This is a genomic window from Micromonospora sp. CPCC 205539 (genome assembly GCF_036906815.1).
Taxonomy (GTDB): Bacteria; Actinomycetota; Actinomycetes; order Mycobacteriales; family Micromonosporaceae; genus Micromonospora.
In genome coordinates this window covers 1-56835 of the sequence record NZ_JBAKHW010000030.1, presented here as the reverse complement: position 1 = coordinate 56835, position 56835 = coordinate 1, and the positions used below count along the sequence as shown (strand labels likewise).

Sequence of the window (56835 nt, the reverse complement as noted above, 5' to 3'; positions counted from 1 at the left end):
GGGCGTAGACGCCCCACTCGGCGAAGTAGCCGACGACCTTCTTGGCCCCAGGGTTCGGCGGAGGCGTGGTCGGCGGTGGCGTGGTGGGTGGCGGCGTGGTCGGCGGAGGGGTGGTCGGCGGTGGCGTCGTCGGCGGAGGGGTGCCACCGCCGCACGCGCCGCCGTTGACGGTGCAGTTCAGCGGTGCCGCGTAGGGGCCGGCGCCGTTGTAGCCCCAGCTGAACGAGGCGCCCGGTGCGAGCGCACCGGCCCAGCTCTTCTTGACCGCGACGTAGTGGTTGCCGCTGCTGGTGATGTCGGCGTCCCAGGCGCTGCTGATGGTGGTGCCCGACGGCAGGTCGAACTCGATGCGCCAGGTGCTGACGCTGGCGGTCGACCCGTTGGTGACGGTCACCCTCGTCTCGTGACCGGTCCCCCAGTCCTGCGCCTTGGTGAACGTGGCGGTGACACTGCCGGCGCCGAAGGCGGTGGTCATCGGCACTGCGGTGAGGGTCACGGCGACCACGGCACCGGCCCAGAGGGCCCGGCGGAGCGATCTCTTCATGAGGCGTCTCCCCAAATTGTTAGGAAACTTTCCAAAAGGATGGTGAGACGGTACTCAGCCCGTCATCACTTCGTCAAGATGTGCATGTTTCGATTTCTGTTGATGCGCGGAGTGCGCCGGAACCGCCCGTGGCCGAGACCCCGTCGGCCTGCGCGTAGCCTCGGGCCATGACCGTCTTCGACACCCCGATCGACGCCCTCAATGGCGGCCCGGCCGACCTCGCCAGCTACCGCGGCCAGGCGCTGCTGGTCGTCAACGTCGCCTCCCGCTGCGGCCTCACCCCGCAGTACGCGGGCCTCCAGGCCCTTGCCGACTCCTACGCCGACCGCGGCCTGGTGGTGCTCGGCGTGCCGTGCAACCAGTTCGCCGGGCAGGAGCCGGGCAGCGCCGCCGAGATCAGCGACTTCTGCCAGGTCAACTACGGGGTCACGTTTCCGTTGACGGAGAAGGTGGACGTCAACGGCGTCGACCGCCACCCGCTCTACGCCCAGCTGGTGGACACCCCGGACGCCGACGGGCACGCCGGGGACGTCCGGTGGAACTTCGAGAAGTTCCTGGTCGCGCCCGACGGCACGGTCGCCGCCCGCTTCGCCCCCACGGTCGAGCCCGGCGCCGACGAACTACGCGCCGCCATCGAAAAAAATCTCCCCACCCAAGCCTGACCCCAACCGCGCCCGCCCCGCCCCGCACCCCACCCCGCCGCCCAGCCCAGCGCTGCGCCGCCCCGCCCAGCCCAGCCCAGCGCCGCGCTGCCCAGCGCCGCTCCGCCCAGCCCAGCGCCGCGCTGCCCAACGCCGCCCCGCCCAGCCCAGCGCTGCGCCGCCCCAACCGCGCTGCCCCGCGCGACGCTGCGCTGCCTCACGCCGCCCCAACCGCGCCGCCCAGCCCAGCGCCGCCGATCATGGAGTTGTGGTGCCCAACCTGCCCCAATTAGCCCGACTCCTCCCCACCACATTTCCATGATCGACGGCCCTCCCACACCGTCGACCCGGTGATCAAGAGGTTTGCGTCAATTCGGAGCCCGGTTCTGACGCAAACCTCTTGATCACCGGGTCGAGCGGTCGACCGCCGGCCACTGAGGTAGGTCGGATTCGCCTCGATCGTGGATGTAGTGGCCTCCGGAGGCCGGGAGGCCACTACATCCAGGATCGAGCGTGACCACGCGGCGTGCGGCATGCGGCGTGCGGCGTGCGGCGTGCGGCGTGCGGGGCAACGACGCGGCGGGCAGGCAGCGGCGCGGCAGGCAAACACGCGGCGGGCGGCGGGCAAACGGCGCGGCGGGCAAACGGCGCGGCGGGCAAACGACGAGGCGGGCAAACGGCGCGGCGGGCAGCGACCGCGGCGGGGTCAGGCTGGTATTAGGCGCCACTGGGCCGCGTCGGACACCGGCCGGTAGCCGAGTGCCTGATAGATCTTGTTGCTCGTCGGGTTGGCCAGGTCGGTGTAGAGCGTGCACCTGGTGGCGCCAGCCTCGAGCGCGTGGCGGCTGACGTGCGCGACGCAGCCGCTGGCGAAGCCACGGCCCCGCCACCGGGGTGGGGTGTACACACCGCTGACCCGGACGACCCCTGCCACCGGCCGGCTCAACCAGGCCATCGCCACCGGCCCGCCGGCCTCTACCCAGAGCCAGAGCAGGTCACCGTGCCACAGTCGGGCGTCGATCTGCCCGCGGGGGTCGACCGGCGGACCGCCGGGCACGGTCTCCCTGGCGTACGCGGCGGCCCAGTCGATCAGCAGGTCCCGGTCCGCGGGGGTGGCCGGTCGGGCACGTCCGGCCACGACGACCGGCGGCCGGACCGCGTCCAGCGAGAGGATCCGCTGCGCGGTGCCGGGTACGGCGGACCCGGCGACTCGGTCGGCGTACCGCTGGGCGAACTCCGCCACGGCCGGGACCGGGCCGTTCACCTCGACCAACGGCGGCGTCGCCCGCACGAAGTGGTCGGCCAGCGCTTGCGCGACGGTCGTCGACACCGCGCCCAACAGCGGCCCGTGCGGCGGGGTGTGCACCACCGCGCCCACTGTTGCGCCGCCGTCGACCACCCGCACGAACCGCTCGGCACCGGAGAGTGGCACGTCTCCGGAGAGCCGGTCCGCGACGAGTGTGAGCAGTACGTTGTGCAGAACGGGTTCGCGGCGCAGCCAGGTGCCTGTCGTCGCGGCGAAGGTCGCGAGATCCTCGTCGAGGCAGCGCATGCCCGGCAGTCTGCGCGGGCGGCCGGCGCCCCGGCAACCGGAATAACCCACCACCATGGTCGGGAATGCCTCGCGGGTGGACGGAGTTGGGAAACAACATGACGACTGTGGGACTGATCGGCAGTGGCAACATCGGCGGCACGGTGGCCCGGCTGGCCGTGGACGCCGGCTACGACGTGGTGCTGAGCAACTCGCGGGGGCCGGAGACGCTCACCGACCTGGTCGACGAGTTGGGCAAGCGGGCGAGCGCCGGCACCGCACAGGACGCGGCCCAGGTCGGTGACCTGGTGGTGGTCAGCGTTCCGCTGAAGGCGTACCGGGCGGTGCCGGTGGAGCCGCTGGCCGGCAAGGTCGTTCTCGACACCAACAACTACTACCCCCAGCGCGACGGAAACTTCCCGGAGCTGGACGCCGACGAGATCACCAGCAGTGAGCTGCTCCAGCAGCATCTGCCGACGTCCCGGGTGGTGAAGGTCTTCAACAACATCTTCTTCAAGCACCTGGCCGCGCTGGCCCGCCCGACTGGCGCGGCCGACCGCAGCGCCCTCGCGATCGCCGGGGACGACGCCGCCGCGAAGGCCGAGGTCACGGCCTTCCTGGACCGGATCGGCTACGACGCGGTGGACGCCGGGTCGCTGGCCGACAGTTGGCGCTACCAGCCGGACACCCCGGCGTACGGCACGCTCTACTCGGCCGACCCGACCGACTGGGAGCACCCGGCGCAGGGCGACGCCGACAAGCTCCGCACCCTCCTGGCCGCCGCCACCCGCTGATCACCGGTGCCGGGCGGGCCGCTGACGGAGCCCGCCCGGCGGCCGTTCACCCGGCGCTGCCCTTGGCTCAACGGTCACCGCCGTGCCGAAGGAGCGGAATGTTCGGCAACCGCAACCTCTCCCCTGAGGGACCCCCGGTGAGGCACGGCCTTGGATCACACAACGTTCGAACGATCGTGAGCAGGACACCCGGCCGATCACGACCGACCCGGCGTCGACACAGCCGACGCCACCCCTCAGAGAGGCGACCGCAGATGAGCGCGTTCACCGAAGCTGAAAACACCTACCTCGACAGCCAGCGCCTTGGACGCCTGGCGACTCTCGGCCCCGGCGGCGCCCCGCAGGCCCGCCCCGTGGCGTTCACCCTGAACCGTGACCTGGGCACTGTCGACATCGGCGGACACAGGTTGGCCTCCAGCCGCAAATACCGCAACATCCAGACCGACAACCGGATCGCCTTCGTCGTGGACGACCTCGCGAGCACCGACCCTTGGAGCCCTCGCGGTATCGAGATCCGCGGCACCGCGGAACTCCTCGTCGCCGACCCGCTACGCCCGGGCTTCAGCGCGGAACTCATCCGCATTCACCCGCAGAGGATCGTGGCCTGGGGCCTCGACACCGATGCCTTCGCGCCACCACACTCCCGCAACGTCGGGAGCTGAGCGACTCAGCGGGCGGTCGCGCGAAGCGCGGCCGCCAGCTCCTCGTCGTAGTCGGCGATGGGCCGGCCGTCCGCCGCGTAGGCGACGAGCCGGCCCTGCGCCATGCTCGCCGACCGGAACGAGAACAACCGACTTCCCGGGTACGCGGCGAGCAGCGGAATGGCCCGCGGTGCCCCACCGGGCGCCGAGTAGTACTCCAGTCGCGCCACCTGCGGTGCCACCACGCCGTTGACCCGCACCTTGGTCTTCTCTGCGCGGGTGCCGAAGGTCACCGGCGCCTCGGTGCCGTACGCGGCGCACTCGACCGGGCCACGGCAGACGAAGAAGTATCGCGGGTTGATCACGTCGTCGAGCGAGTACGCCTTGAAGGTCGGGTCCGCTCCGGCGGGCAGCGGTTGCACGGCGAAGAACGCGACCGCGACCGTTGCCGTGATGCCCACCCGCCACCAGGCCCGCCCTACGGTCGGTCGTCGGGTCGTCCGGGCGGCGGTGACGGCGACACCGCCGAAACCGGCGAGGCACAGCAGACACACGCCGACGGTGCGGGCGTTCTCGAACAGGAACTGCACCCCCGGCCGCATCGACACCGGGCTCAGCACCGCGCCCAGCGAGACGACCATCGTGCCGAGCAGCGCCGCGCCCGCGACCCGTCGGGTGACGCCGGACGCGCCGATCAGCAGCATCGCGGCCAGCACCGGCCACACCTGGTGGTGCGTCCACGACACCGGGGACGCGGCCACGGTCGCACAGCCGACGAGCACCGCGCCGTGCCCGGGCCGGCCCCGCACCGTCAGCTGCCGGGCCCGCAGCAGCGCCGCCGCGCAGATGAGCGCCACCAGTGCGGCCCAGAGCAGCGGCAACGTCGCCGCGTCGACCCCGACGCGCAGCAGCATCCCGTGCAGGGACTGATTGCCCAGCGAGGCCAGGTTGCCGATCCTGGAGGTCTGCCGCACGGCCTCGGTCCAGTAGGTCCAGCTCTCCCCGGGCAGCACGATGGCACCGAGCGCCGCGCAGGCCAGGAACGTCGCCGCCGCGCGCCCCGCGTCGCGGTACCGACCGGTGGCGAGGAAGTACGCCACGAACAGCAGCGGGGTCAGCTTGATCGCCGCGGCCACCCCGACCAGCACCCCGCGCAGCCGTGGTGGGACCACGCCCATCCCGTCGAGCAGGGCCATCAGCACGATGAAGATGCTGACCTGCCCGAAGCGCAGGTTGCTCTGCACCGGCGCGGAGAGCATCAGCACCGTTGCCGCCACCGCCACGACGAGCGGACGCCGGGACCGTCGGACGGTCAGCGCGACACCGACCGACCCGGCGATGGCGACGACCGCCGCGCAGGTGGCCAGCAGCCAGATCCCCTGCAGTACGCCCTCGCTGACGGCGGTGATCGGCCCCAACGCGAGCGCGGCGAACGGCGGATAGGTGAACGGCCCACCGTTGTCCGCCACGTACCCGTACAGCGGACGCCCGCCGTGCAGATCGGACAGCGCCCCGTAGTAGATATGCAGGTCGGAGAGGCGGTCCTCGCGCCGCAGCACGAGCACACAGGACACCGACGCGACGACGACGAAGGCCGCCCACGCCAGGACGACCCGGCGATCCCGCATCAGCCGAGGATACGAGAACGCGCCAGCCGCCGGCGGCCCGTCACGCGTCGGACTCTGGCCTCGCGTCACCGACCGGGCGGCCCAACCGGCGGGTCAACTCCGCACGTAGCCGGTGAACGTCCGGCGTGACGCCGACCAGGGACACGTGGATCTCGTGCGGGCGCCGGATCCGGCCCTGGTCCCACAGCCCCAAGCGACCCCACTCCCAACGGTCCAGGACCGGCCGGGTCCGGTCCGCGTCCACCGGCTCGACCACCAGGATCGGGCTGAACCGGCCCCGAACCTCGGCGAGGGCCAGGTCGGGCCAGTCGATGCGTACGGCCAGGCCGCCGGACAGCGTCAGTTCGAGGAAGTCAGGGGTCAACCGCAGCGGTAGCCCACCCTGGCGGCGCAGCTGCCCGGCGGAGCCCAACACCGCCAGCAAGATGATCGGACCGTGCGGAAACATCTCGTACCAGGGATTGCCGAACGCGGCGTTGAGCGGCGCGAACACCGCCAGCCACAGCAGCCAGGCACCGCCGATGCGGGCCAGGACGCGCCAGCCCGACCGCCGGAACCGGACCTCCCCGGGATCGATCCCCGTCTCCATGCTCCCGCAGTAACCTCCCCTCCGCGAGCGCAAACACCGGGTGTCGGCGCCGGGTCTGCCGAGGGAAGAACGGGCGCCGCGCGGTGAGCGTCGATCCGTAGCATCGACGGATGGGAGCGACGAGCAGACCGGCGTACGACGCCCACGCGGACTGGTACGAAGGCTTCATCTCCGGCTCGGGCGACTATCTCCGGCGGGTGCACACCACGGTGGCCGATCTGCTGGGTGTCGGTGAGGGGCCCTGTCTCGACATCTGCTGCGGCACGGGTGCGCACGCGTCCGTGCCGCTCGGTCTGGGTTGGACGCCGGTGGGCGTGGACCTGTCCGGCGGGCAGTTGCGGCACTCGGTCGGGCGGCTGCCGGTGGTGCGGGCCGACGTTGCGGCGCTGCCCATCGCCGACGCGGCGCTGCCCGCCGCGCTGTGCGTGCTGGCCAGCACCGACGTGCCCGACTATCCGGCCGTCCTGCGCGAGGTCGCCCGGGTGTTGCGGCCTGGCGGGCGGTTCGTGCACGTGGGCGTGCACCCATGCTTCGTGGGTACGTTCGCCGACTGGAGTGACCGGCCGAACGTCACCATCGACGCGCGGTACGCCGACCGGTCGCGCAGCTTCGCCAGTTGGAACACCACCGGCGTACGGGCCCGGGTGGGCGCCTGGCACGTGCCGCTCGCCGACCTGCTCAACGCTTGCGTGGCCGCCGGTCTCCGGCTGGTCCGAGTGGCCGAGGCGGGGCCGGGCGGCGTACCGGATCTGTTCGGCTTTCTCGCCGTACGCGACCAGGAGCGGTAGCAGGGTCGGTGACAAAAACTCGCCAACATCGGCGTGACAACTTGCGTCGTGGTCCCGTACACGGGACTCTGTTCCCTGGGTTGCCGCCCGATCACCGAACGTGCCCCCGGAGGCGACATGCACATGCTTCGTACCGTGCCCCGCCGGCTGCTGGCCGGCGCTGGTGCGCTCCTACTCAGCACCGCCCTCGCCGCTGCCGGCACGCCGGCGCCGGCCAGCGCCGCGGCCGGCGCGGACACCGTCGGATACGTCCGACTCGCCCACCTCTCCCCCGACACCCCGGAGGTGGACGTCTATCTGGCCGCCCCCGACGCCGCCAAGCCGAAGGTCTTCCACGGCGTCGGCTACGGCGTGGTCTCCGACTACCTGGAGCTGACCCCCGGCCGGTACGCGGTCGCGATGCGCCAGGCCGGCGCCCCGGCCAGCGACCCCCCGGTGCTGACCACCGAGGTCGCGGTGACCAGCGGTGAGGCGTACACGGTCGCCGGTGTGGGCCGACACGCCGACCTGGGGCTGCGGGTGCTCAACGACGACCTCAGCGCACCGACCCAGGGCCGGGCGAAGGTCCGCGTCGTGCAGGCGTCGGTGCGCACCCCGGTGCTCGACGTGGCCGCCGCCGACGGGCCGAAGATCGCCGACGGCGTGCAGTTCGCGACCACCACCGAGTACCAGCAGGTCGAGCCGGGTAACTGGCGGCTGCGGCTGGCCGGTGCCGGTGGGCCGAGCACCGACGCCGAGGTGCGGCTGGCCGGCGGCGCCGTCTACTCGCTGCTGGTGCTCGACGCCAAGCAGGGCGGGCTCACCGCCGAGCTTCGTCGCGACGCCCAGGGCGGCACCGTCGTCCCCGCCGGCGGTGTGGACACCGGGGCCGGCGGCACCGCGGGGACCGGATTCGGCGCGTACCCCCTGATTGCCGGCGGGCTGGCCGCGGCGGCCGTCGCGGTGGGTCTGCTGCTGTGGCACCGGCGGCGGCGCACCACCTGGTGAGCACCGCGCCCGACCCCGCGATCCGACGGCACCGTGACCGCCGGGCACCGCTGGCCGCGCTGGTCGCGGCCGGCGCGGCGGTCTGCCTGGCCGCCGGGACCGGGGTCCGGCGGGGCAGGTCGCGGCCGGCACGGCCGCCGCCTAGCTTCCACCCCGGTTGTGCCGACGACTGCCCGTCGGCGACCGCCGCGCCGCCGCCGGCGTCCACACCCCAGGGTCCACCCACCCGGGTACGCGTGCCGCGGATCGGGGTCGACTCCACGCTCACGGTGCTCGGTCTGGACCGCACCGGCGTGCTGATTCCCCCGACCGACTTCGACAAGGCCGGCTGGTACGGCGGCGGCCCGGCCCCCGGCGACACCGGCCCGGCCGTCATCGCCGGCCATCTGGACTCGCAACGCGGCCCGGCGGTCTTCGCCCGGCTCGGTGAGCTGCGGCCCGGCGACCGGGTCGAGGTGTGGCGCGGCGGGCAGCGGGTGTCGTTCCGGGTGACCGGATCACTGCGTACGCGGAAGGACCGCTTCCCCACGGCCGTGGTGTACGGTCCGACGCCCGGCGCGGAGTTGCGTCTGGTCACCTGCGGCGGCGACTTCGACCAGCGGCGCGGGCACTACCGGGACAATGTGGTGGTGTTCGCGGTGACCGAGCCGGCCGGTCCGCTGCTGCCCGACTCCGCCGCCGGCTGACCCGGCGGCAGCGCAGAACGCGCGACGGCTCAGATCCGGCGACGGCTCAGATCCGGCGGCGGCTCAGTCCCTGCGACGGCTCAGATCCGGCGGCGGCCGGCGAAGCCGCACTCGACGCGGTGGTACCAGCGCACGTCGGAGTCGCCCTCGAGCCAGCACCAGAGCACGACCCGGCCGTCCCGCTCGCCGGGAAAGTCGAGCAGCACCGGGGCGATGCCCTTGACCTGGATATCGTGCTGGTGCAGCTCGTCGACGACGGCGTGCAGCCGGGCCTCCAGCCCCTTGACCTCGGCGAGCCCGCCCAGGGCGCTGGCACCGTGGTCGGCCAGATCAGCGCGCAGCTCGGCCAGGTCGGCCCGGATGCGGATCAACTCGTCGACGCGCGGCCGCAGAGTGGCCACCAGGTGCCGGGCCTGGGCGAGTGTGAACACCGGGTCAGTATGCGGCACGCCTCGACGCGCCCCGGGCCCCGGCGACGTCAGTCGGCCTGAGCGGCCAGCTCGCGAGCCCGATCCCGGGCCGCCTCCAGCGCGGCGAGCAGCGCCGCCCGGACGCCGTGCTTCTCCAGCTCACGAATGGCCGAGATGGTGGTGCCGGCCGGCGAGGTGACCGCCTCGCGCAGTTTCACCGGATGCTCGCCGGAGTCCCGCAGCATCACCGCGGACCCGATCGCGGTCTGCACGATCAGCTCGTGCGCCACCTGCCGGGGCAGCCCGAGCAGGATGCCGGCGTCGATCATCGCCTCGACCAGCAGGTAGAAGTACGCCGGACCGGAGCCGGAGAGCGCGGTGACCGCGTCCTGCTGCGACTCGGGGACCCGGATCGTCTGGCCGAGAGGCTTGAACATCTCCTCGGCCAGCGCCAGGTGCGCTCCGGTGGCGTACGCGCCCGCCGAGATCGCCGTCATCGCCTCGTCGACCAGCGCCGGGGTGTTGGTCATGACCCGGACGACCGGGGTGCCGTCGGGCAGCCGACGGTTGAAGAAGCTGGTGGGCAGCCCGGCGCAGAGCGAGATGACCAGCTTGTCCGCGGGCACCTTGGGGCCGATCTCGTCCAACAGGGCGGCGGCGTCCTGCGGCTTCACCGAGACCGCGAGCACGGCCGCCTCGTCCACCGCAGTCAGGTTGTCGACCACCCGTACGCCGTAGCGGGCGGTCAGCTCCTCGGCGCGGGCCGGCCGGCGGGCCGTGGCCAGCAGCCGATCCACCGGCCATCCGGAGCGCAGCAGCCCGGAGAGCATCAACTCACCGATCTTGCCCGCGCCAACTACCGCAACGGTGTGCACCCCGGCTGACATCTCGCCCGTACCTCCTGGCTGGCTCCGGCTCCGGCTCCGACCCCGTCGATCTAGGGCGGATCGTCGTGAGTTGATCTCATCGAACAACAAAGTGCCCTAGATCGACGGGGGGGCAGGGCCGATCAGCTGCCGAAGAAGACCTCGGCCTCGGCGTACCGCTCCAGCGGAACGGTCTTCAGCTCGCGGGTGGCCTCCGCGAGGGGCACCCGGACGATGTCGGTGCTCTGCATCGCGACCATCTTGCCCCAGTCGCCCTCGTTGACCGCGTCGATGGCCTGCAGGCCCAGGCGGGTGGCGAGCACCCGGTCGAAGGCGGTCGGGGTGCCACCGCGCTGGATGTGGCCCAGCACCACGGTGCGGGCCTCCTTGCCGGTCTTGGCCTCCAGCTGCTCGGCGAGCCACTGGCCGATGCCGCCGAGGCGGACGTGACCGAACGAGTCCAGCTCCTGGTTGTGCAGCACCATCTGGCCGTCGAGCGGCTGGGCACCCTCGGCGACCACGACGATCGGGGCGTACTGGTGCTGGAAGCGCTTCTCGACGTAGCCGGCCACCTGGTCGACGTCGAACTGCCGCTCCGGCAGCAGGATCACGTTGGCGCCACCGGCCAGGCCGGCGTGCAGGGCGATCCAGCCGGCGTGCCGGCCCATCACCTCGACGACCAGGGTGCGGTGGTGACTCTCCGCGGTGGTGTGCAGCCGGTCGATGGCCTCCATCGCGATGTTGACCGCGGTGTCGAAGCCGAAGGTGTAGTCGGTGGCGCCCAGGTCGTTGTCGATCGTCTTCGGCACGCCGACCACGTGGACGCCCAGCTCGTAGAGCTTGGTGGCCACGCCGAGGGTGTCCTCGCCGCCGATCGCGATCAGCGCGTCCACGCCCTGGCTGGCGAGGTTGTCCTTGATCCGCTCGACGCCGTTCTCGATCTTGAACGGGTTGGTCCGCGAGGAACCGAGGATGGTGCCACCGCGGGGCAGGATGCCACGGACGTCGGCGATGCCCAGCGGGCGGGACAGACCCTCCAGCGGGCCCTTCCAGCCGTCCTGGAAGCCAACGAACTCGTGATTGTAGGTGGCGACGCCCTTGCGGACCACCGCCCGGATGACCGCGTTGAGTCCCGGGCAGTCGCCGCCGCCGGTGAGCACGCCGATACGCATGATCCGCTCATCCTCCTGGAGCATCAGGTAAAGCCCGATATGCCCCAGGATATGTGTCAGGTCAGACCATCGGCGCCGTTGCCGGCCCGGGGCGGGCCGTCACTGCGCACTGTAGTCGGCCTGCCGGCACACCGACAGCGCGCCCCGGGACGGCCTGGGTCAGTAGGTGACCTCGTGGTTCTCCCCGGCCTTCGGCGGTCGGCCGGTGACCGCGGCCTTGGCGAAGCCGAGCAGATTGACCACGGTGCTGTTCGGCGAGTCCCAGTACTCGGCGGAGCTGGCGTGCACCTTGACCAACGTCAGGCCGGGGGTGTCCAGGCCGTCCGGGAACCAGGCCCTGAGCAGCGGGTTCCACAGCCGCTCGGCGCGGGCCCGGTCGAACCCCTCGGTGGCGGTGCCGGAGATCGACACCCAGGCGTTGTGCCGCTGGTCCGAGAAGGAGACGTTGACCTCCGGGTTCACCCGGATCTGGCGGACCTTCGCCGAGTCGGCGGAGGCGAAGAACCACAGGTCGCCGTCGAACTCGGCCTCCTGCAGCCCCATCGGCCGGCTCATCTGCCGCCCGTCGACGGCGATCGTGGTCAACATGCAGATCCGGGCGGCCCGGGCCAGCTCGGTGACCCGGCTGCGGGCCTCGGCGGCGCTGGTCGGCTCATTGCTCATGGCACTCTCCCTCGGCTCGACTGGCCGAACGATGCCCTGGACAGAACCGGTCAAACCTTCGGCGTGACGGCCGCTCACCTGCGGCCGCCGCTCAGCTTGCCGTCATCGCCCGCCAACGGGCCAGGTTGTGCCGGGCATCGACCAGGGCGTCGTGTCGGGCCGCGTCCGCGTCCGGCAGGGCGGGCCGACCACGGTCGTCCCAGAGCTGCCGCAGGTCCTTGGTGAACCGCGGGATCTCCCGCGGCAGCGCCGGCATCGCACCCCAGAGCTGGGCGAGCACCACATGGTCGTACGCGGCGTACCAGGCCCACAGCTCGATCTGCTCACCCGGCCGGTCCCGGACCGGTTCGATCAGGAAGTCGTACAGGTCGTCGCGGATGCGCTCCCGCGAGCGCCAGGCCCGGTCCGCTGGCGAGGGAAGCTTGTCCAACACGTTGCGGCGGACCCAGGGCACGGCACGGGAGTCGTCGAACTCGGTGGAGACCGCGTAGAACTCGCGGCCGTACTCGTCGATGACGCCGATCGAGACGAGGTCGACGATCCGGCCGTCCTCGATGAACTCGCAGTCGTAAAAGTAGCGGTAGACCATTCCGGCCATCCTCGCCCACCGCCGACGGGCGGTGGGCGGCGGGGCCCGGGTCCGGCACGCCCGGACCGGCGACGACCCGCGCGGACGGTCCGGATCGACCCTTATCCTGCGGTACGCCGCAGCTCGCGACGGTCACGGAAGTGCGTCGAGGGGTGTACAGCAAGCGACCGGACCGTCATGATCTGATGTGTACCGCTACCGGACGCCGACCTGGTGTCAGTTCACCTTGTCAGGGCCATCTGTTCGCCCGGTGAGCGAGTTTGTGGTCCTTGACCGGGGAGGGGTTGGGCCGTGGAGGTTCGCCTGCCGGAGCCGGGTGACGCGCTCACGGGCGTCGAGATGTTCGCCGGCCTGGAGCCTGAGGTGCGCCAACGGGTCATCGCCGCGGCAGTCCCCCGCACCTACCGCAAGGGCCAGCTGCTCTTCGTGGAGAACGACCCGGGTGAGTCGCTGATCGTGCTGCGCCGGGGCGCGGTGGCCGTGTTCCGCACCGCGCCGACCGGCGAGCGGGCTGTCCTGTCGGTAATCCGTCCACCGGACGTGCTCGGCGAGGTCTCCCTGCTCGACGCCTCCACCCGGTCCGCCTCGGCCGAGGCCATCGAGGACTGCGCGGCGCTCGCGCTCTCCCGAGGGGCGTTCATGGAGCTGGTGCACTCCAACCCGCGCATCCTGGACGCGGTGATGCGGTCGCTGGGCGGGCTGATCCGTCGGCTCACCGAGCAGAACGCCGACCACGTCTTCCTCGACCTGCCCGGGCGGGTGGCCAAGACGCTGGTCCGGCTGGCCGGCGAGAGCCAGGCCCCGATGATCACGATCGAGCTCAACCAGAGCCAGCTGGCCGAGATGGCCGGTGGCTCCCGGCAGAGCGTCAACCAGGCGATCGGCTCCTTCGCCAGCCGAGGCTGGTTGCGCACCGAGGGCCGGCGGATCGTGGTGACCGACGTGGCCGCTCTGCGCCGCCGCGCCGGCATGAACGACCGCTGACCGATCGACACGCGCACCGGGACGACCACGAAACGGCCGGGCCACCCCAGGGGCGACCCGGCCGCGTCGTCGCGTTATCGGCGCGGGGTCACACCCCGGGGCTGCCCGGCCCGGCCCACTTGTTCGGGCCGTTGTCACCACCCTCCGGGCCGTGGGACTGCTCGATGACGATGCCCTCGGCCTGCAGGGTGGCGAGCGTGGCGGCGTCGACGTCGACCGAGTCGCCCGCCGAGTGGCTGACCCCGTTGCCGTCGGTCCAGTCACTCTCCAACTTGACGTACACCATTGACCTGTCCCCCTCTGGTCGCTGACTCAACATGTGGCTGCCTCAATATGGCCGCTCGAATGTAGCTGCTCAGCCGGCCGTTGACTGTCCACAAACCAACAGCCCGGTACCTGACAGCCGCCCCGGCGGCGATACTCGCTCTGGGCGACGCCGTGGGCGTCCGATTCGTCAGTGGAGGGTGTCATCGCCGCGCAGTGCGAGCGCTGTGGACGCTCCGCCGCCGATGGCGACCGCTTCTGCGGTGGCTGCGGGGCCGAGCTCGGCGCGGTGTGCCCGCACTGCCTGCGTCCCCTCGCCTCGGACGTCACGTTCTGCACGTCGTGCGGGTCACCCCGACCGGGGGCGGACCGGCGGGCCACGGTCGCCCCGCAGGAGGACCGCCGCCGGGTGAGCGTGCTCTTCGTCGACCTGATCGACTTCACCCCGTACGTCGAGCGGGCCGACCCGGAGCAGGTCCGCGGCATGCAGACCGGGTTCTTCTCCGCCGCCCGTCGGGTCGTCGGCCAGTACGGCGGGGTGGTGGAGAAGTACATCGGCGACGCGGTCATGGCGCTCTTCGGCGCGCCGATCGCCACCGAGACCGACGCGCTGCGCTGCGTACGGGCCGGGCTGGAGTTGCAGCGGGTGCTCACCCGGTTCGCGCCGACGGGCAGCACCGAGCTGCGCTTCCGGGTCGGGGTGGCCACCGGCGAGGCGTTGGTCGACGTGGCCGCCGCCCGCGACGGTGGGCAGGCGATCGTGGCCGGCGACGTGGTGAACACCGCCTCCCGGATGCAGTCGGTCGCGCCGCCGGGCGGGGTGCTGGTCTGCGGCACCACCCACGCCCTGACCAAGGACGCGATCCGTTACGAGGAGCAGCCCCCGGTCACCCTGCGCGGGCGTTCGTCGCCGACCGAGGTGTGGCTCGCCCTGTCGCCGATGCGCCAGCAGCCGACCGACCGGGAGCCGGACACCACGCCGCTGATCGACCGGGAACATGAGCTGGGCATGCTGGTCAACGCCCTGCACCGGTCACTGCGCGACCGGTTGCCGCAGGTGGTGACGGTCTTCGGTCGGGCCGGCATCGGCAAGAGCCGTCTGCTGCGGGAGCTCTACCGGCATGCCGGCCGGCTGGTCGACGAGCCGCTGACCTGGCAGACCGGCCGCTGCCCGCCGTTCGGGGAGAACGTCACGTTCGCCGCGCTCGCCGACATCGTCAAGTCCGAGGCCGGCATCCTGGACACCGACCCGGCCGGCAGCGCCGCGCAGCGGCTGGCCGCGGCCGTCGGCGAGCTGATCGGCCCGGGCGAGCGCAACCGGGTGGTGGACGCGCTGCGCCCGCTGGTCGGCCTGCCCGGCACCCCGCTGCCGGCCGAGGAGGCCGAGTCGGCCTGGCGGCGCTTCCTGCTGGCGATGGCCGCCCGCCGCCCCACCGTGCTGGTCTTCGAGGACCTGCACTGGGCCGACGACGCGATGCTGCGCTTCGTGGAGCTGCTCGGCGCGGCGGCCCGCGAGGTGCCCTTGCTGCTCCTCTGCACCGCCCGCCCGGAGCTGGTCGACCGGGACCCGAGCTGGGCCGGCACCATCACCGGTTCGGTGACCATCACCTTGCCGCCGCTTCGCGACACCGGCATCGCCGCCCTGTACGCGCACATGTTCGGCCAGGCCGCGTTCTCCGCCGACATGCTCAGCCCGCTGATCGAGGTGGCCGGCGGCAACCCGCTCTACGCCCACGAGTACGTGCGGATGCTGATCGAGCAGGGCGCGCTGCGCCAGTCCGGGCGGGGCTGGTCGCTGGACAAGCAGCTTGAGTTGACCATGCCGGAGAGCGTGCACTCGGTGATCGCCAACCGGGTGGACCTGCTGGACGCCAAGGACCGCGCGGTGCTGCTGGCCGCGTCGGTGGTCGGGGTGCAGTTCTGGCCGGGCGCGGTGGCCGCCGCCCTGGGGCAGCAGGTCGAGTCGGTCGAGCGCTCGCTGCGCCGGCTGGAGCAGCGCGACTTCGTGCACGAGCAGTCGGCGTCGACGATGGCCGGGCAGGCCGAGTTCCGGTTCCGGCACGTGCTGGTGCGCGACGTCTGCTACCAGCGGCTGCCGCGTACCGAGCGGGTGGCCCGGCACGAGCGGGCCGCGGACTGGCTCGACGCGCTGTCGCAGAGCCGCGACACCGACCTGGCCGAGGTCCTCGCCCACCACCGCTGGGCGGCGCACGAGATCGCCCGTAGCCTCGGGATGGAGGTCCGGCGGTACGCCGGGCCGGCGCGGCAGGCGCTGCACCGGGCGGCCCGGCGGGCGTACGCGCTGCACGGCCTGGACGCGGCGGCCAGCCACGCCGGGCGAGCGCTCGGCCTGGCCGACGACGGCGACCCGGTGGGCCGGCTCCAGTTGGAGCTGCTGAGCACCGAGATCTCGTTCTACCGCGACGGCAACGCGTTCCTCTCCGGTGGTGGGCCGGAGCAGGTGCACACGCTCGCCGACCGGCTCCTGGCCCACGGCGACGACGCCTGCGCCGCCCGGGCCTGGACGCTGCTCGGCCAGGCCGCCTGGCTGCGCGCCGACCGCGGCGACGCGCTGGCCTGCCTGGACCGCGCGGTGCAGCTGTTCGAACCGCTGCCGGACACCCCGCAGAAGGCCGACGCGTACGCCGAGCTGGGCCGGTTGCACATGCTCAACTACGAACGGGACCCGGCCGTGACGGCGGCGGACACCGCGGCGGAGATCGCCGAGCGGCTGGGGTTGACCGAGACCCGCACCAACGCCCGGATCACCGCGGCGACCGCCCGCTACAACTCCGGCGACCGGGTCGGCCTGGACGAGTTGCACGCGATCGTCGAGTTCAGCCGCGCCGGCCAACTGCTCGCGCTCCCCCGGGCCACGCAGAATCTCGCGTACGCGATCCGGGAGGAGGGCGACTGGCTGCGCTCGGACGCCCTGCTCTCGGCGGCGCCGGCCCGCACCGCGAGCGGTCAGACCCTGACCACCAGCTACTCGGCGGAGGCGATGCGCGCCTGGTTCGACGGTGACTTCGGTCGGCTGCTGGCCGCGGCGGAGGCATTCGTGGACACTCCGACCGGCAGCTGGGACATGCAGGTACGAGGGCTGCGCTGCTGTCTGCTGGTGCTGCGCGACGACGAGGATCCGGACGACGTGGATGACGCGCTGGCGACCGCGCGGCGCAGCGGGTTCCACCGGCTGCACTGGACGATGCTGAGCATGGCCGCGCTGTGCCGAGCCCTGCAGGATCGGGGCGCCGAGGCGGCGGAGTTGATCGACGAGCTGGACCGGTCCTGGTCGGCGGTGCCGGCGCTGGCCAGCGGGGAGTGGATCGCCGCCGCCGCGTACGCCGCCGCACTTGCCGGCCGGGACACCGCGGTGCGGGTCCGGACGATGCTCGATCGGGTCGGCCACCGTACGCCCTGGTCGGAGGCCGGGTTGCGGACCGTGACGGCGGCCCTGGCCGCAGCCGACGGCGACCACCGGCGCTCGGCGGAGCTGCACCTGGCCGCTGCCGAGACCTACGGCCGGATCCCCGACGTCAGCGACCGGATGCTGGCGCTGGCGTTCGCGGCGGCGGAGCTGAGCCTCGCGGGCGACCCGGCGGCCGCCCGGGCGCCGCGCGCCGAGGTGCGCACCTTCGCCCTGCGCAACGACGCCCCCGGGCTGCTCGCGCTGGCCGGCCGGCCGATCACCCCGACCGGGCCGGCGGTGGCCTGTTGACCCGACCGCGACGGCTCGCGCGCGGCTGCGCGGCACGGGCTCAGGCGGCGACCGGTGCGGGCTCCTTGAGCTTCTGCGCGTAGATGTCGACGTACTCCCGACCGGAGAGCTCCATCAACTCGTACATGATCTCGTCGGTGACCGCGCGTTCGACGAACCGGTCGCCGGCCAACCCGTCGTAGCGGGAGAAGCTCAGCGGCGCGCCGAAGCGGATGCGCACTCGGTCGATCTTGGGGATGAGCTTGCCCGGCGGTTGGATCTCGTCGGCGTTGAGCATCGCCACCGGCACCACCACCGCGCCGCTCTCGAGCGCGAGCCGGGCCACCCCGGTCTTGCCCCGGTAGAGCCGCCCGTCCGGGGATCGGGTGCCCTCCGGGTAGATGCCGGCCACTCCCCCGGCGCGCAGCACCTGCAACTGGGTGTCCAGCGCGGCGCGGGCCGCTCGGCCCCCGGAGCGGTCCACCGGGATGGTGCCGGTGCCGACGAAGAACATCTTGGTCAGCCAGCCCTTGATCCCCTTGCCGGTGAAGTACTCGGCCTTGGCCACGAAGGTGACCTTCCGCGGGGTGATCAACGGGGTGAAGATCGAGTCGGAGAAGGAGAGGTGGTTGCTGGCCAGGATCACCGGCCCGTCCCCCGGCACGTGGTGCAGCCCCTCCACCTGCGGGCGGAAGATCAGCTTGAGCAGCGGACCGAGGATGACGTACTTCAACAGCCAGTACAGCACCGGCGTCCTTCCCGTGGCGTGGTCAGGACGGCGCCCTCGCCCGTGCGGCGTACCCGCCGGGCGGTGCCGCCGTCGCCGACGAGCCTACGAAGCGCGGACTCTCACCACAACGGACGAAGGTCGGGTCTGACTCGTCCTGATCGCGCCTCCTCCAGTTGGCAGATGATGAGCAAGAACGGACAAACGTGCACCGCCGCGACCAGCGGGCGGGTCCCCGACTTTGGAAGACGCGACACAACGCACTCCCGGAACCGGGCCCTGACGTGTCACGATTCAGAGCACGGCGTACGGACGGGGCGCCGAGGGGCCGCGCCGGAAGGCGCGTTGAGGAGGATGTCCGGGTGTCAGCGGGTGGGGCCCGCCGGGGACGGCGGGACAACGGGCTCGACGCGAACGAGTACGCCGTGGTCGGCGACGTCGATCCGCGGGTCGGTGAGCACCTGCTCGACGTGCTGGCCGCCGGCGGCATCGCCGCCTACCTGCAACCTTCCGCCGATCTCAACCCGGTCACCCGCACCACCACCGTCCCGCCCCGGCCGGTCGACCGGCTCTACGTCGACCGTTCGCACCTGACCACCGCACGCGACTACCTCACGCAGCTCGCCGACGAGGCCACTCCCGAGCAGCCGAGCCGCGACGAACCGGACATCGACGCCGAGTGGGCACGGATCGTCGCCGGCTTTCACACCACCTCGACGGCCGGCGAGCACCCGTGGCCCGCCGCCGAGGACGTGGACGACCGCGACGGGCCGGCCGCCGGCCCGCTGCCCCGCTCGGGCGGCGGCGACGAGGCGGGGCCGACCGCCACCGACGTCCGCCGGCTGCCGTCCGCCACCGACATCTCCGGGATCTCGATCGGGCGTGGCACCCGGCCCGACGAGCCCTCGCTGCTGGACGGGCTGGACACCTTCGGCGCGGACCTGCCCGACGACGACGAGGACGAGGGCTACCACCCGCCCCCTCCGCCGCCGCTGCCCCGGGTCTCCAAGTACGCGGTGGTCGGCGCCCTCAGTGTGGTCCTCGGGTTCGCGCTCTTCCTCTTCCCGTCGCTGCTCCCGGTGGACCGCTCGGCGGTCACTCTGTTCGGGTTCACCGGCATCCTGGCCGGCTTCGTCACGCTGATCTGGCGGCTGCGCCCCGGCGACGAGGACGATCACGACCCGGACGACGGCGCCGTCGTCTGACGCTGGCACGCCGGCTGCCGGACCGCATCCCGGGACGACGTCGCCCCGCCCGGGCCGTAACAGTGGTGTAACTTACTGTCAGTAGGAATACCGTTGTACGTCACTTCCCCCGCTGACTGACCGGTTTTTCCTTGCTCGTGGCGGTCAGTCCTCTGCTGATCGGAATGCCCGAGATGCGACAGAGTTCCCTCGTGGTGGTAGCAAACCGCCTTCCCGTCGACGACGATCTGGCGCCCGACGGGGCCTGCGAGTGGCGGCGCAGCCCAGGAGGGCTGGTCAGCGCTCTGCACCCCCTGCTGAAGCACACCCCGGCGACGTGGGTCGGCTGGGCCGGCGGCACCGGGCCGGCCCCCACGCTGCCGGACGTGGACGGGGTCCGGATGCACACGGTCGCCCTCACCCAGGAGGATCTGCGCGACCACTACGAGGGGTTCGCCAACGCCACCCTCTGGCCGCTCTACCACGACGCCGTCGAGCAACCGCAGCACCATCGCCGGTGGTGGGAGGCGTACCAGCGGGTCAACCAGCGCTTCGCCGAGGCGACCGCCGAGGTGGCCGAGCCCGGCGGGGTGGTCTGGGTGCAGGATTACCACCTGCACCTCGTCCCCGGCCTGCTCCGCGCACTCCGACCGGATCTGCGCATCGGGTTCTTCCTGCACGTGCCGTTCCCGCCGCCGGAGCTGTTCATGCAGCTTCCCCGCCGCGCCGAGCTGCTGCGCGGAATGCTCGGCGCCGACCTGATCGGCTTCCAGCGCGCCCAGGCGGCGCACAACTTCGCCCAGTTGGTGGCGAAGGTGCTGGAGCTGCCGGCGACCGACCGACGGATCGGCGTCGACGACCGGGTGGTGCGCATCGGCGCGTTCCCGGTCAGCATCGACACCGCCGAGATGGCCGCGCTCGCCGCCCGCCCCGATGTGGCGGCCCGGGCCCGCCGGCTGCGCCAGGATCTCGGCGACCCCCGCCAGGTCATCCTCAGCGTGGACCGGATGGATTACACCAAGGGCATCGAGCAGCGGCTCAAGGCGTACAGCGAGCTGCTCGCCAGCGGCGACGTGAAGGTCCGCGACACGGTGCTGGTGCAGGTCGCCATGCCGAGCCGGGAGCGCGTCGGCCAGTACCAGATCCTCCGCGAACGGATCGAGCGCGAGGTGGGCCGGATCAACGGCGAGTTCGGCCGGGTCGGCGAACCCGCGATCCACTACCTCACCCAGCCCTTCGACCGGGCCGAGCTGGCCGCGCTCTACCGGGTGGCCGACGTGATGGCGGTAACCCCGCTGCGCGACGGCATGAACCTGGTCGCGAAGGAGTACGTCGCCGCCCGGGTGGACGACAACGGCGCGCTGCTGCTCAGCGAGTTCGCCGGCACCGCCGCCGAGCTGTCCCAGGCGTACCTGGTCAACCCGCACGACCTGGAGGGGCTCAAGCAGGGTCTCCGGGCGGCGCTGCGGGCGAGCCCGGCCGACGTCACCGAGCGGATGCGGGCCATGCGCGCGCACCTGCACCGGCACGACATCCGGGCCTGGGCCCGCTCCTACCTGAGCGCCCTGGACGAGAACGGTGCCCTGGTCGGCCGCCTGACCAGCGCCGACGGCACCCCGGAGGCCGTCCGGGTGCCGAGCCCGGCGAGCCGGGCCACCCCGGCCACCCACCCCGCCGGCGGCTGAGCGCCTGGTCTCCTCAGCGCGCCGCCGGCTCCTTTTCCAGCCAGTCCAGTATGGCGTCGATCGGCTCCGACCAGCGCGCGTCCAGCATCAGATCGTGCCCCATGCCGGGGAAGAGCAGCGGAGCCGAACCGTACTGGCGGGCCACCCGGTTCAACGCCGACGTCGGCACCACCCGGTCGTCGGGGCTGCCCAGCACCAGCATCGGCGGCGCGCCCACGGCCGGCTCGGCGTGCGGCGAGCCCAGCAGCGACCACTGCGCCCGGCGGCCGGCCCGACCGAGCCGACCGACGTACTGGCGGGCCTCCGCGTCGGGCAGCTCACGGCTGAACAACTGCCCACGGCTGAGCCGCAGCGGCCCACCGAACGCCGCCGGCAGCGTGCCGGCCGGATTACGACGCAGCGCCGTACCGAGCACTCCCCAGCCGCCGAAGACCGGCGCCACGAGCACCGCACCCCGCGCCGGGTAGCGGGCCAGCGCGTGCGCCACCACCAGAGCCCCGGCGCCGTGCCCCACCAGCACCGCCTGACGCGGCAGGCCCGCGGCCACCTGGACCACATCATGGGCGTACGCGCGCAGCGTCGCGTCCGGCGCCGGCTCGCTGCCGCCGTGCCCCCGCAGACTCACCGCGTGCGCCGGGAACCCGCGCTGAGCCGCGTGCCCCAGCCAGTGCTCGGCGAACGCCCACGCGCCGTGCCCGAAGCCGGGAACGAAGAGCAGCGGCGGCCGCCCCTCCTCCAGCTCAGGCGTGGCGCTGAGCACCTCGCGCCGGGCCGGCCGGACCGGGCGGGACCACTCCCGCCCCCGCATGATCCGCAGCTCGCTCATTTGCTCTCCAGGTCGTGCAGGGCGCGCTCGACGGCGCGCAGGTAGTCGGCGTGACCGACCTCGAACCAGTGCCGGCTGCTGTCCTTGACCTGCGCGGAGTAGCGTTCCCCGGCCCGGTCGCGCACCCGCTGCGCGAACGCCGCGGCCCGCTCCGGCCGGTCCCGGCGGGCCTGCAGCAGCCGGGCGATGAGCACCGTCTGCCAGTGCGCCAGGGTGAACATCCCGGAGTCCGGCTGCAGCAGACCGGCCACCGCCAGCGTCGGGTGCCCCGGGGTGAAGGCGTTGAGCCACAACGTGGGCCGACCGACGCCGGCGCTGTCGCCGAACACCGACGCGTCGAGGAACTCGAAGCGCGGCAGGTAGCCGGTCGCGAAGATGACCAGATCCGGGTCGATCTCGCGGCCGTCGGCCAGCTCCACGGCGTACGGGCGGAAGCGCGCGACGTCGGGCACCGGGCCGATCTGCCCGTGGCCCACGTAGTAGACGAGCTGGCTGTTCGCGATCGGGTGCGTCTCGTACACCCGGTGGTCGGGCTTGGGCAGGCCGAAGCGGGTCAGGTCGCCGACGGTCAGCCGCAGCGTCCAGTGGTAGAGCCACTGGCGGACCCGCAGCGGCACGCGCAGCGCCAGCAGCGAGTCGTTGACCTGGTCGGCCGGGCGGCCGAGCACGTACTTCGGGGCGTACCAGTAGCCGCGCCGCGTGGAGTGCCAACAGGCCGACGCCTGCTGGGCGGCCTCGACCGCGATGTCGCAGCCGGTGTTGCCGGCGCCGACCACCAGCACCCGCTTGCCGCGCAGCTGCGCCGGGTCCTTGTAGGACGAGGCATGCATGATCTCGCCGCGGAACTCTTCCAGCCCCTCGTAGCGGGGCAGCTTGGGCGACCAGTTGTGGCCGTTGGCGATCACCACGGCGGCGTACTGGGAGGTGCGCTCCGGCCCGTACCCACCGGTGGAGCGGGTGGTCACGTCCCAGCGGTCTCCCGCGGCCGGCTCGACCCGGATCACCTCGGTGCCGAACCAGATGTGCGAGCGCAGGTCGAAGTGGTCGGCGTACCGCTCGAAGTAGCCGAGCAACTGGCTGTGGTGCGGGTAGTCCGGCCAGGAGTCCGGCATCGGGAAGTCGGGGAACTGGGTGAACGGCTTGGACGACAGCAGGTGCGTGCTGGCGTACACCGGACTGCGGTCGTGCCGCCAGTTCCAGGCACCGCCGACGCCGGTCTCCCGCTCGTAGCAGTCCACGCCGAACCCGTGCTCACGCAGGTTCTTGATGGCGGTCAGGCCGCTGGCTCCGGCCCCGATGACGCAGACCGTGTCGCCCCGGTCGGAGACCGGGCGGCCGTCGCGGCTCAACGCGGACGAGGTCGCTTCCGGGTCGGGCCGGCCGTGGTCGGTGGAGGTGGACACCGGGACATCTCCTTTTGTGCGGCACTCGTGCCGGTCGCCGCGAAATCCTCTCCACATCAGAGCCGGATGTCCAGCCCCGGCGCGGACGGATCGACGGGTCGCGCGGTCGGGGGGTCAGCCGGTGGTGGGCAGCAGCAGGTCGACCAGGACCGGGAAGTGGTCGCTGGCCCGCCGTGTCTGCGGGGTGTCCACCACGTCGTAGTCGACCACGGTGATCCGCGGGTCGACGAAGAGCGCGTCGATGCGCCGACGCGGCTCGGCGCAGGAGTAGGTGACCCGGTCCGCACGGTCGGCCGCCACGGCGGCGTCGGTCAGCCCGCGCGCCACGGTGGCCCACGCCGGTCCGTCCGGGCCCTCGTTCAGGTCGGCCCCGGCCAGCACCGGGCTGCTCGCCTCGTCCAGCCCGCGCTTGAACTCCGCGGCCTGCGCCGGGCGCTCGACCGGATCGGTGGACAGGTGGGAGCCGGCGAGGGTGAACCGGGCGCCGCCGACCCGGCACTCGGCGTACGCGGCACCGCGCAGGTGCCGGCCCGGGGTGAGCGGGAAGCGCTGGCATCTAGTGCCACGCACCTGCACTCGCAGGCTGGTCAGCAGCAGGTTGCCCAGCGCGGGCAACCCACCGGCAGCCACCACCAGGCCGAACGACTCGGCCAACGTGGCGGACTTCTGCCGCCACCGGAAACGGCGCGGCCCCTCCTGCACGATGACCACGTCCGGCGTCGCGGCCCGGACCACCGCCGCCAGCGCGGCGGTGTCGTCGCGCTGGCTGTGGATGTTGTACGACACGACGCGCAGCGGCACGCCGGCTTCCTGGCCCATCCCGGCCCGCCTCAGATCCGGCGGGCCAGGTCGGCGGCGCCGATCACCCCGGCGCTGTTGCCCAGCTCGGCGGGGACGATCTCCGCCACCGGCAGCCGGCCCCGCTGGGACAGCGCGTCGAGGTACGAGCGGCGGGTCGGGCCGAGCAGCAGGTCACCGGCGTCGATCACGCCGCCCCCGACCACCAGGATCTGCGGGTCGAGGATCTGCGCCATGTCGGCGAGGCTGGTGCCCAGCCATCGGCCGATCTGCGCGAACGCCTCGGCGGACACCGGGTCGCCGTCCTGCGCGGCGGCGGTCACCATGTGGCCGGTGATCGCCTCGGCGTCACCGCCGGCCAGCTCCAGCAGTGCGGTGCCCCGCTGCGGCTCCTGCCGGGCACCGGCCCGGGCGAAGCGGACCAGGGCGCTGCCGCTGGCGTACTGCTCGATGCAGCCCAGCCGGCCGCAGCCGCACTGGTGCCCGTCCGGCACGGCCAGCATGTGGCCCAGCTCCGCCGCGATGCCGTGCGAGCCGCGCACCAGCTCGCCGCCGAGCACGATGCCGCCGCCGACGCCGGTGCCGATGGTGAACATGACCATCGAGTCGTCGGCGTCGCGGGCCGCGCCGTAGCGGAACTCCGCCCAGGCGGCCACGTTGGCGTCGTTCTCCACGATCACCGGCAGGCCGACCGCGGTGCCGACGTACTCGCGCAGCGGCTCGTCCCGCCATGCCAGGTTGGGGGCGAAGAGCACGGTCGAGCGGGTGGCGTCGATCCAGCCGGCCGCGCCGATGCCGACCGACTCGATCGTCCGCCCGGCTGCCAGCTCGCCGACCAGCTCGATGATGACGTCCCGGGTCTTGCCGACGTCATCGGCGGGAGTGTCCCGTCGGGCCTGCACGAGGACCTTGCCGGTGTCGTCCACGACACCGCCGGCCACCTTGGTGCCACCGACGTCGACTCCGATGGTCAGCGTCACCGCTGCCGCTCCCCTCTGCTGTCCGCCCGCGTTCCGGCGACATGCCGGTCCGGGTCGGGATGTCCCGCGCTCAGGCGCCGTCGCCCGGCGCGTCCGCGCCGGTGCCGTCGGGCACCCGCGACGCGGGCACCACGGGTCGGCTGGTCGGCGCCGGTACGGCCACCGGCCCGGCCTCGTCGACGGGTGGTGCGACGGTCGGGGCGAGTGGGTCCGCGGTCCGGGTGGCGACCGACCAGACGTCCCGCTCCGGCGCCGGCTGAGAATCATGCCCGGTACGGGTGGCATCGCGCCACACGCGGTCGGCGGCGGGCCCGGCGGGCCGGTCGGCCGGGACGTGCTCGGGGGCCTCGTCGACGGTGGTCGCGTCGGCAGCAGCGGTGGGCCCCGGCCGGGGCGGGGCGGGTGTCGCCGGAGGATCGGCCGCGGGTGGCTCCGCCGGGGTGAACGCGCGCAACAGGCTGGCCACGCCGGCCGCCAGGTCACCCGCGCCGGTGGCGAGTCGTTCGGCGAACTCCGGACTCGGGTCACGCAACGCGGCGATGCCCCGACAGACCGGGCAGACGCAGCACTCCGCCGAACCGGTGGCGAAACCACCGCCAGTGCCCGGACGGCCGTCCGGGGCGGCGCTGTGACCGAGGACACCGGCCAGCATCCCGCCCAGCGGACCCCACGCGGCGCCGGCCGACCCGCTGGAGGCCATCCGTGCCCCCGCGAGCAGGGTGGCGACCAGCCGCTCCGCCTCTTCCCGGGCCGAACCCGGATCCGTTCCGCCCACCCTCGGCTCCTCTACCGTGCCGCCGGACGCGTCACTGCGCCGCACCAGGTGCTTCTACCCGGAGCTTGAGCTGCTTCAACGCGGTGTCCATGATCATCTTTTCGGCCTTGCGCCGGAACATGCCGAGCATCCCCACGGACAGCTCGACCTCCAGGGTGTAGGTCACCGTGGTGCCGCCGTCCGGGTTGCCCACCAGGTCGTACGAACCACGCTGGCTCTTCTGCATCTTCGACGGAGCGGTCAGGTGCCACTCGATCCGGGACAGGTCCTCGGCGTACTCGTAGGCGAGCACGTACTCGTCGGCCATCACCCCGGCGTCGATGGTGAAGTGCACCTGGCTCGCGTAGCCGTCCTCGTACTCCTCGACGACCTCGGCGCGGCGCACCGCCTCGGTCCATTCCGGGTAGCTCGCGAAGTCGCAGATGACCGCCGCGACCCGGTCCGGTGCCGCGCCGATGATGATCGACTGGGTGGAGGAGTCCGCCATGGGGCGAGGCTACCCGGCGGGCACCGGCCGCGCGCCGCGCCGTCCCCGCCGGGTAGGTTTCGACAGAGCCGATGCCCCAGGGGCGACCGGCCTGGCCAGTGCGAGCACGAAGGAGTGCAGGTGCGCGAGTTCTCCGTTCCACCGATCGTCACCGTTGGCGACGCGGCCAACCTCACCGATCCGGTCTGGGACAACGCCGAGATCGCGCCGGATGCCGTCCAGTTCGCCCGCCGCACCCCCACCGCCGACAGCACCGGCACCACCTGGGCCGAGGTGACCTGCCGCCAGTTCCGGGACGAGGTGGTGGCGGTGGCCGGCGGGCTGATCGCCGCTGGCGTCCAGCCGGGCGCCCGGGTCGCGCTGATGAGCCGCACCCGCTACGAGTGGACCCTGCTCGACTACGCCATCTGGGCGGCCGGCGCGGTCACCGTGCCGATCTACGAGACGTCCAGCGCCGAGCAGGCCGCCTGGATCCTCGCCGACTCCGGCGCGGTCGCCCTCGTGGTGGAGACCGAGGCGCACGCCACGCTGATCGCGAGCGTCCGGGACCGACTGCCCGAGTTGGAGCAGGTCTGGCAGATCGAGGTCGGCGGGGTCGACGAGCTGGTCGCGGCCGGCGCCGCGATCGAGGCGACCGAGGTGGAGCTGCGCCGCAAGGCCGTCCACGCCGGCGACCTGGCCACCATCGTCTACACCAGCGGCACCACCGGGCGACCCAAGGGCTGCGCGCTCACCCACCGCAACCTGTACGCCGACATCGCCAACGCGGTGCCGGTGCTGCCGAACCTGTTCAACGAGGGTGCCGCCACCCTGCTCTTCCTGCCGTTGGCGCACGTCTTCGCCCGCCTCATCCAGATCGGCGTGGTGCAGGCCCGGGCCACCATGGCGCACTGCCCCGACACCAAGAACCTGGTCGCCGAGCTGCAGGAGTTCCGGCCGACCTTCGTGCTCTCCGTACCCCGGGTGTTCGAGAAGGTCTACAACGCGGCCAAGCAGAAGGCCGAAGCCGACGGCAAGGGCGGCATCTTCGCCCGCGCCGAGCAGGTCGCCGTCGCGTACAGCGAGGCGCTGGAGACCCCGCGCGGGCCCGGCCTGGCGCTGCGCGCCCAGCACGCGGTCTTCGACCGGCTGGTCTACGTCAAGCTGCGTGCCGCGCTCGGCGGCCGGTGCCGCGACGCCGTCTCCGGCGGTGCGCCGCTCGGCGCCCGACTCGGTCACTTCTTCCGCGGCATCGGCGTGACGGTCCTGGAGGGCTACGGGCTGACCGAGACCTCGGCGGCCGCCGCGGCGAACCTGCCCGCCGGCACCAGGATCGGCACCGTCGGCCGCCCGCTGCCGGGCGTGACCGTGCGGATCGACGACGACGGCGAAATCCTGATCTCCGGCGACCCGGTCTTTCAGGGCTACTGGAACAACGAGGCGGCGACCGCCGAGGCGCTCACCGCCGACGGCTGGTTCCGCACCGGCGACCTCGGCCAGCTCGACGCCGACGGTTACCTGAGCATCACCGGCCGGAAGAAGGAGTTGATCGTGACCGCCGGCGGCAAGAACGTCGCCCCGGCGGTGCTCGAGGACGTGATCCGGGCGCACCCGTTGATCAGCCAGTGCGTGGTGGTCGGCGACCGCAAGCCGTTCATCGCCGCGCTGGTCACCGTCGACGAGGAGGCGCTGCCGACGTGGCTGGAGTCGGCCGGGTTGCCCGCCGACACCTCCGTCGAGCAGTTGCGTGAGCACGAGGGTCTGCGTAAGGAGATCCAGGCCGCCATCGACGCCGCGAACCAGGCCGTCTCCAAGGCCGAGGCCATCAAGGTGTTCCGGATCCTGCCCCACGACTTCACCGAGGCCACCGGCGAGTTGACCCCGTCGCTGAAGGTCAAGCGTCAGGTCGTCCACAAGACGTACGCGGCGGAGATCGCCGATATCTACCGGGGCTGACTACCATCCGTCACGTGCCCGCATCCACAACCGCCGCACCACACCCGCATCCCCTCGCCGCGGCCGCGCGCCTGGTGATGCTGGCGCTGGTCGCCGTCCTGACCCTGTTCGCCACCCGCGACGTCGCCCAGCTCGGATGGATCGTGTTGCTGGCGGTCGCCGGGCTGCCCGCGTTGCTCGCCCCGCAGCACCGACTGCTCGGCCCGCTGAGCCGGGTGGCCGAGGTGATCGTGCTGGGGCTGGCCGCGAGCCAGGTGGCGGCGGTCGCGTCGATCGGCGGCACGGTCGACGGGCTCGGCGCCTCGGCGCTGCTGCCCTACCTGGCGGTGCCGGTCACCGTCACCGCGCTGCGCCGCCGCTTCGCCGAGGGCGCCGCCCTGCTCGCGGTCAGCGCCGCCACCCTGCTGATCAGCGGCGCGCTGACCGAGGTCGGTGGTGGGCGCCAGCTCGGCCAGCTGGGTTACCTGGCGGTCTGCGCCCAGTGGCTGATCCTGGCCGCGCTGGGGCTCTACGCCGCCGGCACCCTGCACCGGCTGATGGCCGTCCGCGGTGAGGGCAAGCCCCAGCCGTACGCCGAGGCAACCCGGCTGCTGACCCAGCTCCGCACGGTGGCCCGGCAGCTGCCCGGAGCGACCCTGGACCCGGGCGGCATCTCCGAGCACCTGCTGGAGGAACTGCGGACGGTGTCCCGGGCCGACCGGGCCGCGGTGCTGTCGGCCAGCGGCGGTGGCCGGCTCGTGGTGCTCGCACAGGTCGGCGTGGAGCGGGTCGACTGGGAGACGACGCTGGACGCGGACTCGGCGATCGCCGACGCCTGGGCCAGCCAGCAGGCGCAGACCGCCGCCCGGTCGCAGTCCCGCTCGCACCGGGGCGGCGACGTCTCCGCACTGATCGTGCCGCTGGTCGCCGGGGTGCGCACCGTGGGTCTGGTGGTGCTGGAGGCGGACGCCGCGCACGCGTACCCGCCGCCGGTGGTGTCCCGGGTGACCGCGTTGACCCAGCCGGCCGCGCTGCGGCTGGAGGCGGCGTTGCTCTTCGACGAGGTCCGCTCGCTGGCCACGAACGAGGAGCGGCAGCGGCTGGCCCGGGAGATCCACGACGGGGTGGCGCAGGAGCTGGTGATGGTCGGCTACGGCATCGACAACGCCATGGCCACCGTCTTCGACGACGCCGAGGAGACCGCCGAGGCGCTGCGGACGCTGCGCGGCGAGGTGACCCGTGTGATCACCGAGCTGCGGCTCAGCCTGTTCGAGCTGCGCAGCGAAGTGGACCGGCACGGCGGTCTGGCCGCGGCGATCGCCGAGTACGCGCGCACCGTCGGCGCGTCCGGCGGGCTGCGGGTGCACCTGTCGTTGGACGAGTCCACCGCGCGGCTGCCGGCGGCCACCGAGGCCGAGTTGCTGCGCATCGCGCAGGAGGCCGTGACCAACGCGCGCAAACACGCCGGGGCCGCGAATCTGTGGGTCACGTGCGAGGTAGACCCCCCGTACGCGCAGATTGAAGTGTCGGATGACGGTCAGGGGATGGCTGACCAGCGCCCCGACGGGCGGTACGGTCTTGCGATCATGGCCGAGAGGGCGGAACGTATCCGGGGCCGGTTGGAGATCAGGCCGCGGCAACCGAGCGGCACGACCGTGGCGGTCGTCGTCGGCACCTCATCCCGGCGCGATAACGTGCGCGGTAGCGCAGCACCAGAAGGGGAGTAATCCGAGGATGACCACAAGTCCGACACCGGCCACCCGTACCAAGGTCCTCCTTGTCGACGATCACGACCTGATCCGTAAGGGCCTGCGCCACGCCTTCGAGCGCGACCGCCAGTTCGAGGTCGTCGGTGAGGCCGCCACGGCGGCGGAGGGGGTACGCCAGGCAGGCGCCCTGCAGCCGGACGTGGTGATCATGGATCTGCGGCTGCCCGACGGCAGCGGCCTGGAGGCCACCCGCGCGCTGCGGAAGTCCAGCTCGTCGATGGGCATCGTGGTGCTGACCATGTACGCCGGCGACGACCAGCTCTTCGGTGCCCTGGAGGCCGGCGCGAGCGCCTTCGTGCCGAAGACCGCCCCGGCCGACGAGGTGGTGGCCGCCGCCCGGCACGCCGCCTCCTCCCCCAGCGCGTTCACCGCCGCCGATCTGGCCGAGGCGATGAAGCGCCGGCTCGCCCCGTCCGGTCCGCAGCTCTCCCCCCGCGAGGGTCAGGTGCTGCGGCTGCTCGCCGACGGGATGAGCGTGGCCGGCATCGCCAAGCAGTTGTTCGTCAGCGAGTCCACGGCCAAGACGCACATCTCGAAGCTCTACGAGAAGCTCGGGGCGGCCAACCGGGCGCAGGCGCTGATGACCGCGCTCCGGCTCGGCCTGCTCGAGGCACCGGACGCGCCGAAGTTCTGATGGAGACCCGCTCGTCGAGCGGGGCGCCGCGACCCAGGTCCGCGCCAGCCTCTGGCTGGCGCGGACTTCGCATATCGACCGACGTCGGCGGCAACCTGGCGACAGGCTATGGTCTGGCGGGTAGGTCGGGGGCAGAATACCCGCGCGGGCGAGGATCCTCGCGTCGCCAATTCAAGGGGTGAGCGCATGCAGCGGCCGGACTGGGCACCCGACACCATCGACATCGAGCGCCCGAGCGTCGCGCGGATGTACGACTACTACCTCGGTGGCTCGCACAACTTCGCCGCCGATCGTGCGGCAGCCCAGGCGATGGTGGCCGCGGTGCCGGAGGCGCCGCTGATGGCGCAGGCCAACCGGGCGTTCCTGCGCCGGGCGGTGCACCACCTCGCCGACGCCGGCGTCCGGCAGTTCCTGGACATCGGCTCGGGCATCCCCACCGTCGGCAACGTGCACGAGATCGCCCAGTGGATCGACCCGCAGTCGCGCGTGGTCTATGTGGACGTCGACCCGGTGGCGGTCGCGCACAGCCGGGAGATCCTGGACGGCAACGACCGCGCGGTGGTGGTGCAGGAGGACCTGCGGCACCCGGACAAGATCCTGGCTCACCCGGACGTCCGTGGGCTGCTCGACCTCAACCAGCCGGTGGCCGTGATGATCGTGGCCGTGCTGCACTTCGTGTCCGATGAGGACCGACCGGCCGAGCTGCTGCGTACCCTGCGCGACGCGCTCGCCCCCGGCAGCTACCTGGTCATGTCGCAGGCCAGCGATGACGGGCGCAGTCAGGACGAGCGGTCCGAGGCGGAACGGGTCTACCGGCGCACCGACAGCCCGCTCTCGGTCCGCAGCCGGGCCGAGCTGACCGCGCTCTTCGACGGGTTCGAGCTGGTCGATCCCGGGGTGGTCTGGGTGCCGGAGTGGCGGCCGGAGACGTCGGAGAGCGCGGAGGACGCCGAGCGGGCGGTCTTCCTGGGTGGGGTCGGGCGGCTCGGTGGCTGATTCGCCCGAGGCGGCCTCCCGCCCGGGCACCTTCGCCCGGGCCTGGGCCAAGGCGGTCTCCGGCACCAGCTACCTGCCGATGACCCAGGCCCAGCTGGAGTCCCTGCTGCACCGGCTCACCGGCGAGTTGGCCGGCGCACTGCTCGCCGAGCGGTTCGACCTGCGTGCCGGGCACCGGGTCGGTGCCGAGATGGTCGCCGCGCACATCGCCTCCGCGGAGGGGCTGGGTCGTACCGTCGAGGTCATCCAGCTCCGGCTGGTCCGCGACCTGGGGCTGGTGGCGGAGGACGTCGAGGACCGGATGGCGCGGCTGCTGGCCGCCGTGGCGACCGGCTACGCCCGCGCGTTGCGGGACCGGACGCTCGACGAGCAGGAGGCGATCCGCCGGGCCGCCATGATGGCCCGCACACAGGCCGAGCGCGCGCTGCGGGCCAGCGAGGCGCGGTTCCGGCACCAGGCCACACACGACCCGCTCACCGGCCTGCCGAACCGGACGCTGTTCACCGAGCGGCTCGCCGCCGTGCTCGACGAGCCGGGCCGGGGCGCGGAGCGGCTCGGGGTGTGCTTCCTCGACCTGGACCGGTTCAAGGTCGTCAACGACACCCTGGGGCACCAGGTCGGCGACCGGCTGCTGACCGCGGTGGCCGAGCGGCTGTGCCAGGCCCTGGGCGAGCACCTGGTGGCCCGGCTCGGTGGGGACGAGTTCGTCATCCTGGTGGAACAGACCGGTGGCACCGACGACATGGTGAAGGTGGCCGAGGCCGCGCTGGACGCGGTTCGGACCCCGGCGCTGGTCGACGGGCACGAACTCCAGGTCTCGGCGAGCATGGGCATCGTGGAGCGTCAGGTGGCCGGTGCCAACCCCTCCGACCTGATGCGCGCCGCCGACAGCACCCTGCACTGGGCGAAGTCGGCCGGCGGGTCACGCTGGGAGCTCTACGACGCCGAACGCAACCGGCGCGAGCTGGCCCGGTACGCCCTCTCCGCGGCCATCCCGGCCGCCCTGGAGCGGGGCGAGTTCTACCTCGACTACCAGCCGCTGACCTCGCTACGCGACGGCCGGCTGGTCGGCGTGGAGGCGCTGGTCCGTTGGCGGCACCCGAAGCTGGGGGTGCTGCATCCGGACAGCTTCATCGGGTTGGCCGAGGAGACCGGCCTCATCGTGCCGCTGGGCGGTTGGGTGCTGGCCGAGGCGTGCCGGGAGGCGAAGGCCTGGTCGGTCGCCGGGGAGGATGCGCCGTTCGTGAGCGTCAACCTGGCGGTCCGGCAGGTGCACCGGCCCGGGTTGGTGCAGGAGGTACGTGCCCTGCTCCGACAGACCGGGCTGCCGCCGGACCGGCTCCAACTGGAGATCACCGAGAGCACCATGATGAGCACCGCCGAAGAGCCGGTGCGTGCCCTGCGGGTGCTGGCCGACCTCGGTGTGCGGATCGCCATCGACGACTTCGGCACCGGCTACAGCAATCTCGCGTACCTGCGGGATCTGCCGGTGACCGAGCTGAAGGTGGCCGGGGAGTTCGTGGCCGGGCTGCGGTCGCCAGCGGTCGGCCGTACCGACGAGCGGATCCTCGCCTCGCTGGTCTCGCTGGCGCACGCGCTGGATCTGACGGTGACCGCCGAGGGGGTCGAGACCGCCGGGCAGGCCGAGCGGTTGCGCGCGATCGGCTGCGACGCCGCCCAGGGCTGGCACTTCGGCCGACCGGCTCCCGCCGACCGGATCCTGGCCCGGATGCGCTGAGCTGCCGCGCAGCGCGTCCAACTCCTGGCCGACCCGGGTGCGTCCCGGGACCCGCCTGCGTAGACAGCGTCTACTACCTTCTGGTAGACAGTGTCTATGAGCGAGGAGACGGCCGGCGTACGAGCCCGGCTGGTGGCGGCCGGGGTGGAGCTGGTGCTGCACGAGGGCCAGTCGGCGGTGTCCCTGCGGGAGATCGCCCGCCGCGCAGGGGTGTCCCACGGGGCGCCGCGCCGCTATTTCCCCACCCACGTCGATCTGCTCTCCGCCATCGCCCGGGAGGGCTTCGCCGACCTCGCCGCCCGGGTCGACGCGACGATGCGCGACGCCGGCCCGGCCCCGCGAGCGCGACTCGCCGCGCTCGGCCGGACGTACCTCGACTTCGCGGCGACGCACCGCGGCATGTTCGAGCTGATGTTCCGGCACGACCTGCTGGACAGCGGCCGGCTACGGCTGCGTGAGACGAGCCTGCCGCTGTTCGCCGTCGTAGCCGACCTGGTGGCCCAGGTGCGCCGGCCGACCGACGCGCCCGCGCCGGTGCTGGCCGGCGCGCTCTGGGCCAACCTGCACGGCATCGCCCAACTCTGGGCCTGGGGCAGCCTGCCGCTGGCCACCGGCGCCGCCGACGACGACGCCCTGCTGCGCGCCGCGCTCGACGCCCACCTCGGCCCACTCCCCTCCTGAACCGTCGACCCCCGCACCCCACGGAGGACCCGTGCCCCTGCTGTACGACCTCATGAAGCTGACCGTCGGCACCACGCTGCGGCTGGCCTGGCGACCGCGCATCGAAGGGCTGGAGCACCTGCCCCGCCACAGTGGCGCGATCCTCGCCGGCAACCACCTGTCCGTCGCCGACGAGCTGTTCCTGGCCAGCGCGGCCCCTCGGCACGTCACCTTCTGGGCCAAGGCCGAGTACTTCACCGGCCGCGGTCCGGGTGGCTGGGTCAACCGGCAGATCGTCAACGGCATGGGCGCCATCCGGGTCGAGCGTGCCGGCGGCCGGGCCGCCCTCAGCGCCCTCGACGCCGCCGTGCCGGTGCTGCGCGCCGGCGGTCTGGTCGCCGTCTACCCGGAGGGCACCCGCTCCCCGGACGGCCGGCTCTACCGGGGCCGCACCGGAATGACCCGACTGGCCCGCGACGCCGGGGTGCCGATCGTCCCGGTCGGCGTGCTCGGCACCGCCGAGGTGCTGCCGGTCGACGCCCGGCTGCCCCGCCGGCACCCGGTCACCCTGCGCTTCGGCCCGCCGATCCCGGTCGCCGACCGGATCCACGGGCCCCGCGACATCCGAGTGGTCACCGACGAGGTGATGGCCGCGATCCAACAGCTCACCGGCCAGGAGTACGTGCCCCGCTACGCGCCTGCGCGCTCACCGGCCACCTGACCCGCGCGACGCGGCCAGCCGGCGGTCAGCCCGCGAGCAGTGCGGCCATCCGCTGCGCCTGCGCCTCCCAGCGCCACTCCCGCTCCACCCAGGCCCGCCCGGCCGCGCCCAGTTGACGGGCCAGGTCGCGGTCGGCGAGCAGCCGGGCCACCCGGTCGGCGAGTTGGGCGACGTCCCGACCGCCGACCACGTAGCCGGTCTCGCCCTCGCGGACCGCGTCCGGCGCGCCCCCCGAGTCGCCGGCCACCACCGGCAGCCCGGTCGCGGACGCCTCCAGGTAGACGATGCCCAGCCCCTCCACGTCCAGCCCGCGGTTGCGGGTGCGGCAGGGCATCGCGTAGACGTCGCCCGCCGCGTAGTGGGCCGGCAGGTCGGCCGCCGGCACCGACCCGGTGAAGACCACGTCGCGTTCCACACCGACCTGCCGCGCCAGCTTTTCCAGGGTCGCCCGGTACGGACCGCCGCCGACGATCAGCAGCGCCGCGTCGGGCACCCGACGGCGGATCTCCGGTAGTGCCCGGATCAGCATGTCCTGTCCCTTGCGCGGCACCAGCCGGGACACGCAGACCACCACCGGCCGGTCCGTCAGCCCCAGCCGGGCCCGGACCGGATCGCCGCTCACCGTCGGGTGGTAGGTGTCCACGTCGACCCCGGGCGCCAGCCGGCGCAGGTCGGTCAGCCCGTCCAACACCCGGGCCAGCCGGCTGCGGGTGTACTCGCCGAGGTAGGTGGTGACGTCGACGCCACGACCGATCCGCCGCAGCGCCGGCCGGGCGGCGGGCACCGCGGCCCACCCGACCTCGTGGCCGTGGGTCTGCGCCACCACGCGGCGCACCCCGGCCCGCCGACGCAGGCCGGCGGCGAGCAGCCCGAGCGGGGCCGCCGCGCCGAACCACACGGTGTCGCAGTCGTACGCGCGGGCCAGCCGGGCCGCCCGGCGGGCGATCAGCGGGGTGGGCAGCAGCACCTTGGTGCGCTCCCGGATGACCTCGAACGGTTGGTCGGCGTCGAACTTCTCGGCCCCCCGCCAGCTCGACGCGTAGACCACGACCGAGCCGGCGGGCTGACGCACCGCGAGGTTGTGCACGAAGGACTGGATGCCGCCGGGACGCGGCGGAAAGTCGTTGGTGATCAGCAGGGTGCGGCTCACCGGCCGGCCTCCCGGGCATAGGCGCGGGCGGCGGCCATCCGCTCCACGGTGGACGGGTGTGAGGCCGAGTAGAGGTATTCCCAGCGCGGCGGGTCGGGGTCGCCGAGGTTGACCGAGCCGAGTCGGCGCTGCATCGCCTCGAAGGCCGCCGGGTCGCCGGTGAGCGCGAGCGCGTGCGCGTCGGCCCGCGCCTCCACCCGACGGGACATCAGCGCCTGCACCGGAGCGGCGACCAGCCCGGTCACGGTGACCAGGGCGAGCAGCAGCGGAAACGCGCGCGGTTGGGCGACCGAGTCGACGTTGGCGAGGCGCAGCAGCGGCGCCCACGAGCCGAGCAGGTAGAGCGCCACCACTGCGGCAGCGGCACCCAGCGCCCCGGTCAACGTGCCGGCCGCGACGTCCCGGTCCTTCGCGTGCCCCAACTCGTGCGCCACGACGGCGGTCACCTCGTCGGGGGTCGCCTCGCGCAGCAGCGTGTCGTAGACCACGACCCGCCGGGTGGGCCCCAGACCCGAGACGTACGCGTTGACCGCCTTGGTGCGCCGGGAGGCGTCAGCGACCAGCACGTCGCGCACCGGAACCCCGTCCCGGGCGGCCATGCTGATCAGCTCGGTGCGCAACGGGCCCTGCTCCAGCGGGGTGAACCGGTTGAACACCGGCTCCACCAGCACCGGCAGCACGAATGACAGCAGCACCACGAGCAGGGCCGCGCCGCCGGCGCCGAACGCCCACCACCAGCGTGGGGCGAGCCGGATGACCGCGTAGAAGCCGAACAGCGCCACCGCTCCGATCACTGCGCTGACCGCGTACGACTTGAGCAGGTCGATCGCCCAGCCGCTCCAGCCGTTGGTGCTCAGCCCGTAGCGGGTGAGCACGCTCTGCCGCCAGGCGGAGAACGGGAGGGTCACCAGGTCGGCCACCAGCACCACGGCCAGCCCGCCCAGCACCGCCTGAGCGGCCCAGTGCCCACCGAACGGCCGGCCGACCACCTCGACCAGGCGGCTGCCCAGCGGAGTCAGCCCGAGAGCCAGGGCGACCAGCAGGCCGACGCCGAGCGCGGCGTACCCACCGGGGCGCAGCGCGGCGCGGAACTCCCGCCCCCGGGCCACCTGATCGGCCGGCAGGTCGCGCAGCGCCGCGAGCTGGTCGGCCCGGGGCGCCGGCGGCCGGTGCCACGGAATGAGCAGCGCGGCGACCACCACCAGCGCGACGGTCAACCCGGCCAGGGTCAGCAGCGCCCAGCCGCGCGGGGTCACCGGGACACCGCCGTACCCGTCGTGTGGCGGACGCTCTCGCCGCTGTCGGCGGGCCTGCCGTCGTCGCGCCGTACCCCGCTCATGCCGCCGCTCCTCCCGCCGTGACCGCCCATCCTATGGCCCGCGGAAAGCCCGGTCCGGGCGCGGTGCGGTGGTCAGGCCACCCGTCGTGGGGTGTGGCGGCGGGTGGCCTCGGCGCGGGCGGGCGTCGCCAGCACCTCGACGTCGAAGCCGGCCCGGGCGAGCACCTCGATCGCCCCGACCTCGGCGGCGACCAGCCCGGCGGCCGGGGACGTCTCGTCGAACAGGGCGGTCAGCAGGCAGTCGGAACAGTCGCCCTCCCGCTTCGCGCACCCGTCGCAGTCGATGAGCATCACGCCTCCTGATCGGCTCGCGGTGCCCGGCCGACACACTGTCGTCGCCGGCCGAGCACCGTCGGTCACATTGACGCTAGCCACCGGGTACGACAGAAACCCGGACAACCGCCCCGCCCCCGGCGATTGGGCTGGGATCAACTCGAGATCAGCGATACCGGGGTATCCCGATCGCCGGCCTACCCCGACATCACCGGCCCCGTATCCAGGCTGCCCATATTGCCGCGAGCACCGCTCGCGTCGTTCTACGCTCCGAAAAGATGGCGGCGTCGCGCAGGTCAGGCCCCGCTCGACCTCCCACGAATTCACATGGAGAGGAAGGCACGCATGGCTGTCAAGACCAAAGCGTCAACGGGCACCACGGAGATCCGGCCATTCTCGGTAGAGATCCCCGAGGCGGACCTTGAAGATCTGCGGGCACGCGTCGCGGCCACCCGGTGGCCGGACAAGGAGACCGTCAACGACCTGTCGCAGGGCGTGCCGCTCGCGACGATCCAGGCACTCGCCCGTTACTGGGAGAAAGAGTACGACTGGCGCAAGGTCGAGGCGAGGCTCAACGCGTTGCCGCAGTTCATGACCACGATCGACGGGCTGGACATCCACTTCATCCATGTCCGCTCGAAGCACGAGGATGCGCTGCCGCTCATCGTCACGCACGGCTGGCCCGGGTCGGTCATCGAGCAGATGAAGATCATCGAGCCGCTCACCGATCCCACGGCCCACGGCGCGAACGCGTCGGACGCCTTCCACCTGGTGATTCCGTCGCTGCCCGGCTACGGCTTCTCGGGCAAGCCCACGGCTTCCGGTTGGGACGCCCAGCACACCGCGCAGGCCTGGACCGAGTTGATGAAGCGCCTCGGATACACGCGATTCGTGGCGCAGGGCGGTGACTGGGGCGCGCTCGTCGTCGACCAGATGGCTGTGCAGGCGCCGCCGGAGCTGCTCGGCATCCACTCCAACATGCCCGGTGCGGTCCCGCCCGACATCGACACGTTGTTCCAGTCCGACATCACCGGCGCGAACAACGCGTCCGGCAAGCTGCCGTCCGACCTCTCCGCCGACGAGAAGCAGGCGAGCAAGGCGCTGGACTACATCTGGAAACACGTCGCGTACGCCCTCATGATGCAGACGCGCCCGCAGACACTCACCGGCCTGGCCGATTCGCCCGTCGGGCTGGCGGCCTTCCTGCTCGACCATGACATCCGCAGCCTGGACCTGATCGCGCAGGCCTTCGCCGGGAAGGCCGGCGGTCTCTCTCGCGACGACGTGCTCGACAACATCACGCTGTACTGGCTGACGAACACGGCGATCTCCTCGTCGCGCCTGTACGCGGAGAACGCGCTCTCGTTCTTCGCCGCCAAGGGCAACATCAACATCCCGGTCGCCGTGAGCGTCTTTCCCGACGAGCTCTATCCGGCACCACAGAGCTGGGCCGAGCAGGCGTACCCCAACCTCATCTACTACAACAGGCTCGACAAGGGTGGGCACTTCGCGGCCTGGGAACAGCCGCAACTCTTCTCGGAGGAGCTGCGCACCGCGTTCCGATCGCTTCGCTAGATGGGCCTCTCCGACCGTCTGCACCTGCCCTCGTTCGGCGGGGCGACCGAGTGGCTCAACTCCGAGCCGCTCGGTCCCGCCGAGCTGCGCGACCGCGTCGTCCTCGTCAACTTCTGGACGCTGACGTGCATCAACTGGCTCCGAACGGAGCCGTACGTCCGGGCGTGGTCGCAGGCCTACCGCGACGACGGGCTGATCGTCATCGGCGTGCACACGCCGGAGTTCTCGTTCGAGCACGAGGTCGACCGGATCCGACCGGCGGTCGCGGCGCGCGGCATCGACTACCCGGTCGCGGTCGACAACGACTACGGCGTCTGGACCGCCTTCGACAACCACTACTGGCCGGCGCTCTACTTCGTCGACCGCGACGGCGTCATCCGCGACCACCACTTCGGTGAAGGACGCTACGAGCAGTCCGAACGCGTCATCCAGCAACTGCTCGGCATCGAGCGCGACCTCGTCGACGTCGAGGGGTTCGGCCCGGAGGCGGAGGCCGACTGGGACCATCTGCGGACGCCCGAGACGTACCTCGGGTACGGACGCGGTGCGAACTTCGCGTCACCCGACGGCGCGGCGCTCGACGAACCCCGCAACTACCGGCTCCCCGAGAGCCTGCGCCTCAATCACTGGGCGCTCACCGGGCAGTGGACGATCGGGTCGGAGAGGGCCGTGCTCGACCAGGCCGGCGGAAGCATCGCCTACCGGTTCCACGCGCGCGACGGGCACCTCGTGCTGTCCCCCGGAGCCCACGAGCCGATTCCCTTCCGCGTGCTCCTCGACGGCGAGCCGCCGGGCCTGTCGCACGGCACCGACACCGACGAGAACGGCGACGGTCTGCTCCGGGAGGGGCGCCTCTACCAGCTCGTCCGTGAACACGACGCGGTCCGCGACCGGACCCTCGAGATCACGTTCGATGCGCCGGGCACCGAGGCGTACGCGTTGACGTTCGGCTAGCCCTCGACGTGGACGGTCGGAATCGGGGCTCGGGTCGTCAACCTGCCCGGGTGACGGCCGGCGCAAGACCTCCTGCGTGCCGAAAGCGCGGTACGACAAGATCCGGTTCGGTGACCGCTTCGGGGGCTAGGGGCCCGCGGTGTCGTCCTCGATCTGGATTCCCAACGCGCCCGCCAGGGTGAAGGACAGGGCGGCCAGATCCTGCTGGGCGATGATCGCACCAGCCATGCTCGTCACGCCGCCGATGCCGACGAGGTCGCAGTTGGCGAACCGCGTGCCATCCAGCGTCGCCTGCGAGAACTGCGCGCCCGTCAGGTCGCATTTCTCGAATCGCACACCGCTGAGGTCGGCGTTCTGGAAGTCGGCACGGGTCAGGTTGCACCCGTTAAACACGACGCTGTGGAAATCCGTGAACCGGAACGAGGACAGGTCGAGCCGACAGTCCGTTATCGTGACGTCCCGCAGAGCCCCGTTGACCCAGTGCACACCCGTCATCCGCAGCGTCGTCAACCGCGCCCGCACCATCGACGACCGCTCGGCCCGCAGGTTCGCGAGATTCGTGCTCTCGAACAGGCAGTCGGTGAACGTCGCCCCGTCGAGCCGGGTGCTGCTCAGGTCGGCCCTCTGGAACCGGCACTGCTCGAACTCCACGGCGTCCGCCGAACGCCCGGAGAGGTCGAGGTCGACGAAGCCCAACCGCCGGAACGTGGCCTCGGTCTCCAGATCATGATCTTCGAGGGTCGCCAGGTCCAGCTGGGCCGGAGGCCGAGGTCGTAGCGGCGCGCGTACCTGCGATCTACCGCCACCTCGCCGCGAAGGCCGAACAGCCACCCCCAAACGCTAGCCCACCCCGCACCCCAGACCCGGGCCACCCGTCACCGTGGTGGTGCGTGCCCCCCCGGCGCGTCGATCTAGGGCATATCGTCGTGACTCGAGATCAACTCACAGTGATAGACCCTAGATCGGCGCGCGCTCGGGTGCCCACGCGACGGCGCGCGCTCGGGTGCCCACACGACGGCGCGCGCTCGGGTGCCCACGCGACGGCGCGCGCTCGGGTGCCCACGCGACGGCGCGCGCTCGGGTGCCCACGCGACGGCGCGCGCTCGGGTGCCCACGCGGCGGCGCGCGCGAGTCGGGCGAGCCGGCCGGAGGCGGCTAGGAGCGGGCCAGCCGCCGCAGCAGCGAGTCGGCCCCCAGCGGGTAGGCCCCGTGGCGGCGTACCCCGTCGGCGACCTCGCGGTCCGACGAGACCACGACCACCGGACGGCCCGACGGCTCGGCGCGGACCAGGCGCCGGATCAGCTCGTCGGCGGTCTCGCCCTTGCGGGAGAAGAGCACGCGTACGCCGCGCGGCGCGGGCGGCAGCCCGTGCATCCGCTCCGCGCCGTCGAAGACCACGGTGACCTCGTCGCCAGTCTGCGCGGCGATTCCGCCCAGCCCGGTGATGAGGCGTTTGCGCTGCTGCTCCAGCGACATCTCGCCGAAGCCGCGCTTCGTGACGTTGTAGCCGTCCACCACCAGGTGGGCCCGGGGCAGGGCGAGCAGTTGGTCCAGCCGGGCCGGGTCGTCGGTGTCCCGGGCGCGCGCGGCGGGCCCGGCCGGCGCGGCGCCTGGCTGCTCGGCGAACGCGTCGGCGACGAAGTCGGCGGGGAGTTTGTCCACCGGATCCAGTGCCAGCTCCCGGCGCAGCCCGACAGCGGCCTGACCGATGGTCTCCAGCAGCAGCCAGAGCCGGGCGTCGTCGACCGAGCGGGCCTCCTTGGCGCTGGCCCGGGCGACCCCGGCCGCCGACTCGGCCTCGGCCAGGCGGGCCCGGGCGCGGCGCAGCTCGGCGTCGACGTCGGCGCTGGCACGCGCGGCGCGGCCGCGTTCGGTAGCCAGCAGCTCGGTGGCCTTGCGCTCGCGGGCCTGGGTCTCGCGCAGTGAGCGGGCGAGCTGGCGGGACTCCTCGCGGAGCTGGCCCAGCTCCTCGCGGACCCGGGCCACCTCGTCGCGGAGCTTCTCCGCCTCCACCCGGGCCACCGCCCGGTCGTGCTCGGCCCGGGTGGCCCGTTGCTCGGCCTCGCGGACCAGCTCGGCGACGACCGCGCTGTCCGCCTCGGCGCGGACCGCCGCGCCGCTGGCGTCGATCAGCTCCCGCCAGCCGCGCGGCCGGGCCAGGTACGCCAGGGCGGCCACCTCGACGGGGTCGGCGGCGGCCGGTGCGGTGCCCTCGACGACGGCTGCGCCGAGGTCACCGGCGTCGGCCAGCACCCGGGCGGTGACCCGCTGCCGAAACAGCGGGTCGGCGGTGAGCTGGGCGGCGATGACCGGCGCGCCGAGCCGGGCCCGGCGGTTCGGAGCGAATTTGGCCACCCGACGCAACGGCACCGGGACCTCGTCGGCGGGCAGCCCGGGCAGCACCGTGGCGGTCAGCGCCACGATCCGCTGTCGGACCGGCTCGGGCAGGGTGGGCTCCGGCTCGATGATCACGGGCCCGTCACCCGGGTCGAACGCGGCAGCGGGGTCGAACGCAGCGCCCGGGTCGCCCATGGCACCGTCACGTGCGGCGACCGGATCCTCCTGCGGGAGGTGGTCGTCGGACGGCTCGGTGAGGGGCATGTGGCAAGTCTCCCACCGCGACCGGGCCCACCGCCCGGTGAGTGAGCCGATCTCTCATCCTACCCCCATGCTTACTGGTGGGGCGGCTGTGACGGGAGTGTCGGACCGACGCGCTAGCGTGCCGCCGATGGCACAAACGGAATACGTCCAGGAGTCGCTGGCTGGTCTCGACCCGGCGGTCGGTGGGGTGGACCCGGCGCTGCCGCTCTACGCGACCACCTTCGTCGTGGTCGACCTGGAGACCACCGGCGGCGCACCGGACGGCGGCGGCATCACCGAGATCGGCGCGGTCAAGGTGCGGGGCGGCGAGCAGCTGGGCGTCCTGGCCACGTTGGTCAACCCGGGGCAGCCGGTTCCGCCCTTCATCACCGTGCTGACCGGGATCACCCAGGCCATGTTGATGCCGGCGCCGCCGATCGAGCAGGTGCTGCCCAGCTTCCTGGAGTTCCTCGCCGATGCCGTGCTGGTGGCCCACAACGCCCCCTACGACGTGGGCTTCCTCAAGGCCGCCTGCGCCAAGCACGGCTACCGCTGGCCCAACCCCCGGGTGCTCGACACCGCGGCGCTGGCCCGCCGGGTGCTGACCCGGGACGAGGTGCCCAACCGCAAGCTCGGCACCCTGGCCGCCTACTTCCGCACCGCCGTCCAGCCCAACCACCGGGCGCTGGACGACGCGAAGGCCACCGTCGACGTGCTGCACGGGCTGATCGCCCGGCTGGGCGGGCACCGGGTGGACACGGTCGGCGAGGCCATCGAGTTCGCCCGGGCGGTCACCCCGACCCAGCGCCGCAAGAAGCACCTGGCCGAGGGGCTGCCCAAGGTCCCGGGGGTCTACATCTTCCGGGGCGCCGACGAGCGTCCGCTGTACGTGGGCACCTCCGGCGACATCGCCACCCGCGTGCGCAGTTACTTCACCGCCGGGGAGAAGCGCGCCCGGATCTCCGAGATGCTGGCCGCCGCCGAGCGGGTCGAGGCGGTGGAGTGCGCGCACTCGTTGGAGGCGGAGGTCCGCGAGCTGCGGCTGATCGCCGCGCACGCCCCTCCCTACAACCGTCGGTCGAAGTACCCGGAGCGGATGGTCTGGCTCAAGCTGACCGACGGTCCGTACCCTCGGCTGTCGGTGGTCCGCGACATCTCCCCCGCCGACACCGCCTACCTCGGGCCGTTCACCTCCCGGCGGGCCGCGGAGCTGGCCGCCGCGGGCTTCCACGACGCCGTGCCGCTGCGTCAGTGCACGCACCGGCTCTCGCTGCGCACGGTCACGCCGGCCTGCGCGCTGGCCGAGCTGGGTCGCTGCCCGGCACCCTGCGAGCACAAGATCACCCCCGAGGAGTACGACCACCGCGCCGCCGCGCCGTTCCGGACCGCGACCGCCAGCGACCCGCAGCCGGTGGTGGACGCGCTGCTGGCCCGGATCGAGGTGCTCTCCCGCGACCAGCGGTACGAGGAGGCCGCCGTGGTGCGGTCCCGACTCGCGGCGGTCCTGCGCGCCACCGTGCGGATGCAGCGGCTGGCCGCGCTGACCGGGATCGTCGAGCTGGCCGCGGCCCGGCCGGCCGCGCGCGGCGGTTGGGAGCTGGCCCTGGTTCGGCACGGTCGGCTGGCCGGCGCTGGGGTCTCGCCACCGGGCGTGCACCCGCGACCGACGTTGCGCGACATCCGGGCCACCGCGGAGACGGTGCCCGGTGGGCACGGCCCGGTGCCGGCGGCCACGGCAGAGGAGTCGGAACGCATCCTGTCCTGGTTGGAACGGCCGGAGACCCGACTGGTGGAGATGTCCTCCGGATGGTCCTCACCGATCGGTGGCGCGGCCCGGTTCCGTGACCTGCTGGCGAAGGCCGAGAACGGGGCGTCCCACCAACTCTCGACCGAACGCTCATGACCAAGTGTCCGATCGGACTACGTCACCTCGCTTAGGCTGTTAGAGAAGTGCAGTCCTGCCCGTTTCGTGGGCCTGCCCCCGACCGCCGGGTTTCCGGCGCCGTGGGGCCGGGGTGAGGAGGTGTCCCTCGTGGACGTCGACGCCGGACACGGCGCCGCCCTGGGGGGCGCCCTGCCGACCCAGTCGGGCGAGTTGCCGCTGACTCGCAGGCTGCGGTCGCTGCTCACCTGGCCGACCACCGACTCGGACCCGGTCACCCAGCTGGTCCGCACCCACCGTGGCATCCACTCCGGCACCGAGCCCGCGGTGCTGCGCCGCGCGTACACCATCGCCGAGAACATGCACCGCGGGCAGTTCCGCAAGAGCGGCGAACCGTACATCACCCATCCCCTCGCGGTGGCGCAGATCTGCGCCGAGCTGGGCATGGACACCACCACGCTGGTGGCGGCGCTGCTGCACGACACCGTCGAGGACACCCGCTACACGCTCCAGGCGCTCTCCGAGGATTTCGGCGGCGAGGTCGCGCACCTCGTCGACGGGGTGACCAAGTTCGACAAGGCGTTCTACGGCAAGGCCGCCGAGGCGGAGACGATCCGCAAGATGATCGTCGCGGCCGCCAAGGACGTCCGAGTGCTGATCATCAAGCTGGCCGACCGGCTGCACAACATGCGCACCCTCGGTGTGCGCTCCGCGGCGTCGCGGGAGCGGATCGCCCGCAAGACCCAGGAGGTGCTGGTCCCGCTCTGTGACCGGCTCGGCATCCAGAGCCTCAAGCGCGAGCTGGACGACGTGGTGCTGCTGCACCTGGAGCCCGACGAGCACGCCCGGCTGGCCCGGCACGTGCACGATCGGCCAGGCTGGGACGCGTACCTCGACGCGGTGGTCGCCCGGGCCCGGGTGGCGCTGCGGCGCAGCCGGGTCGACGCCGAGGTGAGCCCCCGCCCCCGCCACCTCTACTCGATCTGGAAGGACACCATCGCCGGCGGCCACACCGCGCCGTACGATCTGCCGCGCATCTCGGTGGTGGTCGACGGCCCGGCCACCGACTGTTACGCGGCGCTGGGCGCGATCCACGGCACGTGGCGACCCATCCCCGGCCGCTTCAAGGACTTCATCGCCTCACCGAAGAACAACCTCTACCGCTCGCTGCACACCAGCATCCGCGGTCCACAGGACCGCACGGTGGAGGTGCTGATCCGCACGGAGGAGATGCACCGTTCGGCCGAGTACGGCATCGCCGCCGACTTCCGCTTCCCGCGCGCGAGCAGCAGCGCGGCATCCCGGGCCGAGCAACTGGACTGGCTGCGTCGGGTGCTCGACTGGGAGCCGGACGCCGCCGACCCGGCGCAGTTCCTCGAGTCGCTGCGCTGCGACCTCGCCGACGGGCAGATCCAGGTCTTCGCCGACGGGCGGCAGGTCGTGCTCCCGGCCGGTGCCACACCGGTCGACCTGGCCTACGAGCTGGGCAACGCACGGGGCGACCACTGCCTCGCCGCCCGGATCAACGGCCGGCTGGCGCCATTGAGTTCCGAGCTGGACGAGGGCGACGTGGTGGAGATCTTCACCGAGAACGACGCGGACAACGGCTTCGAGGCGGGTGTGGCGCCGCGCGGCCCGAGCCGGGAATGGCTCGGCTTCGTCAAGTCACCGCAGGCGCAGATGCAGATCAACCGGTGGTTCGCCGAACACACCGAGCCGGGCATCACGATCAGCGACAAGGTCCGCCTCGGCCGCGCCACCATCGGCCTCGCGCTGCGCCAGCACAACCGCGGGCTGGCCAGCGACCTGCCGCTGCTGCGCCTCTCCGAAGAGCTGGGCTATCCCGACCTGGAGACGCTGCTGGTCGCGGTGTTCGACCGGGTGATCGAACCGGACACCGTGGTACGCCAGCTCATCGACCTGGTCGACCATCGACAGTGACCGGTCGGGCCCCAGCGCGTCCGAAGGACATTCGTGACCACTAGCCTGGGGTCATGATCCCCCGCTCCCGTGCCACCGGTCGGGCCATCTTCTACCAGGCCTTCTACCGGCTGCCGCTGCCGGTGCGCCGTCGCCTGGTCCGGCTGGCCGTGCCCAAGTACATCGTCGGTGCGGTCACCCTGGTCCGCGACGCCGAGGCCACGGGCGCGGGCCGCTTGCTGCTGCTGCGCCAGCCGCCGGGCAAGGGCTGGTCGCTGCCCGCCGGTCTGCTCAACCGGGGCGAGGCGCCGGTGGTGGGCGCGGCCCGTGAGCTGTTCGAGGAGTCCGGCATCCGGCTCCCACCGTCCCGGCTGCGCCCCGCCGTACCGAACGCGATCGTGCACGCGAAGGGCTGGGTGGACACGGTCTTCGAGGTGGAGGTGCCGGCCACCAGCACCGAGCTCGTCGTCGACGGCGCCGAGGTCTTCGAGGCCGCCTGGCACCCGCTGGACGACCTGCCCAAGCTGACCTGGGCGACCGCCCGACTGCTCGCCTACTACGACATCGGGCCGCTGGCCGGGCAGTTCCCGCCACCGGTGCCCGACACCACGCCGTGACCGCGGCGGCCGGCGGGCCGGCGGAGGTCTGCGCGGTGGTGCTCGCCGCGGGCGAGGGCACCCGGCTGCGTCCACTCACCGAGCGGGTGCCCAAGGCGCTCTGCCCGGTCGGCAACGTGCCGCTGCTGGACCGGGCACTGACCCGGCTGTCCGGGCTCGGCCTGGCCGGGCCCGCACACGTCGCCGTGAACGCCTGCTACCTCGCCGATCAGGTGGTCGCGCACGTCGGTGACCGCGCCCACCTGTCGGTGGAGCCCGGCGCACCGCTCGGCACGGCGGGTGGGGTGGCCAATCTGCGGGACTGGATCGACGGGCGGCCGGTGCTGGTCGGCAACGCCGACGCGTACCTCGCCGACCCGGCCGCTCCCCCGGGCCCGGACGTGGCCGCGCTGCTCGACGGCTGGGACGGCCACCGCGTACGCCTGCTCGGTCAGCCCGCCGCGGACCCGGCGGCGCCGGGCACCTTCGCCGGGCACGACTTCACCGGCTTCTCGCTGCTGCCGTGGCGGCTGGTCCGGGACCTGCCGGTGGTCTTCTCCGACCTGGTACGCGCGGTCTGGCGGCCGGCCGAGGCGGCCGGCGCGCTGGAGGTGGTGGCCTATCCGGGCACCTTCTACGACACCGGCACGCCGGCCGACTACCTGGCTGCCAACCTGCACGCGGCGGCCGGCGGCGCCCTGGTCGACCCGGCCGCCACGGTGACCGGCCACTGCGCGGAGTCCGTGGTCGGCGCTGGCGCGCGGGTGCTCGGCGACGTGCGGCGCACGGTGCTCTGGCCGGGCGCGACGGTACGCGCCGACGAGCGGCTGCGCGACGTGATCCGGGCGTCCGACGGCTGCACCGTGCCGGCGAACGCGCGCGGCTGAGCCGCGACGGCTCCCGCCTCCGAGCCCGGGCGGAAGCATCTAGCATGGGCGACGACGCCGACGAACGGAGAAATGCCCCGTGATCACCGCGATCGTGCTGATCGACTGCGCCACCGACGCGATCCCCGAGGTGGCGGAGAATCTGGCCAACCTTCCCGGCGTCAGCGAGGTCTACTCGGTGGCCGGGCACGTCGACCTCATCGCCATCGTCCGGGTCCGCGAGTTCGACCAGATCGCCGAGGTGATCGCCGGCAGCATCTCCAAGGTGCCGGGCGTCCTCAACACCGAGTCGCACATCGCGTTCCGGGCGTACTCCCAGCTCGACCTCGAGGAGGCGTTCGCGATCGGCCTGGCCGACGCCGACTGAGACCGTCGTTCGACGCGCGACGGCCGGTCCACCGCGTGGGTGGACCGGCCGTCGTGCTGTGCCGCTACGTCAGCTTGCGCTGGGAGCAGGGGCCTCGGTGCCACCCGGCAACGGGGCTTCGGTGCCACCGGGGACCGGAGCCTCCGTGGTGCCCGGAGCCGGCGTCTCGGTGGTGCCCGGAGCCGGCGGCGAGGTGCCACCCGGGCTGGGCGTACCGCTGGCGCTGGTCTGCGGGACCGGAATGCCGAGCTGGTTGGCGAGCCGGACCAACTCGTCGTAGTGCGCCTGCAGCGTCGGCAGGGCGTTCTGCGCCAACTGGACCACCGACTGCTCGGAGCCCTGCGAGATCTCCGTCTGGGTGGCCTGGATGCTCTGGACGTGGCCGGCCAGCTCCGCCGTCACCCATTCCCGGTCGAACTCCTTGCCGCTGGCGTTGTTCAGCCTGTCGATGACCGTCTGCTGATCGGCGCTGGGCTCGTTCGGCAGTTCCACGTTGAGCTGGGACGCGGTCTGCTGCACCGTCTGATCCAGCTGGGTGTGGTCGGTCTTCAACATCGCGCCCAGGTCCTTGACCCCCTGGTTCTGGCCCTTCTGCTGGGCCAGGTCACCCGCGGTGATCTCGAACAGGTTGACCTGGTGCACCGCCTGCAGATACTGGGTGTCCTGCGTCGACGGCTGTGCCGCGGCCTGCGCGGCCGCAGCCGGCGCAACGCCGACCAGTACCAGCGCGGCCAACAGGCCGAGGCGTTTGATACCCAACATGCTTCCCCCCCTTGAGACGTTGGACCGCTCGGATACCCGGCTCACGGGGGTTATTCCTGCGATCGCCCGTCGCGCGGGGTCTACCGGTCCCGCCGTGGCCGTCCCACTCCTGGTCGGATGGGCGGTGGGCGGAGAAACGACGTGGCGCCCGCCGGAGATCCGGCGGGCGCCACGTTCAGGTGCGTTCGGGGGGTCAGCGCCGGCTGTCGCCGCTGCCGATCTCCGCGCGCTCGGGCCGAGGCTCGACCGGCGGGTGCCCCGGCGAGACCGGCGCTTCGACCGGCTTCTCGATCGGGTAGAAGAAGCCCCGGATCGCGGGACCGAGGGCCCCGAGCCGGTTCATCTTCTTCGGGACCACCCAGCCGACGTACTCCAGCTCGCCGTGACCGTCCGCGTGCCCGTTCGACGCGCTGAGCGGCTGGTGCACCTCGACGAACCGGCCGTCCGGCATGCGCCGGATGATGCCGGTCTCCACGCCGTGCGCCAGCACCTCCCGGTCGTGCTGCTGCAGGCCCAGGCAGAGCCGGTAGGTGACGTAGTACGCCAGCGGCGGGATCACCAGCAGGCCGATCCGGCCGGCCCAGGTCATCGCGTTCAAGCTGATCATGAACTTGTCCGCGATCACGTCGTTGCCGCCCGAGAGCGTCAGCACGACGTAGAACGACACGGCCATCGCGCCGACGGCGGTCCGGGCAGGTGCGTCGCGGGGCCGCTGGAGCAGGTTGTGGTTCTTGCGGTCCTTGAGGTGCCGGGCTTCCAGGAACGGGTACATCGTCGACAGGCCCACCAGGATGCCGGGCAGCACCACCGTCGGCCAGAACAGCGGCGGAATGACGTATCCGTCACCGATCGGGATGTTGATCTGCCAGGCGGGCATGAGTCGGGTCGAACCGTCGAGGAACATGACGTACCAGTCGGGCTGGCTGGCGGCCGAGACCACCCACGCTTCGTACGGGCCGAACAGCCAGATCGGGTTGATCTGGAACAGACCGCCCATCAGCGCGATGACGCCGAAGACGACCATGAAGAAGCCGCCCTGCTTGAGCGCGTACCGCGGGAACATGCGCTCGCCGACCACGTTGTTGTTGGTCCGGCCGGGGCCGGGCCACTGGGTGTGCTTCTGCTTGAACACCAGGCCCAGGTGGACGCTGATCAGCGCGAGCAGCAGACCCGGGATCAGCAGGACGTGGGCGATGAAGAACCGGCTGATGATGATCTCGCCCGGGAATTCCCCGCCGAAGATCGACGAGGTGACCCAGGTGCCGATCACCGGGATGGACAGCATGATCGCCGAGGCGATCCGCAGGCCGGTGCCGGAGAGGCCGTCGTCCGGCAGCGAGTAGCCGGTGAAGCCGGCCAGGAAGCCGACCCAGAAGAGCAGCGAGCCGATGATCCAGTTGGTCTCACGCGGCTTGCGGAAGGCGCCGGTGAAGAAGACGCGCAGCATGTGCACGACGATCGCGGCCATGAACAGCAGCGCCGCCCAGTGGTGCATCTGCCGCATCACCAGACCACCGCGGACGTCGAACGAGAGGTCCAGGCTGGAGGCGTACGCGGCGGACATCGGCGTGCCCTTGAGCGGGGCGTAGCTGCCGTCGTAGACCACCTCGGTCATCGCCGGCTCGTAGAAGAAGGTCAGGAACACACCGGTCAGCAGCAGCACCACGAACGAGAACAGCGCGATCTCGCCCAGCAGGAAGGACCAGTGGTCCGGGAAGACCTTGTTCAGCAGCTTGCGCAGCGGGGTGGACACCTGGAAGCGGTCGTCCACTCCCACCGCGGCCTTGCCGGGTGCCGCTGCCAGGTCAAACTTTCGACGCTTCATGGCCGCTCCCAGAAATCAGGCCCGACGGTCTCGGTGTAGTCGGACTTCGCCACGAAGAAGCCCTCGGAATCCACCTCGATCGGCAACTGCGGCAGCCGCCGGCTGGCGGGGCCGAAGACGGGCCGGGCGTTGTCGGTGATCAGGAACTGGGACTGGTGGCACGGGCAGAGCAGGCGATTGGTCTGCTGCTCGAACAGGCTGGCCGGGCAACCGGCGTGCGTGCAGATCTTGGAGAACGCCGCGTAGTTGCCCCACATGTAGTCGCCGTGACCGACCCGCTCGTTCGCCCGGCGGGAGTTGTCCGCGTCGGTGTCCCGCAGGTGGATCAACAGCGTCGGCGAGTCGGCGTGCTTGTTGCTCACGCCGTGCTCGATGCCCGGGAAGACGGTCAGCTGACCACCGCTACTGATGTCCGCCGGACGCACCGGACGGCCGTCCTCGCGGACCAGGCGGATCCGCTGGCCACCCTCGGCCGCGGCGAACCCGGTGGTGAACATCTGGTTGTTCTTGTGCGGCTGCGAGATCAGACCGCCGACCAGCGGTGCGGCGGCGACCGCGGCGACCGGCGCGAGACCGGCCAGCAGCGAGATGCCGAGCAGCGGGCGACGCTTCACACCCAGCTCGTCAGCCATGTAGAGCATGGTCTGGCCGGTGATGTTCCGGCTGTCCTCGTCCACGACACCCTCGTGCCGGTCCTGGATCGAGACCTCCTTGGGCAGCAGCTTCTTGCCCCAGGTCAGGATGCCGAAGCCGACGGCCAGGAGGGCCACACCGAGGGTCGCGCCGAGCAGCGGGGTGTAGAACTTGTCACCGCCGCGGCCGGGAGCGTACTCCCACGGCCACCAGATGTAGATGGCCAGGAAGGCGGTCGCCGCCAGGCCGGTGAGCAGGAAGAAGCCGGCGACCACCCGGGTCAGGCGGCGCTCCGCCTTGGTGCCGGGGAGCACCTGCGGCTCGTAGTGGACGATTTCGATGTCGTCCCGACGCGCGCCCTCGCGGACGACGTCGAACCGGGTCAGCCCGGGGGCGTTCAGGTCGAGCGGCTCCCGGCCCTGCGGGGCCGGGTGCTCGGTGTGCGTGCTCATGCCGTCACCTCGCTACGGGTGGCGCCGAGCGGCACCACAGCACTGAACTGGACGATCCGCTCGGTCACGACTTACCCGCAATCCACAGGCTAGCGAACACGAGCGCCACGATGCCAACCAGGAAGATCGCCAGGCCCTCGGTGGACGGCCCGTACCGACCAAGGTTGAACCCACCCGGGTCCTGGTCGTTCTTCAGCGTCTCCTGGATGTACGCGATGATGTCGGCCTTCTGCTCCGGCCGGAGCTGGTTGTCCCCGAACACCGGCATGTTCTGCGGGCCGCTCAGCATCGCCGCGTAGATCTGCCGGTCGGTCGCCGGGTGCAGGCTCGGGGCGTACTTGCCCGAGGAGAGCGCACCGCCGCCGCCGCCGAACGCGTGGCACTGCGAGCAGTTGATCCGGAACAGCTCGCCGCCGGCCGCGACGTTGCCGTCCTCGTGCAGGTCGTCGCCCTCCGGGACGATCGGGCCGCCGCCGAGCTCCTGGACGTACTGGCCGAGCTGGCGGACCTGCTCGTCGGTGAAGACCGGGGGCTTGCGGTGCGCCTGGGCCTCCTGGCGGGCCAGCGGCATCCGCCCGGAGCTGACCTGGAACTCGACGGAGGCGGCGCCCACGCCGATCAGGCTCGGCCCGCGGCCCTCGACGCCCTGGGCGTTGCGCCCGTGACAGGTCACACAGCTCACGTCGAACAGCGCCTTGCCCTCGGCGGCAGCGCCGGTCAGCGGCGGATTGTCCTGCGCCTGGGCGCCGGGCGCGAAGACGGTGTAGGCGCCGCCGGCGAGCATCAGCGCGGCGATCAGCCGGACCGCGGCGCCCAGCCGGCGGCGGCCCCTGCTGCGCACGGCGGGCCGCCCGCGCAGCCGCGCGAGCAGACCGCGTCGGCGGTCGTTGTCAGAAGTCATGAGCTGTGTCCTTAACCGGTTGGACCTTGTCTCAGGGGACGGAGCAGCGGCGCGGAACGTGACGCGCCAAGATCACTGAAGCCAGTAGATCATGGCGTAGAGGCCGATCCACACGACGTCGACGAAGTGCCAGTAGTACGACACGACGATCGCCGAGGTCGCCTGCGCCGGCGTGAACCGCCCCATGGTCGTGCGGACCATGAAGATGATGAAGGCGATCAAGCCGCCGGTCACGTGCAGACCGTGGAAGCCGGTGGTCAGGTAGAACATCGAGCCGTAGCCATCGGCGTTGATCTTGACGCCGTCCTCGATCAGGTGGCGGTACTCGTTCACCTGACCGAGCACGAAGATCAGGCCCATCACGAAGGTGACGGTGAACCAGCGCCGCAACGCGTGCACGTCACCCTTCTCCGCCGCGAAGACGCCGAGCTGGCACGTCACCGAGGAGAGGACCAGGATCACCGTGAAGGTGGTCGCGTACGGGATGTTCAGCGCCTCGGTGTGCTTCTCCCACTGCTCCGGCGCCGCAGCGCGGATCGAGAAGTACATCGCGAACAGCGCCGCGAAGAACATGAGTTCGCTGGAGAGCCACACGATCGTCCCGACGCTGACCATGTTGGGTCGCGTCAGAGAGTGGATCCGGCTCTTGTCAATGGCTGGGGCCGCAGTCACGCCGTCATTATTGCCCCTGACCGGGGCCGGCGATCAGCGGGGTGGCAAACCTGCGCCTTCCGTGGCCCGAGCGACAAGGTCCGGTTCGCCTGGCCTAGCCTGAAAAGCGTGCTGCACGTCGATCCGATCTTCACTGCCACCTCGGCCCCGCCGCCGTTCACCGTCGGCACGGTGCTGACCGCGACCCGGCTGGACAGCTGGCTGGCCCTCGGACTGGTACTCGCCGCCGGCCTCTACCTCTACGGGGTGTACCGGCTGCGCATCCGCGGCGACCGCTGGCCGGTCGCCCGTACCGTCTTCTTCCTGGTGCCTGGCCTGGGCGGCATCGCGCTGGTCACGGTCAGTGGGCTGCACGCCTACGACACCGCGCTGCTGTCGGTGCACATGATCCAGCACATGGTGCTCTCGATGGTGGCGCCGATCTTCCTTGCGCTGGGCGCCCCGATGACTCTGGCCCTGCGGACCCTGCCGGTCGGGCCCCGCAAGCGACTGCTGGCGATCGTGCACAGCCGCGTCGCCCGGGTCCTCAGCTTCCCGCTGGTGGCCTTCGCCATCTTCGTGGTCAACCCGTTCGCGCTGTACTTCAGCGATCTGTACCACTTCACGCTGGTACACGCCTGGGCACACGAACTGGTGCACGCGCACTTCATCCTCACCGGCTGCCTGTTCTTCTGGCCACTGCTCGGCCTCGACCCGCTGCCCGGCCGCTGGCCGTACCCGGCCCGGGCGCTGCTGATGCTGCTCTCCGTGCCGTTCCACACAGTGCTCGGGCTCACCATCATGCAGAGCACGACCCTGTTCGGCGGCGACTGGTACCCGTCGCTGCACCTGGGCTGGGCCGACCCCTGGGACGACCAGGTGCTCGCCGGCGGCATCCTGTGGGCCGGTGGCGAGTTCGTCAGCGTGACCATGATCGCGGTCCTGGTCGTGCAGTGGGTCAAGCAGTCCGAGCGGGAGGCCCGCCGGATCGACCGCGAGCTGGACCGCCAGGAGGCCAGCGAGCGCGCCGCAGGCACCCCGGCCTGAGCTGCGCCGACGGTACGCACGGCGGGCGCGGTGTCGGCTACGTCACCTGGACCGGTACGATCTCGGGCAGCTACGAGGTGGAAGCGGAGTGCCGGCATGAGCGAGCGCAGCGAACGAATCATCGGGCTCAGTGCGATGGTGCCTCATGACGGCACGGAGCGAAGCGGAGTGCCGGCATGAGCGAGCGTCTTTGTACCGTCCTGCTCTACAGCGACGACCCGCAGGTCCGTGACCGGATGCGGCTCGCCATCGGCACCCGACCCGCGCCTGGGCTGCGGATCGAGTTCGTCGACGCGTCGACCTACGCCGAGACCATCCGACTGGTCGACGACTACGAGATCGACCTGCTGGTGCTCGACGGCGAGGCGAGCCCGGGCGGCGGCATCGGCATCGCCCGGCAGATCAAGGACGACCGGGACGAGGCTCCCCCGACCTGCGTGGTGATCGCCCGCGCCGCCGACCGATGGCTCGCCGCGTACGCCGAGGTCGACGCGACGCTGGTGCATCCGCTCGACCCGGTGACCACCGGAAGCACGGTGGCCGAGCTGCTGCGGACGCACGCACCCGCCTGACGTCCCCCGCTCCCCGGCACCGACAGGCGCCGGACCCGTCGGCGCCCGTTCCAGCCCACCCCGCACTTCGCACGCTCGGGAGGCCCGCCATGGGCGATCGGACCTGGCCGCACCTGCTCAACGCGCTGCTGCGCGGCGACGAGCTCTCCACCGCCGACACCCACTGGGCGATGGACGAGATCATGACCGGCTCGGCCAGCGCGGCGCGGATCGCCGGCTTCGCCATCGCGCTGCGGGCCAAGGGTGAGACCCCGGCTGAGCTGGCCGGCCTCGTGGAGGCGATGCTGGGTCGCTCGGTCCCCGTGGTGCTCCCCGAGGAGCTGCGCCGCACCGCGCTCGACGTGGTCGGCACCGGCGGTGACCTCGCCCACACGGTCAACATCTCCACGATGACCGCGCTGGTGGTCGCCGGCACGGGCGTACGCGTCGTCAAGCACGGCAACCGGGCCGCCTCCTCCCTGTGCGGCACCGCCGACCTGCTGGAGTTCCTCGGCATCCCCCTGGACCTCGGCCCCGAGCAGGTGGCCCGCTGCGTCGAGGAGGCGGGCATCGGGTTCTGCTTCGCGGCCCGGTTCCACCCCGGCATGCGGCACGCCGGCCCGGTCCGCCGCGAGGTGGGGGTGCCCACCTTCTTCAACTTCCTCGGCCCGCTGACCAACCCGGCCCGCCCCCGGGCTGGCGCGGTCGGCTGCTTCGACGCCCGGATGGCCCCGGTGATGGCCAGCGTGTTCGCCGCCCGCGGCGACTCGGCGATCGTGATGCGCGGCGAGGACGGGCTGGACGAGTTCACCACCGTCGCGCCGACCCGGGTCTGGGCGGCCCAGAACGGCACCGTACGCGAGGCTGTGCTGGACGCGACGGACCTCGGGGTACCCCGGTCCACCATCGGTGACCTGCGTGGCGGTGACGCCGCGTACAACGCCGGCGTGGCCCGTCGCCTGCTGGCCGGCGAGACCGGCCCGATCCGGGACGCGGTGCTGGTCAACGCGGCGGCGGCACTGGCCACCCAGGGTCCGCTGGACGGCGACCTCACCGAGGCGCTACGCGCCGGCCTGGACCGCGCGGCCGAGTCGATCGACTCCGGCGCGGCAGCCGCCACCCTCGACCGCTGGATCGAGATCGCCACGACCGTGTGACCACGCGGAGCAGGGTCCGCAGGCGCCAGCCCTGATCGACTCGGGTTCCATGGAGACGGGGTGTCCGGTCGGGTGGAATCGCCCGATGTCGGTGATGTCGAGTGGATCACGTCGAGCGACCTGCGACGCGGCGGCGTCGAAGCTCCGGCAGAAGGCCTGGACCGACGGTGCGCGGGGATATGTCGGACCCGCGTGGGAAACTACAGCCGAGTAGTTCTCCGCTTCCATTGTGTGCCGGAAGCGAGCCGTCAGGAGTGTGGAAGGAGACGCCCATGTCGGACCGCGACCTCTACTGCGACGTCTGCGAGGGCGCGACACCGTTCGAGGCGCCCCTCTGCGGCGACGACCACGGCACCGACTGCCCCGAGCTGGTCTGCGTCCGCTGCGGCAACGCCGTGCTGATCGCCACGTTCGCCTTCCGGGCAGCCCGGCTGGCCGACCACCACCAGCAGCAACGCCGCCCGGCCCACCGCCGCGCCGCCTGACCCCGCCGCCCAGCCAGCCCCTCCCCCGCGGCGCCCGCCGCCCCCCCCCCCCCCCCCCCCCCCCCCCCCCGGCGACG

General features: G+C 72.4%; 55 protein-coding genes (1 of these 55 only partly in view). 28 read left to right on the top strand and 27 right to left on the bottom strand.

From position 1 onward, the window contains the following. Positions 1–544, bottom strand: the 5' portion of a protein-coding gene (locus tag V6V47_RS23835) for a glycosyl hydrolase family 18 protein (protein ID WP_334630549.1). The gene continues 1067 nt to the left of window position 1, outside the view; only the first 544 of its 1611 coding nucleotides appear in the window; it begins with the start codon at positions 542–544; its stop codon lies off the left edge, out of view. Between the two features lie 167 nt (positions 545–711). On the opposite strand from V6V47_RS23835, the gene V6V47_RS23830 reads away from it, so the two are divergent. After that, positions 712–1206: a glutathione peroxidase gene (locus V6V47_RS23830; RefSeq protein WP_334630548.1), complete on the top strand. Its 495-nt coding sequence runs from the start codon at positions 712–714 to the stop codon at positions 1204–1206. Between the two features lie 685 nt (positions 1207–1891). Here V6V47_RS23830 and V6V47_RS23825 read toward each other — a convergent pair. Further along, positions 1892–2737 (bottom strand): GNAT family N-acetyltransferase, encoded by an 846-nt coding sequence (locus V6V47_RS23825; protein ID WP_334630547.1) that lies wholly within the window; start codon positions 2735–2737, stop codon positions 1892–1894. A gap of 98 nt (positions 2738–2835) precedes the next feature. On the opposite strand from V6V47_RS23825, the gene V6V47_RS23820 reads away from it, so the two are divergent. Further along, positions 2836–3510: an NADPH-dependent F420 reductase gene (locus tag V6V47_RS23820; RefSeq protein WP_334630546.1), complete on the top strand. Its 675-nt coding sequence runs from the start codon at positions 2836–2838 to the stop codon at positions 3508–3510. A 254-nt stretch (positions 3511–3764) separates the two neighbouring features. After that, positions 3765–4172: a PPOX class F420-dependent oxidoreductase gene (locus V6V47_RS23815; protein WP_334630545.1), complete on the top strand. Its 408-nt coding sequence runs from the start codon at positions 3765–3767 to the stop codon at positions 4170–4172. A gap of 5 nt (positions 4173–4177) precedes the next feature. Here the strand turns inward: V6V47_RS23815 and V6V47_RS23810 are convergent, their stop codons facing one another. Further along, positions 4178–5779, bottom strand: a complete 1602-nt coding sequence (locus V6V47_RS23810) for a glycosyltransferase 87 family protein (protein WP_334630544.1) — start codon at positions 5777–5779, stop codon at positions 4178–4180. Between the two features lie 40 nt (positions 5780–5819). Beyond that, the gene (locus V6V47_RS23805; RefSeq protein WP_334630543.1) at positions 5820–6368 is read right to left on the bottom strand and encodes a hypothetical protein; all 549 of its coding nucleotides are present in this window, start codon (positions 6366–6368) and stop codon (positions 5820–5822) included. A gap of 110 nt (positions 6369–6478) precedes the next feature. On the opposite strand from V6V47_RS23805, the gene V6V47_RS23800 reads away from it, so the two are divergent. From V6V47_RS23800 to V6V47_RS23790, 3 genes are all read left to right on the top strand, one after another. Beyond that, positions 6479–7156, top strand: coding sequence for a class I SAM-dependent methyltransferase (locus tag V6V47_RS23800; protein ID WP_334630542.1), 678 nt, complete (start codon positions 6479–6481; stop codon positions 7154–7156). A 117-nt stretch (positions 7157–7273) separates the two neighbouring features. Then, entirely contained in the window at positions 7274–8143 is an 870-nt protein-coding gene (locus V6V47_RS23795) for a DUF4397 domain-containing protein (RefSeq protein ID WP_334630541.1), read from the top strand. Beyond that, positions 8140–8829 (top strand): class F sortase, encoded by a 690-nt coding sequence (locus V6V47_RS23790; RefSeq protein ID WP_334630540.1) that lies wholly within the window; start codon positions 8140–8142, stop codon positions 8827–8829. Before V6V47_RS23795 ends, V6V47_RS23790 begins: the two co-directional genes overlap by 4 nt. 80 nt (positions 8830–8909) lie before the next feature. Here the strand turns inward: V6V47_RS23790 and V6V47_RS23785 are convergent, their stop codons facing one another. The 5 genes from V6V47_RS23785 to V6V47_RS23765 form a co-directional block, all read right to left on the bottom strand. After that, positions 8910–9260, bottom strand: coding sequence for a DUF2203 domain-containing protein (locus V6V47_RS23785; RefSeq protein ID WP_334630539.1), 351 nt, complete (start codon positions 9258–9260; stop codon positions 8910–8912). Between the two features lie 47 nt (positions 9261–9307). After that, entirely contained in the window at positions 9308–10126 is an 819-nt protein-coding gene (proC, locus tag V6V47_RS23780) for a pyrroline-5-carboxylate reductase (RefSeq protein WP_334630538.1), read from the bottom strand. A gap of 122 nt (positions 10127–10248) precedes the next feature. Continuing rightward, a complete protein-coding gene (locus tag V6V47_RS23775; RefSeq protein ID WP_334630586.1) occupies positions 10249–11277 on the bottom strand; it encodes a 6-phosphofructokinase in 1029 nt (342 codons plus the stop codon). Between the two features lie 159 nt (positions 11278–11436). Beyond that, entirely contained in the window at positions 11437–11940 is a 504-nt protein-coding gene (locus V6V47_RS23770; protein WP_334630537.1) for a pyridoxamine 5'-phosphate oxidase family protein, read from the bottom strand. A gap of 91 nt (positions 11941–12031) precedes the next feature. Then, entirely contained in the window at positions 12032–12529 is a 498-nt protein-coding gene (locus V6V47_RS23765) for a polyadenylate-specific 3'-exoribonuclease AS (RefSeq protein ID WP_334630584.1), read from the bottom strand. Positions 12530–12820: 291 nt separating this feature from the next. On the opposite strand from V6V47_RS23765, the gene V6V47_RS23760 reads away from it, so the two are divergent. After that, entirely contained in the window at positions 12821–13513 is a 693-nt protein-coding gene (locus V6V47_RS23760; protein ID WP_030337710.1) for a Crp/Fnr family transcriptional regulator, read from the top strand. 88 nt (positions 13514–13601) lie between these two features. Here the strand turns inward: V6V47_RS23760 and V6V47_RS23755 are convergent, their stop codons facing one another. Further along, positions 13602–13799 (bottom strand): hypothetical protein, encoded by a 198-nt coding sequence (locus V6V47_RS23755; protein WP_334630536.1) that lies wholly within the window; start codon positions 13797–13799, stop codon positions 13602–13604. A 171-nt stretch (positions 13800–13970) separates the two neighbouring features. Between V6V47_RS23755 and V6V47_RS23750 the strand changes: the two genes are divergently transcribed. Next, positions 13971–17495: an adenylate/guanylate cyclase domain-containing protein gene (locus tag V6V47_RS23750; RefSeq protein WP_334630535.1), complete on the top strand. Its 3525-nt coding sequence runs from the start codon at positions 13971–13973 to the stop codon at positions 17493–17495. A 40-nt stretch (positions 17496–17535) separates the two neighbouring features. Here V6V47_RS23750 and V6V47_RS23745 read toward each other — a convergent pair whose 3' ends face one another. Then, positions 17536–18222: a lysophospholipid acyltransferase family protein gene (locus tag V6V47_RS23745; protein WP_334630534.1), complete on the bottom strand. Its 687-nt coding sequence runs from the start codon at positions 18220–18222 to the stop codon at positions 17536–17538. 341 nt (positions 18223–18563) lie between these two features. Here V6V47_RS23745 and V6V47_RS23740 point away from each other — a divergent pair, with 341 nt between their 5' ends. Together V6V47_RS23740 and V6V47_RS23735 are read left to right on the top strand one after the other, a co-directional pair. Then, the gene (locus V6V47_RS23740) at positions 18564–19406 is read left to right on the top strand and encodes a DUF308 domain-containing protein (protein WP_334630533.1); all 843 of its coding nucleotides are present in this window, start codon (positions 18564–18566) and stop codon (positions 19404–19406) included. A gap of 173 nt (positions 19407–19579) precedes the next feature. After that, positions 19580–21070, top strand: coding sequence for an alpha,alpha-trehalose-phosphate synthase (UDP-forming) (locus V6V47_RS23735; protein ID WP_334630532.1), 1491 nt, complete (start codon positions 19580–19582; stop codon positions 21068–21070). 13 nt (positions 21071–21083) lie between these two features. Here the strand turns inward: V6V47_RS23735 and V6V47_RS23730 are convergent, their stop codons facing one another. The 6 genes from V6V47_RS23730 to V6V47_RS23705 form a co-directional block, all read right to left on the bottom strand. Beyond that, a complete protein-coding gene (locus tag V6V47_RS23730; RefSeq protein WP_334630531.1) occupies positions 21084–21896 on the bottom strand; it encodes an alpha/beta hydrolase in 813 nt (270 codons plus the stop codon). Continuing rightward, positions 21893–23299: a flavin-containing monooxygenase gene (locus V6V47_RS23725; protein WP_334630530.1), complete on the bottom strand. Its 1407-nt coding sequence runs from the start codon at positions 23297–23299 to the stop codon at positions 21893–21895. The genes V6V47_RS23730 and V6V47_RS23725 overlap by 4 nt, the downstream gene beginning before the upstream one ends. A gap of 114 nt (positions 23300–23413) precedes the next feature. Then, positions 23414–24118, bottom strand: coding sequence for an endonuclease/exonuclease/phosphatase family protein (locus V6V47_RS23720; RefSeq protein WP_334630529.1), 705 nt, complete (start codon positions 24116–24118; stop codon positions 23414–23416). A gap of 11 nt (positions 24119–24129) precedes the next feature. Next, complete coding sequence (locus tag V6V47_RS23715) at positions 24130–25077, bottom strand: ROK family glucokinase (RefSeq protein WP_334630528.1); 948 nt, start codon at positions 25075–25077, stop codon at positions 24130–24132. A gap of 70 nt (positions 25078–25147) precedes the next feature. Beyond that, entirely contained in the window at positions 25148–25852 is a 705-nt protein-coding gene (locus V6V47_RS23710) for a hypothetical protein (RefSeq protein ID WP_334630527.1), read from the bottom strand. Positions 25853–25883: 31 nt separating this feature from the next. Then, entirely contained in the window at positions 25884–26339 is a 456-nt protein-coding gene (locus V6V47_RS23705) for an SRPBCC family protein (protein WP_334630526.1), read from the bottom strand. A gap of 120 nt (positions 26340–26459) precedes the next feature. On the opposite strand from V6V47_RS23705, the gene V6V47_RS23700 reads away from it, so the two are divergent. The 7 genes from V6V47_RS23700 (at position 26460) to V6V47_RS23670 (ending at position 34771) form a co-directional block, all read left to right on the top strand. Continuing rightward, entirely contained in the window at positions 26460–28274 is a 1815-nt protein-coding gene (locus V6V47_RS23700) for an AMP-dependent synthetase/ligase (protein WP_334630525.1), read from the top strand. Positions 28275–28288: 14 nt separating this feature from the next. Beyond that, on the top strand, positions 28289–29980 hold the full coding sequence (locus V6V47_RS23695; RefSeq protein ID WP_334630524.1) for a GAF domain-containing sensor histidine kinase: 1692 nt from the start codon (positions 28289–28291) through the stop codon (positions 29978–29980). 7 nt (positions 29981–29987) lie between these two features. Then, the gene (locus V6V47_RS23690) at positions 29988–30656 is read left to right on the top strand and encodes a response regulator transcription factor (RefSeq protein WP_200209675.1); all 669 of its coding nucleotides are present in this window, start codon (positions 29988–29990) and stop codon (positions 30654–30656) included. Positions 30657–30842: 186 nt separating this feature from the next. Then, positions 30843–31652 (top strand): SAM-dependent methyltransferase, encoded by an 810-nt coding sequence (locus tag V6V47_RS23685; RefSeq protein ID WP_334630523.1) that lies wholly within the window; start codon positions 30843–30845, stop codon positions 31650–31652. A gap of 79 nt (positions 31653–31731) precedes the next feature. After that, positions 31732–33390, top strand: a complete 1659-nt coding sequence (locus tag V6V47_RS23680; protein ID WP_334630582.1) for a putative bifunctional diguanylate cyclase/phosphodiesterase — start codon at positions 31732–31734, stop codon at positions 33388–33390. Between the two features lie 96 nt (positions 33391–33486). After that, entirely contained in the window at positions 33487–34071 is a 585-nt protein-coding gene (locus V6V47_RS23675) for a TetR/AcrR family transcriptional regulator (protein WP_334630522.1), read from the top strand. Between the two features lie 31 nt (positions 34072–34102). After that, positions 34103–34771: a lysophospholipid acyltransferase family protein gene (locus tag V6V47_RS23670; protein ID WP_334630521.1), complete on the top strand. Its 669-nt coding sequence runs from the start codon at positions 34103–34105 to the stop codon at positions 34769–34771. A gap of 25 nt (positions 34772–34796) precedes the next feature. On the opposite strand, the gene V6V47_RS23665 is transcribed toward V6V47_RS23670, so the two are convergent. From V6V47_RS23665 to V6V47_RS23655, 3 genes are all read right to left on the bottom strand, one after another. After that, positions 34797–35921: a glycosyltransferase family 4 protein gene (locus V6V47_RS23665; protein ID WP_334630520.1), complete on the bottom strand. Its 1125-nt coding sequence runs from the start codon at positions 35919–35921 to the stop codon at positions 34797–34799. Next, positions 35918–37177 carry a M48 family metallopeptidase gene (locus tag V6V47_RS23660; protein ID WP_334630519.1) on the bottom strand — a complete coding sequence of 420 codons (1260 nt, stop codon included), beginning with the start codon at positions 37175–37177 and terminating at the stop codon, positions 35918–35920. Before V6V47_RS23660 ends, V6V47_RS23665 begins: the two co-directional genes overlap by 4 nt. A 155-nt stretch (positions 37178–37332) precedes the next feature. Beyond that, on the bottom strand, positions 37333–37551 hold the full coding sequence (locus tag V6V47_RS23655) for a hypothetical protein (protein WP_334630518.1): 219 nt from the start codon (positions 37549–37551) through the stop codon (positions 37333–37335). Positions 37552–37878: 327 nt separating this feature from the next. On the opposite strand from V6V47_RS23655, the gene V6V47_RS23650 reads away from it, so the two are divergent. After that, positions 37879–39108 (top strand): epoxide hydrolase family protein, encoded by a 1230-nt coding sequence (locus V6V47_RS23650; protein ID WP_334630580.1) that lies wholly within the window; start codon positions 37879–37881, stop codon positions 39106–39108. Further along, positions 39109–40062 (top strand): redoxin domain-containing protein, encoded by a 954-nt coding sequence (locus tag V6V47_RS23645; protein ID WP_334630517.1) that lies wholly within the window; start codon positions 39109–39111, stop codon positions 40060–40062. A gap of 126 nt (positions 40063–40188) precedes the next feature. Here V6V47_RS23645 and V6V47_RS23640 read toward each other — a convergent pair whose 3' ends face one another. Both V6V47_RS23640 and V6V47_RS23635 read right to left on the bottom strand, forming a co-directional pair. After that, positions 40189–40893: a pentapeptide repeat-containing protein gene (locus tag V6V47_RS23640; RefSeq protein ID WP_334630516.1), complete on the bottom strand. Its 705-nt coding sequence runs from the start codon at positions 40891–40893 to the stop codon at positions 40189–40191. Positions 40894–41217: 324 nt separating this feature from the next. Further along, on the bottom strand, positions 41218–42663 hold the full coding sequence (locus V6V47_RS23635; RefSeq protein WP_334630515.1) for an NYN domain-containing protein: 1446 nt from the start codon (positions 42661–42663) through the stop codon (positions 41218–41220). Between the two features lie 127 nt (positions 42664–42790). Between V6V47_RS23635 and V6V47_RS23630 the strand changes: the two genes are divergently transcribed. The 5 genes from V6V47_RS23630 (at position 42791) to V6V47_RS23610 (ending at position 48294) form a co-directional block, all read left to right on the top strand. Further along, positions 42791–44545 carry a DEDD exonuclease domain-containing protein gene (locus V6V47_RS23630; protein ID WP_334630514.1) on the top strand — a complete coding sequence of 585 codons (1755 nt, stop codon included), beginning with the start codon at positions 42791–42793 and terminating at the stop codon, positions 44543–44545. Positions 44546–44674: 129 nt separating this feature from the next. Beyond that, a complete protein-coding gene (locus V6V47_RS23625) occupies positions 44675–46465 on the top strand; it encodes a RelA/SpoT family protein (protein WP_334630578.1) in 1791 nt (596 codons plus the stop codon). A 53-nt stretch (positions 46466–46518) separates the two neighbouring features. Further along, complete coding sequence (locus V6V47_RS23620; protein WP_334630513.1) at positions 46519–47061, top strand: NUDIX hydrolase; 543 nt, start codon at positions 46519–46521, stop codon at positions 47059–47061. Further along, positions 47058–47927 (top strand): nucleotidyltransferase family protein, encoded by an 870-nt coding sequence (locus V6V47_RS23615; protein ID WP_334630511.1) that lies wholly within the window; start codon positions 47058–47060, stop codon positions 47925–47927. Before V6V47_RS23620 ends, V6V47_RS23615 begins: the two co-directional genes overlap by 4 nt. 79 nt (positions 47928–48006) lie before the next feature. Next, positions 48007–48294: an Lrp/AsnC family transcriptional regulator gene (locus V6V47_RS23610; RefSeq protein WP_334630510.1), complete on the top strand. Its 288-nt coding sequence runs from the start codon at positions 48007–48009 to the stop codon at positions 48292–48294. Positions 48295–48363: 69 nt separating this feature from the next. On the opposite strand, the gene V6V47_RS23605 is transcribed toward V6V47_RS23610, so the two are convergent. From V6V47_RS23605 to ctaE, 5 genes are all read right to left on the bottom strand, one after another. Then, positions 48364–49056, bottom strand: a complete 693-nt coding sequence (locus V6V47_RS23605) for a DUF4142 domain-containing protein (RefSeq protein WP_334630509.1) — start codon at positions 49054–49056, stop codon at positions 48364–48366. A 193-nt stretch (positions 49057–49249) separates the two neighbouring features. After that, a complete protein-coding gene (gene qcrB / locus V6V47_RS23600; protein ID WP_334630508.1) occupies positions 49250–50881 on the bottom strand; it encodes a cytochrome bc1 complex cytochrome b subunit in 1632 nt (543 codons plus the stop codon). Then, on the bottom strand, positions 50878–51966 hold the full coding sequence (qcrA, locus tag V6V47_RS23595) for a cytochrome bc1 complex Rieske iron-sulfur subunit (RefSeq protein ID WP_334630507.1): 1089 nt from the start codon (positions 51964–51966) through the stop codon (positions 50878–50880). Before qcrA ends, qcrB begins: the two co-directional genes overlap by 4 nt. Positions 51967–52030: 64 nt before the next feature. Continuing rightward, the gene (gene qcrC, locus V6V47_RS23590) at positions 52031–52867 is read right to left on the bottom strand and encodes a cytochrome bc1 complex diheme cytochrome c subunit (protein WP_334630506.1); all 837 of its coding nucleotides are present in this window, start codon (positions 52865–52867) and stop codon (positions 52031–52033) included. Between the two features lie 72 nt (positions 52868–52939). After that, positions 52940–53539, bottom strand: a complete 600-nt coding sequence (ctaE, locus tag V6V47_RS23585; RefSeq protein ID WP_334630505.1) for an aa3-type cytochrome oxidase subunit III — start codon at positions 53537–53539, stop codon at positions 52940–52942. 108 nt (positions 53540–53647) lie between these two features. Between ctaE and V6V47_RS23580 the strand changes: the two genes are divergently transcribed. The 4 genes from V6V47_RS23580 to V6V47_RS23565 all read left to right on the top strand — a co-directional run bounded on the left by V6V47_RS23580 (position 53648) and on the right by V6V47_RS23565 (position 56758). Further along, a complete protein-coding gene (locus tag V6V47_RS23580) occupies positions 53648–54565 on the top strand; it encodes a cytochrome c oxidase assembly protein (RefSeq protein WP_442934294.1) in 918 nt (305 codons plus the stop codon). A 176-nt stretch (positions 54566–54741) separates the two neighbouring features. Then, positions 54742–55137: a hypothetical protein gene (locus tag V6V47_RS23575; protein WP_334630504.1), complete on the top strand. Its 396-nt coding sequence runs from the start codon at positions 54742–54744 to the stop codon at positions 55135–55137. A gap of 89 nt (positions 55138–55226) precedes the next feature. Then, positions 55227–56273 (top strand): anthranilate phosphoribosyltransferase, encoded by a 1047-nt coding sequence (gene trpD / locus V6V47_RS23570; protein ID WP_334630503.1) that lies wholly within the window; start codon positions 55227–55229, stop codon positions 56271–56273. A gap of 272 nt (positions 56274–56545) precedes the next feature. Then, positions 56546–56758: a hypothetical protein gene (locus tag V6V47_RS23565; RefSeq protein ID WP_334630502.1), complete on the top strand. Its 213-nt coding sequence runs from the start codon at positions 56546–56548 to the stop codon at positions 56756–56758. Positions 56759–56835 lie beyond the last annotated feature (77 nt).

Excerpts from the sequence above, each read along its gene's own strand:
- V6V47_RS23770 (WP_334630537.1), bottom strand. The coding sequence starts at position 11,940 with ATGAGCAATGAGCCGACCAGCGCCGCCGAGGCCCGCAGCCGGGTCACC.
- V6V47_RS23685 (WP_334630523.1), top strand. The coding sequence starts at position 30,843 with ATGCAGCGGCCGGACTGGGCACCCGACACCATCGACATCGAGCGCCCG.
- V6V47_RS23830 (WP_334630548.1), top strand. The coding sequence starts at position 712 with ATGACCGTCTTCGACACCCCGATCGACGCCCTCAATGGCGGCCCGGCC.
- V6V47_RS23825 (WP_334630547.1), bottom strand. The coding sequence starts at position 2,737 with ATGCGCTGCCTCGACGAGGATCTCGCGACCTTCGCCGCGACGACAGGC.
- V6V47_RS23775 (WP_334630586.1), bottom strand. The coding sequence starts at position 11,277 with ATGCGTATCGGCGTGCTCACCGGCGGCGGCGACTGCCCGGGACTCAAC.
- V6V47_RS23630 (WP_334630514.1), top strand. The coding sequence starts at position 42,791 with ATGGCACAAACGGAATACGTCCAGGAGTCGCTGGCTGGTCTCGACCCG.
- V6V47_RS23575 (WP_334630504.1), top strand. The coding sequence starts at position 54,742 with ATGAGCGAGCGTCTTTGTACCGTCCTGCTCTACAGCGACGACCCGCAG.
- V6V47_RS23565 (WP_334630502.1), top strand. The coding sequence starts at position 56,546 with ATGTCGGACCGCGACCTCTACTGCGACGTCTGCGAGGGCGCGACACCG.
- V6V47_RS23635 (WP_334630515.1), bottom strand. The coding sequence starts at position 42,663 with ATGCCCCTCACCGAGCCGTCCGACGACCACCTCCCGCAGGAGGATCCG.
- qcrB (WP_334630508.1), bottom strand. The coding sequence starts at position 50,881 with ATGAAGCGTCGAAAGTTTGACCTGGCAGCGGCACCCGGCAAGGCCGCG.
- V6V47_RS23720 (WP_334630529.1), bottom strand. The coding sequence starts at position 24,118 with ATGGGCCAGGAAGCCGGCGTGCCGCTGCGCGTCGTGTCGTACAACATC.
- V6V47_RS23795 (WP_334630541.1), top strand. The coding sequence starts at position 7,274 with ATGCACATGCTTCGTACCGTGCCCCGCCGGCTGCTGGCCGGCGCTGGT.
- V6V47_RS23735 (WP_334630532.1), top strand. The coding sequence starts at position 19,580 with ATGCGACAGAGTTCCCTCGTGGTGGTAGCAAACCGCCTTCCCGTCGAC.
- V6V47_RS23650 (WP_334630580.1), top strand. The coding sequence starts at position 37,879 with ATGGCTGTCAAGACCAAAGCGTCAACGGGCACCACGGAGATCCGGCCA.
- V6V47_RS23810 (WP_334630544.1), bottom strand. The coding sequence starts at position 5,779 with ATGCGGGATCGCCGGGTCGTCCTGGCGTGGGCGGCCTTCGTCGTCGTC.
- V6V47_RS23820 (WP_334630546.1), top strand. The coding sequence starts at position 2,836 with ATGACGACTGTGGGACTGATCGGCAGTGGCAACATCGGCGGCACGGTG.
- V6V47_RS23645 (WP_334630517.1), top strand. The coding sequence starts at position 39,109 with ATGGGCCTCTCCGACCGTCTGCACCTGCCCTCGTTCGGCGGGGCGACC.
- V6V47_RS23815 (WP_334630545.1), top strand. The coding sequence starts at position 3,765 with ATGAGCGCGTTCACCGAAGCTGAAAACACCTACCTCGACAGCCAGCGC.
- V6V47_RS23800 (WP_334630542.1), top strand. The coding sequence starts at position 6,479 with ATGGGAGCGACGAGCAGACCGGCGTACGACGCCCACGCGGACTGGTAC.
- V6V47_RS23805 (WP_334630543.1), bottom strand. The coding sequence starts at position 6,368 with ATGGAGACGGGGATCGATCCCGGGGAGGTCCGGTTCCGGCGGTCGGGC.
- V6V47_RS23765 (WP_334630584.1), bottom strand. The coding sequence starts at position 12,529 with ATGGTCTACCGCTACTTTTACGACTGCGAGTTCATCGAGGACGGCCGG.
- V6V47_RS23755 (WP_334630536.1), bottom strand. The coding sequence starts at position 13,799 with ATGGTGTACGTCAAGTTGGAGAGTGACTGGACCGACGGCAACGGGGTC.
- V6V47_RS23680 (WP_334630582.1), top strand. The coding sequence starts at position 31,732 with ATGACCCAGGCCCAGCTGGAGTCCCTGCTGCACCGGCTCACCGGCGAG.
- qcrC (WP_334630506.1), bottom strand. The coding sequence starts at position 52,867 with ATGACTTCTGACAACGACCGCCGACGCGGTCTGCTCGCGCGGCTGCGC.
- V6V47_RS23620 (WP_334630513.1), top strand. The coding sequence starts at position 46,519 with ATGATCCCCCGCTCCCGTGCCACCGGTCGGGCCATCTTCTACCAGGCC.
- V6V47_RS23705 (WP_334630526.1), bottom strand. The coding sequence starts at position 26,339 with ATGGCGGACTCCTCCACCCAGTCGATCATCATCGGCGCGGCACCGGAC.
- V6V47_RS23605 (WP_334630509.1), bottom strand. The coding sequence starts at position 49,056 with ATGTTGGGTATCAAACGCCTCGGCCTGTTGGCCGCGCTGGTACTGGTC.
- qcrA (WP_334630507.1), bottom strand. The coding sequence starts at position 51,966 with ATGAGCACGCACACCGAGCACCCGGCCCCGCAGGGCCGGGAGCCGCTC.
- trpD (WP_334630503.1), top strand. The coding sequence starts at position 55,227 with ATGGGCGATCGGACCTGGCCGCACCTGCTCAACGCGCTGCTGCGCGGC.
- proC (WP_334630538.1), bottom strand. The coding sequence starts at position 10,126 with ATGTCAGCCGGGGTGCACACCGTTGCGGTAGTTGGCGCGGGCAAGATC.
- V6V47_RS23730 (WP_334630531.1), bottom strand. The coding sequence starts at position 21,896 with ATGAGCGAGCTGCGGATCATGCGGGGGCGGGAGTGGTCCCGCCCGGTC.
- V6V47_RS23655 (WP_334630518.1), bottom strand. The coding sequence starts at position 37,551 with ATGCTCATCGACTGCGACGGGTGCGCGAAGCGGGAGGGCGACTGTTCC.
- V6V47_RS23675 (WP_334630522.1), top strand. The coding sequence starts at position 33,487 with ATGAGCGAGGAGACGGCCGGCGTACGAGCCCGGCTGGTGGCGGCCGGG.
- V6V47_RS23690 (WP_200209675.1), top strand. The coding sequence starts at position 29,988 with ATGACCACAAGTCCGACACCGGCCACCCGTACCAAGGTCCTCCTTGTC.